Here is a 57,671-nt window from a genome sequence, read left to right on the forward strand (position 1 = left end):
GTGGTCGTCGGCGGTGCGCTGGGCCATCATCAGGACGCGGAGAGCCTGCTGCTCACCGTCCGGGTTGGCGACGCCGGCGCCGCCGACGGGGCCACCCTGCGCGCGAACCTGGTCGAGCTCGGCCTGCATGGCGCGAGCGGCCTGGTCGGCGGCGGACTTGTCCCGCTGGACGCGGTCCAGCTGAGCCTTGAGGTCGTTGAGTTCGGCGGCCATCCGCGGGTCGGCGCCCGGGCCTGCCGGGGCGACGGGGCGGCCTCCACCGCGCTCCACCTGAGCACGGAGCTCGTTGTTCTCCTCGATCAGACGGGCGAGCTCGCGCTCAACCTCGTCAAGGAAGGCGTCGACCTCCTCCTCGTCGTACCCCCGCTTGCCGATGGGGGGTTTTTTGAAGGCGACGTTGTGGACGTCGGCCGGGGTCAGCGGCATCGAAACTCCTCGGGTCAGTTGCGGCCGCGTGGCGCGCTGGTCGTCAGGTTCTCAACCCTTTGCTGGGTGTTCACCCTTAGATCAACCGCCGTACCACGAGTTCCATCAGCACGATCAGGATAACCAGCAGCACAAGGGAGGCCAGGTCGAAGCTCACGGTACCAATTCGCAGTGGTGGGATCACACGCCTCAACGCCTTGAGGGGTGGATCAGTGACGCTCCACACCGACTCCAGTGCCGCGGCCGCACCACGGCTCGGTTGCCACCGCCGGCCGTACTGCAGGACCGCGCCCAGGACGAACCGTGCCAGCAGTGTCAGGAAGAACACGTACAACAGCAGGTAGACGACTTGCATCACGATCGACAGCAACACGGTGAGCGAGGCCCCTAGTAGCGTGGGTGAGTCAGGTCTGGCTGAAAAACCCGCCCTCGGCGATCTTGGCCTTGTCCTCCGCGGTGACCTGAACGTTGGCCGGCGAGAGCAGGAAAACCCGGTTGGTCACTCGCTCGATCGTACCCCGAAGACCGAATGCAAGTCCGGCCGCGAAGTCAACCAGGCGCCGGGCATCACCCTCATCCATCTCAGTGAGATTGATGATCACGGGTACGCCGTCCCGGAAGTGCTCGCCGATGGTCCGCGCCTCCCGATAGGTGGTCGGGTGCAGCGTGGTGATCTGGTACCGCTGCTCGTCCTCCGGCTTGGTCATCCGGGCCGGGGCGGGCAGCGGCGGGGCCAGCGCGAGGCTCTCCGACGTGGGGTAGCTGAGCGCGCCGGACACGCCCGCGCCCGTTCGGGCGATCGGGCGCACTGTCGCGCTCTGCTCCTCGTCGCGCTCGCGCTCGGCGCGCTCGGCCTCGATCCGCTCCATCTCCTCGCGCACGGAGGACCGGGACGGGCGCTCGTGGCGCTCCCGGTCGATCCGGGAGGTACGGTCGCGCAGATCAGACCGGACACGCGTGCGGGGGACCGCGGGCGGCTCCTCGATCTCCTCGTCCTCGTCCTCGAAGTCCTCGGAGTAGCGCCGGCGGTCGTGGTCGCGTCCGCGGTAGTTCGTGCGGTAGCCGCCATCGTTGTAGCGGGCGTCCTCGTAGCGGGGGTCGTCGTCCTCCTCCACCAGGCCGAGCCAGACGCCGGCCCTGCGGAGCGCGCTCACCGGCTCACCTCTACCGCGCGGATGCGGGCAGCGCGAAGCGCCGCGAGCCGCACCCCCGTTCGCCGAGCGTGCTCGCCGAACCTCGTACCGTTACGCCCTCTCATGCCTGCCCCCACCTCGCCTCCGCCGTTACGGCACTGCCCCCTGCCGTGCCGTTGCCCTGCGGTGGAACCGTCGTCTATCAGCGAACGAACGTTCCGCCTCAGGCCGGCGAGGCCGAGTCATACCCCCGCGGAACACTCGTGAATCCGACCAGACGGTTGAATCACACTCATGTAGTTCGGTTCCGCGGTCAGGCTACCGCAGCGGTGCGCGCATACCGAGCAACGCGCCGCCCACCCTCACGTGTGTCGCGCCGTGCGCGATCGCGGCCTCCAGGTCCCCGCTCATGCCGGCCGAGATCAGGTCCGCGCCCGGGTGACCGGCCCGCAGCCGCGCCGCCACCTCGGCCAGCCGGGCGAACGCGGCGTCCGGCGTCCAGTCCTGCGGCGCGACCGCCATCACGCCACGCAGCGTGAGCTCCGGCCGGGCCGCGATCGCGTCCGCCACCTCGGCCACACCGGCCGCCGGCACACCGCCGCGCTGCGCGTCGCCGTCGATGCTGATCTGCATCAGGACCTCGATCGGCGTCTCTCTGACCTTCTCGGCGGCGGCGCCCAGGGCCTCGGCCAACCGGACGCTGTCCACCGAGTGCACGACGTCCGCGTACCCGGCCACCGACCGGCACTTGTTGCGCTGCAGCTGGCCGATGTAATGCCAGCGGACCTGCGCGGTCACCGCCGCCGCCTTGGCAGCGGCCTCCTGGTCGCGGTTCTCGCCGACCTCGGTGACGCCGAGCGCGGCCAGGTGCTCCACGTCCGAGGCGGGGTAGGTCTTGGTCACCGCGATCAGCGTGACCTCAGACGGCGCCCGCCCGGCCGCCGCACAGGCCGCATCGATCCGCGCCCGCACCGCGGTCAGATTTCCGGCGATCTCATCCCGGCGCACTCGATTACCCCCACGAAGAAACGGTCCGGACGTACCCCGCTGATCATGCGGGACGCCCGGACCGAGGGTCAGTTCAGGACCCGTTCTTCAGGAAGTCCGGCACGTCGACGTCGTCGAAGAGCACCTTGCGGCGCTCCTGCGGCGGCGGCGGGAGCGGGTTGGCCGGCTGCGGCGCGGAGGCCGGCTGCGGCTTGCGCACCGACTCGACCGGCTTGTAGGACGGCGTGCCGCCGTCGAACCCGGCCGCGATCACGGTGACCCGCACCTCGTCGCCGAGCGCGTCGTCGATCACGGCGCCGAAGATGATGTTCGCGTCCGGGTGGGCCGCGTCCGTGACCAGCTGCGCCGCGTCGTTGATCTCGAAGAGCCCCAGGTCGGAGCCGCCGGCGATGGAGAGCAGCACGCCGCGTGCGCCGTCCATGCTCTGCTCGAGCAGCGGGCTGGAGATCGCCGCCTCGGCCGCCTCGACCGCGCGGTTGTCGCCGCGCGCGCTGCCGATGCCCATCAGCGCGGAGCCCGCGCCGGACATCACACTCTTCACGTCCGCGAAGTCGAGGTTGATCAGGCCGGGCGTGGTGATCAGGTCGGTGATGCCCTGGACGCCGGAGAGCAGCACCTGGTCGGCCTGGCGGAACGCGTCCATCATGCTTATTCCGCGGTCGCCGAGCGCGAGCAGCCGGTCGTTCGGGATCACGATGAGCGTGTCGCACTGGTTGCGCAGCTCGTCGATGCCGGTCTCGGCCTGCACCTGGCGGCGCTTGCCCTCGAACGAGAACGGCCTGGTCACCACGCCGATGGTGAGCGCGCCGAGCTTGCGGGCGATGTTCGCCACGACGGGCGCGCCACCGGTTCCGGTGCCACCGCCCTCGCCGCAGGTCACGAACACCATGTCCGCGCCCTTGAGGACCTCTTCGATCTCGTCGCGGTGGTCCTCCGCCGCGTTCTTGCCGACGTCGGGATTCGCACCCGCGCCAAGACCGCGAGTCAGCTCGCGGCCCACGTCGAGCTTCACGTCGGCGTCGCTCATCAGAAGCGCCTGCGCATCGGTATTGATCGCGATGAACTCGACACCCTTGAGCCCAACCTCGATCATCCGGTTGACGGCGTTGACGCCGCCGCCACCGATACCGACGACCTTGATTACCGCCAGGTAGTTGTGCGGAGGTGTCATCGGTCTGCCCTTCCTTCCCCGAGGTTGACGGGCATCGGCGACAAAACCCTGCCAGGCCGTGTCGACTTATGCTCCGGAACGTTGGAGGTTGAGGCGGAACCCTCACCCTCTACTAGAGGTCGATAGTTATGTCAACTACGCGACCTCTCCGGCAACGTATGCGGACGTGAGGCGACATCCAAGGACCGACGCGGCGTGTCGCCGGAGCGGGTTTCGGTGAAACTACCCCTCAGCGGAGGGAGACGACCTCAGGCGCGCTTACGTCGATCGTCTTCTCTTTGCGGCCCAACAGGGCCGTGGCCACGGAGGACTTGGTGGAATTCGCTGACGAATCGCCCCAGATGATGGTCCGTTCGCCGTCGAGATTCAGCCGGATGCGGGCCGGCGCCTCCACCGTGACGGAGATCAACTTTGCCTGGAGTTCGGGACTGAGCGACGCCAGCACCTCAAGCCCGGCGCGGGTGTTCACATCGTCCGGGCCGGGCGCGGCGACCTCGAGCAGCGGCAGGCCGGCCGGCCGCTCCGCCTCGGTGCGGAAGACCACGCCCTCGTCGTCGACCACCGCGAAGGCGGTCTCCGAGACCGGCGCCACCGCCACCGCGGTGCGCTCCACCACCTCGATCACAAGCGTGCCGGGCCAGCCGCGGGAGACGACCGCCCGGTCCACCGGCGCCAGCGCCTCCACCCGGGCCGCGACCTCGCCCGTGTCGATCCGGGCCAGCGGCGTGTGATCGGCCACCGCGGCGGCGGCGCGTACCTCGGCCGGCGTGAGCATCGTGGCGCCTGTCACCTCGACCCGGCGCACGCCGAGCACACCGGTGCCGTAGACCGTCCAGCCGATCGCGCCCGCGACGGTCAGGATCGCGGCACCGAGCGCCCAGGGCAGCGCTGCCCGGATCCGGCGCTGGCGGGCCCGGCGCATGAACCGCCGCACGGACGGCGGGACCGCGTCCCGGTCCGCCCGGACCAGCCGCCAGCGCCGCAGCCCGCCGCCGTCCCCGGTCATTCCGCGACGGCCCCGCCCGGCACAGAGCCCGACACGGAATCCGGCGTGCTTCCCAGCGCGGTGATCAGCTCGTCGCCGAGCATCGAGCTCGGCGGTGCGCCCATGGTGACCACCACGTCGCCCGGCCGGGCCCGGCGAACCACCTCGGCGGCCACGTCGTCCCAGTCCGGCACGAAGATCTTGCGCTCGGCCGGCAGGTCGATCGCGGCGGTCAGCGACACGCCGCCCTCGCCCGGCAGCCGGGTCTCGCCCGGCCCGAAGACCTCCATGATGATCGCCTCGTCCGCGAGTGACAGACCGGCGGCCAGCTCGGCCTCCAGGTCGCGCGTGCGGTAGACGCGGTACGGCTGGAAGACCACGATCAGCCGCCCGTCGCCGGCCACCTCGCGAAGCGTCTCGATCGCGGCCTTCACCGACACCGGGTGGTACGCGTACTCGTCGTACACCAGGACGCCGTTGACCACGCCCTTGCGCTCGAACCTGCGGCGCACGCCGGGGAACGAGGCAAGCGCCTCCACGATCTTCTCGATCGGCAGCCCCAGCCGCAGCGCGATGAGCACGGCGGCGGAGCTGTTCAGCCCGAGCAGCCGGCCAGGCGTGGGAAGGAAGATCTCGCCGAGCGACAACCCGTCCAGCTCGGCCCGGTAGCGCACGCCTGCCGCGGACGAGCTGATGTCGAAGATCCGCAGGTCGGCGTCGTCGGCCTCACCGTACGTGTAGACGGTGTGCCCCTCCTCGCGGAGCGTCGCGGCCATCCGGCGGGTGCCCTCGTTGTCCGCGCAGGCGACCACGAAGCCGTCGCCGCGGCCGTTGACAGGCGAGTCGGCCAGCCGGGCGAACTCGCCGAACGCCGCCTCCACGCCGGCCAGGTCGCCGTAGGTGTTCAGGTGGTCCGCGTCGATGTTGGTGATCAGCGCGACGTGCGGCCGGTACCGCAGGAACGACCTGTCGCTCTCGTCCGCCTCGACCACGAAGTACTGCCCGGAGCCGTGATGCGCGTTCGACCCGACCTCGGAGATCTCGCCGCCGATCACGAACGACGGGTCCTCCCCCGCGTGCTGCAGGATCAGCGTGACCATTGACGTGGTGGTGGTCTTGCCGTGCGTGCCGGCCACCGCGATCGCCTGCCGCCCGGTCATCGCCGCCGCAAGCGCCTCGGAGCGGTGCAGCACGCGCAGCCCGCGCCGGCGCGCCTCGACCAGCTCCAGGTGGTCCTGCGGGATGGCGGTGGAGTAGACGACAGTGTCGACGCCGTCGAGGTTCGACTCGGTGTGGGTCATGTGGATCGTGCCGCCGAGCGCGCGGAGCGCCGCCAGGTAGGGCCACTCGCGCAGCTCGCTGCCGCTGGTCCGGATGCCGCGGGTGAGCAGCAGGCGGGCCAGGCCGCTCATGCCGACGCCGCCGACCCCGATGAGGTGGACCGTGCCCAACTGTTCGGCGGTGAGCGTGCCGGCCGGGGTCAACTCCGCGGTGTTCATGTCTCGATCAACCTCTCGAACGCGGGCCAAGGCGGCTTCATCATCCTCTGCCGTCCGCCCCGCCACGGAGCCGGGTGACCCGGTCCCGGGTGGCGGCGCGGGCCAGCCGGGCCGCCTGCCGCTCCTGTCCGGCCGGTGCGCGGGCGGCCGCGCGCCGGGCCACCGGGGCATCCGCTTTCCCGGTCGTCGGCGGCAGCGGGGGCAGCGGCGCCCAGAGCAGCCGGACCCAGCGGGCCGGCGGCCGGGCGTTGAGCGCGCGGGCCGCGTCCGGCTCCGCGCGGGCGAACGACGCCAGCACGCCGATCGCGGCAAGCGTGACCACGAGCGCGGAACCGCCGTCGGAGATGAACGGCAGCGGCAGGCCGGTGATCGGCAGCAGCCCTACCACGCCGCCCACGTTGACCATCGTCTGCACGACGAGCCAGGTGGTGATCGCCGCGGCCGCGAGCCTGCGGAACGGGTCCTGGACGCGGCGGGCGATCCGGAAGCCGGTGTAGGCGATCACCGCGAACAGCGCCAGCACCACGCCGCAGCCGATCACGCCCAGCTCCTCCGCGATCACCGCGAAGATGAAGTCGTTGTGCTCGGACGGCAGCCAGCCCCACTTCAGGCTGCTCTTGCCCAGTCCGGCACCGAACCAGCCGCCGTCCGCGATCGCGTATTTCGCCTGGACCACCTGGTAGCAGCCGGACTGCTCGCAGTCGGCGGCCGGGCTGAAGAACGAGGTGATCCGGGCCAGCCGGTAGTTGGCCGCGCCGACCGCGCCGGAGCCCGCGCCCTGGGACGCGGCCGCGATCAGCAGGCCGATCCCGCCCAGCCCGACGAGCGAGAGTGCGGCGAACACGCGCAGCCGTACGCCTGCCGTCCAGAGCAGGCCGACCACGATGCCGAGCAGCGGAAGCATGGTGCCGGTGTCGTTGTAGCCGACAAGCACGAAGAGGAGGCCGACCGCGGGACCGAGCGGCATGGACAGCTCACGCCACCAGCCCATCGCCGCGCCCTTCCGGGCGATCATGTCGGCGCCCCACAGCACCAGGCCGAACTTGGCCAGCTCGGACGGCTGGAACTGGATCGGGCCGATGTACAGCCAGAGAAGGTTCGCCGAGACCGGGCCGATCTTCGGCTCGGAGATCGCGCCGAAGCCCTCCAGCACCACCAGCAGGTCCAGCACCGCGAGCAGGATCAGCGAGACCACCATGACCGGGAATCCCACCTGGCGCAGCGTGGAGGCCGGTAGCCGCTGCACCACCCAGAACGCGACCAGGCCGATCAGCGCGAACAGCGCCTGCTTGCTGATCATGGCGAACGCGTTGCCGTTCTCCGCGTAGGCCCGCACGCTCGTGGCCGAGAAGACCATTGTCAGGCCGATCACCAGCAGCAGCCCGGAGCTGGCCAGCAGCAGGTAGTAGGAGGCCAGCGGCCTGGCCAGCAGCCCCCGCAGCGCGGAGAGGCCGCCGCCGAGGTCCACGCTCGCCCGCCGTTCGGCCACCGCCGTATCGCCCACGCTGTCCGCCATGACCCCATCATGTGCGCGCGGCGGGCCCCGGCCGCGTCAGCCGCCGGGCGTGTCGACGTGCGAAAAGCTCACAATCCAGAAACGGACTCAGGGGGTACGACCGAGAAGCGCGCTCCCCGGCCGTACCCCCTGATGGGTCTTTGCCGTTTCTACGAGGTGGCCGCGAGGAACTCCGTGTAGAAGATGCCCAGGCCGATGGCGACGCCGATGCCCGCGACGATCCAAAAGCGGACCACGATGTTGACCTCGGACCAGCCGGCCAACTCGAAGTGATGTTGGAGTGGTGACATCCGGAACACGCGTTTACCTGTGGTCTTGAACGAGATGATCTGGATGACGACCGACATGGTGATGATCAGGAACAGGCCGCCCAGGATCAGCACGAGCAGCATGGTCCGGCTCGACATCGCCAGGCCGCCGATCAGGCCGCCAAGTCCGAGCGCGCCGGTGTCCCCCATGAAGATCCGGGCCGGTGAGGTGTTCCACCACAGGAAGCCCACACAGGCCCCGGCCGCGGCTCCGGCGATCATCGAGATCTCCAGCGGGTCCCGCACCGAGTAGCAGTAGATGTCGGGGCCGGTGTTGTAGGTCGGGTCCGCGCACCAGTGCCGGTACTGCCAGAAGCCGATGATCGAGTAGGCGCCGAGCACCATCACCGACGCGCCGGTGGCCAGGCCGTCGAGGCCGTCCGTGAGGTTCACCGCGTTCGACATCGACATGATCACGAAGATGAATATGATCACCGAGCCGGCCTTGCCGATGTTGGCCCAGTCGATGTCCCGGACGAACGAGATCGTCTCGCTGCCGACCGTCTCCGCGTTGGTCCGGTTGCCGGCCGGGTCGAACATCGCGCTCGGGAAGTAGAGCGCGACCACGCCGAAGATGCCACCGATCAGCATCTGGCCGATCAGCTTGCCCCGGGCGGACAGGCCCGCGCTGTTGCGCTTGCGGACCTTGATGAAGTCGTCCAGGAAGCCGACCGCGCCGCAGAACACGAACAGGCCGAGCAGCACCAGCGCGGTGATGGTCGGGGTGTCCTGCGCGATCTGCTGGTCCGGCAGCGTGGTCAGCGCGGCGTGACCGGCCACGTAGGCGATCACGGTGGCGATGATGAACACCACGCCGCCCATGGTCGGCGTGCCCTTCTTGCCCATGTGCGTGGCCGGGCCGATGGTGCGGATCGGCTGACCGGCCTTCAGCGCCGTGAAGACGCGGATGCCGATCGGGGTGCAGAGCAGCGACACGATGAACGCGACGCCGATCGCGATGATGACCGCTCTCATACCGCGGCATCCCCCGTGGTCAGCGGCACGCCGTCGGTGTCAGCCGCGCGCAGAGCGTCTGCAACCTTCCACGTGCGGTAGCGGGACGCCTTGACGAGCACCACGTCACCGGGACGCAGATCGCCCCTCAGGTCCTCGATGGCAGCCTGCTGGTCGGCTAGGAGCACCGACTCTCCCTTCCACATCTGTTCGGATCGGGCGCCGTCAACGATCGGCGCGGCCTCGGGGTCTACCACGAGCAGCCGGTCCACGCCCAGCTCGGCGGCGAGCCGCCCGATGCCGGCGTGCGCGTCGCGGGACTGCTCGCCAAGTTCCCGCATCGGACCGAGTACGGCGATCGCCCGGCGGCTGCCGTCGCCGGCCAGGGTGGCCAGCGCACGCAGAGCCGCGGCGGTCGAGGAGGGGTTCGCGTTGTACGAGTCGTCGATCACGGTGACGCCGTCCGCGCGATCGAAGACGTCCATCCGGCGGGTGGAGACCGTGCGCATCTCGCCAAGCGCCTCCGCAAGCGCGGCACCGGTCAGACCCAGCTCGCCGGCGACCGCGGCGGCGGCCAGCGAGTTGCCGACCATGTGCCGGCCGGTCTGGGTGAGCGAGACCGGGAACCGGCCGTCCGGCGTGACAAGCGTGTAGGACGCCCGCCCGCGCGAGTCGAGCGTCACGTCCTCGGCCCGCACGTCCGCGGATGCGCTCTCGCCGAAGAACACCACGCGGGCCCTCGTCCGGGACGCCATCGCGGCCACCCGGTCGTCGTCCGCGTTGAGCACCGCCACGCCGTCCGCCGGGAGATCCTCGACCATCTCCGCCTTGGCCTGCGCGATGCCGTCCACCGAGTCGTACCCGCCGAGGTGCGAGAGGCTCACGTTGAGCACCACGCCGATCCGCGGCTGGACGATCTCGTTCAGGTACCGGATGTGGCCGTGACCGCTCGCGCCCATCTCCAGCACCAGGTAGCGGGTCTGCTCGGTGGCCCGCAGCGCGGTCACCGGGAAGCCCAGCTCGTTGTTGAGCGAACCCACGGTGGCCACTGTCGGCCCAAGCGCCGCCGCCAACTGCGCCACCATGTCCTTGGTGGTGGTCTTGCCGGACGAGCCGGTCAGTCCCACCACGCTCAGTCCGGACGCGATCAGCCGCTCGCCGACCAGGTGGGCGAGCGGGCCGAGCGCGGCCTGCGGGTCGTCCACAAGGATCGCCGGCACGTCAGGACCCATCTCGCGGCTGGCCAGCACCACTGCCGCACCGGACGCGACCGCCCGTGCGCCGTAGTCGTGGCCGTCCACGTGTTCACCGGGGAACGCCACGAAGAGCCCGCCCGCGGCGATCTCCCGGGAGTCGTACTCCGCCGGGCCGGTCACCCGCGCGGCCGGGTCGGCGTGCACCAACCGGCCGCCCACCGCCTCGGCGATCTCCGCAAGGGTCAACGGGATCATGCGGCCGCCACCTCCCGGAGCGCATCGATCGGCAACACCTCGCCGCCCACCTCCAGACCACGTTCGTGTCGCTTGCCGAACACCGCGGTCCGCAGCACCGCGACCAGCGATGACAGCGTCCGCTCAACCGGCGCGGCAGGCCGCGGCGGTCGGGTCGGCGAGGACGGATTGCCGGGCACGGCGTCAGACCCTACCCGGTCGGCCGGGCCCGCCGACATCGGCCACAAGATTCACTGAAGCCATGACAGCGTGCATACCGGCCATAACCGGAGTGCAGGTGAAAGGCGTCCACACGGCTACGGGAAGACCTTGAAATCGGGCGCCTCCGTCGTACTCGGCGGCACCTTGTAGTGGCGGAGCGCGAAGTTCATGATCTCCTTGAACGGCGGGCCCGCGGTCAGGCCGCCGGCACCCGCGGGCACGTGCGCGAGGACCGCCACCACGAACCGGGGGTCGTCCGCCGGCGCCATCCCGATGAACGACGTGACCTGGCCGTCGACGTACTTACCGTCCACCAGCCGGCTCGACGTGCCGGTCTTACCCGCCACCCGGTAGCCGTTCACCCGGGCGTTCGCGCCGCTGCCGTCCTTGATCACCATCACCGACTCGAGCTGGGTGCGCAGTTCCCGGGCGTGCTCCTCGGAGAGCACCCGGTGCGACTCCAGGCCCGTCGTGGCGGTACGCGTGCCGTCCGGCGCGACGGAGTCCTTGAGCAGGTGCGGCTGCACGTACATGCCGTCGTTCGCGATCGTGTTGTAGACGGCCGCCATCTGCATCAGCGTGGCGTCGACGCTGTGGCCGATCGGCACCGAGCCGTAGCTGGCCCCGTCCCACTCGTCCGCGTTCATCACCCGGCCGGACGCCTCGCCGGCCACGCCCTCGTTCACCGGCGCGCCCAGCCCGAACCGCCGCTGGTACTCGATCAGCTTCTCCGGGCCGAGCCGGTCGGCCACCTGGATCGCGGCCACGTTCGACGAGTACGCAAGCGCGCCCGCCATGGTGATCTTCGTGCCCTCCGGATGCGGGTGCGTGTCATGGAACGTCACACCGCCCTTCCGCACGGACGGGCCCACCTCGAAGATCGTCTCCGGGGTGATTATCCCCTCCTCGAGCGCGGCGCCGTAGACGATCGCCTTGTGCACCGAGCCCGGGTCGACCACCACGCCGGACGCCACGTCCTGCCGGACCTCCGGCTTCACCTCGGCGAACTTCACCGGGTCGTACGTCGGGTAGCTGACCTGCGCCAGCACCTCACCGGTCTTCACGTCGAGCACCACCGCCGCGCCGAGGCTGGCGCCGACCTTCTGCATCGCCTCGCCGATGATGCGCTGCGCCTCGTACTGCATGTCCCGGTCGATCGTCAGCGTCAGCGAGGTGCCGTTCTGGGCCGGCGTCTTCTGCGAATAGCCGCCCGGGATCTCCTTGGCCAGGTCCGTGCCGTCGACCTTCTTGCCGACCTCGTACCGGCGCTCGCCGTTGACGCCGCGCAGCAGCTCGTCGTACCGGGCCTCGATGCCCTCCAGTCCGTTCATGTCGCCGCCGGTGAAGCCGACCAGGTTCGCGGCCAGGTCGCGGCCGGGCCACTCGCGCCGCTCGTCCCGGTCGATCACGATCTCCGGCAGCTTCAGCGCCTGGATCCGCTTCGCGTCCGCGGTGCTCACGCCGCGCGCGATCCACTCGAACCGGGACGGACGCCCGTCCGGCCGGATCCGCTTCTGCATGCGCGTCAGCAGCTCGGACCGGGGGATGCCGAGGATGTCCTGGAGCAGCGACGCGGTCCGGTCCGCGTCCTTGACGACCTCCGGGTCCACCGCGACGTACCGGGCCTCCACGCTGTGCGCGAGCACCGCGCCGTTCCGGTCGACTATCGCGCCGCGCGCCGCGGGCAGCGCGACCACCTGCAGCCGGTCCTGCAGCCCCTGCTTGGCCCACTCCGGCGTGTCGCCGAACTGCATCACCACGAGCCGGACGCCGACCGTGGCCAGCATGACCAGCGCCAGCAGCGACGCCACCCGCAGCCGCCGGCCCGGATCCCCGAGCTTCGGCGGTTTCCGCGGCTGCCGCGGCTTGCGGATCGGCGCCGGGCGTCCCTTGGGCGGCGCCGGATTCCGCCGGCGCGGTGCCGGGACCGTGTCACGCTCCCGGGCCGTGCTCCGCGCCCCGGCGCGACGATCGCCCTGCCGGCCGCCGTCGAGCACCCGCAACGCGGGCCGGTCACCGCTCGCGGTGGTCCTCGATCCAGATCCAGATCCGGCGGGGGTACGCCGTGCGCGCGGTTCCTCCACCGCCGGGCGCTGCGGGCGCGGCATGCCCTCCCTCACCGTGCGGCCGCGCGGCGTGTAGGCCGCCGCGTCCGAGATCTTGCTGTGCGAACGCGACCTGGGGGACGACGGCTGTCCGTCGTCCCCCAGGTCGCGGTCCTGACGTCGGTCCCGCGCGCCGCGGCCGGTGTCGCGGTCGTCCCGCGATCCCCGGCCGCGACGCGCGGGTGGCTGCTCCCGTGGCGGCACTGCGTTACCGCCCGCTCTCCTGCTGTCCGCTGTTCTCCTGGCTGCTGAGCGCGGGCTTGCCGCCGGCCGGCATCGGCACGCCGATCACCTTGCCGTCCGGGAGTGTGATGAAGGCCGGGTCCTCGGATTTGACCAGGCCCAGCTTCTTCGCGTGGGCGATCAGGTAGTTCGGGGACTCGTACTCCTCGATCTGCTTCTCCAGCTCCTGCTGCTGCACGTCCAGAACTGCCTGCGTCTTCTGCAGCTCGTCCAGCCGGAACGCGTTCTTGTTCGTCTGCGTGTTGATCAGCAGGATGCCGACCACGCCCGCGACCACCGCGACCAGGATCCCGGCGATGAACGGCGCACGCGGCACCGACACCGGCCGGGGCGGCGTGACGCGCAGCCGGGGCGCCGGCAGCTCCTCGTGGAGCGGCTCGGCCTCGGCCGGCTCCACCAGGACGTGGATCTCCTCCGGCTCCAGCGCGGCGCTGCCGTCCGTCGCGTACCGGCGGCCCCGCGCCGCCGACAGGTCGACAGGCGCGGAGGACGACGTGGCCCGCGGGGTACGCGTGCCGGCGCCGCGCGCCGCCTGGGTGCCACGTGCGCTCTGCGTGCCGCGTGCGCTCTGCGTGCCGCGCGGGGCCGCGGACCGCGTGCCGGGCTTGCGGGAGCCACCCGCGTTCCGGCTCACGGCCCGGTCGGCGCGCTCAACACGCTCGCCCCGGTCGAAGCGGTCGAACCGCTCGGCGCGGTCGAGACGCTCGACCCGCTCGGGACGGTCAAGGCGCTCGGACCGCTCGGACCGCTCAGGCCGCTCGGGACGGTCAGCCCGCTCGGGACGGTCAGCCCGCTCGGGACGATCAAGGCGCTCGGGCCGGTCAGCCCGCTCGGTCCGGTCGAGGCGCTCGGCGCGGGTCGCGCGGTCCTGGCGGCCGGCCCGGGTGGCCGCCCGCTCCTGCTCCGCCGCGATGCCGGCGGCGGCCGCCGCCCGCTCCCGGCGCTCGATGCGCTCAAGCGAGCTCAGTCGCTCGGCGCGCTGCGGGATCCCCTGGTCCGCCGCGCGGTTGTCCCCCGTGGACGGCGTGGCGGCCCCCCGGCCGCGTGCCGCGTTCTGCCGCTCGGCGCGACGCCCGGCCATGCCGCGGACGATCGCCTCCGAGCCCTCCGCCGGAGCCCACTGCGCCGCGGTCCGGCCCCCCGACCGCGGTGCGCGCTGCACCGTCTCGCGCCCGGCGCTGATGTCGCCCCGGTCGCGCTTGTTGACGCTCATGTTCCCTCCCCCTCAGTGTCTTCGTCCCGTCGTCTTCCCCTCGGGACGTGAAGTCCCTGGACACTGCGGAACCCCTGCCCGGCCCCCGCCTGCCCGCCGTCCTATCCGGACGACTCCGGCGCCCCCGCGCCGGACCGGCGTGACCTTCGGGGCCGTTCGCGGACGGCCCCGGTGTCCCCACCGGCAATGCGTTCCGCGGCCCGGAGTCGTACCGAGGCGGCTCGCGGGTTCTCCGCGACCTCCTCCTCGGTGGGCGGCTCCGCGCCACGGGTGAGAAGTCGCAGCGTGGGTCCGGTACCGGGAAGCTCGAACGGAAGTTCGATCGGCCCGGTACTGCGGGCTCGCGCTGCGAGTGCTTGCTTGGTGATGCGGTCCTCTAGCGACTGATAGGACATGACGACCACCCGGCCGCCAGGCGCCAACGCATCGAGAGCCGCCGGTAGCGCCGATTCAAGGGCGGCGAGTTCGCCATTTACCTCGATGCGTAACGCTTGAAACGTTCTTTTTGCAGGATTTCCGCCGGTACGCCGGGCTGCGGCCGGAATGGAGTCTCTGACCAGGTCTGCCAGACGCCGCGTCGACGTGATCCGGGAACGCCCCCGCTCCCGGACTATCGACGAGACGACGCGGGTCGCGAACTTCTCCTCGCCGTACACCCGCAGCAGCCTGACCAGTGCGCCTGGCTCGTAGTCGTTGACCACGTCCTCCGCGGTCACGCCACTGCCCTGGTCCATCCGCATGTCCAGCGGAGCGTCCTGGGAGTAGGCGAACCCGCGATCGGGCGCGTCGAGCTGCAACGAGGAGACACCGAGATCGAACAGAGCGCCGTCGATCTGCTCGAATCCGAGTCGCGCCAGCACCTCGGGCAGCTCGGACGAGACCGCGTGCACCAGGTGGGTGCGGTCGGCAAACCGGTCCAGCCGGCGGCGCGAGTGTTCAAGCGCCTCGGTGTCCCGGTCCAGGCCGATCAGCGTCAGCCGTGGGTTCGCGGTCAGGATCGCCTCGGCATGTCCGCCGAGACCCAGGGTCGTGTCCACATAGACCGGTTTCTCACCGGTCAGCGCGGGGGCGAGCAGCGCCAGGCACCGCTCCAGCAGGACGGGCACGTGCGTGCCGCGCGCCTGCCATTCCAGGCCCTCGGCCACGAGCTCCGGCTCGGGCACCCCCATGTCGACCCCCATCTGTGACGATTCGTTTCACGCAGTGCCCGCCAGCAGTGCGACGAAGACCGTACCGCCAGATCCCCATCCGCTCTCTTGGCGTCACCACCGTCGCGCCTGATACCGGGGAAGGGGTCTCAGGAGCGCCGAGCGGCTGGAGATCTCGCAGTACGGGTCCGATCGCTACAGACCGCCGGGTAGCACCCCCTCCCCGATGTCGGCGAAGTCGTCCTCGCTCTCCGCGAGATACGTCTCCCAGGCCTGCTTGTCCCAGATCTCGACCCGGGTGCTGGCGCCGATCACGACCAGTTCACGATCCAGCCCCGCGTACTCCCGGAGGAGGACGGGGATGGTGACGCGACCCTGCCGGTCCGGCACCTCGTCGTGTGCGCTGGCGAAGAAGACCCGGCTGTACGCCCGCGCCGCCTTGTGCGTCATCGGGGCGGTCCGGAGCTCCTCCGAGATGCGCTGGAACTCGGGCATCGGGAAGACGTAGAGGCAGCGTTCCTGCCCTTTTGTGATCACGACACCTCCCGCCAGCTCGTCCCGGAACTTGGCCGGGAGGATCAGCCGGCCCTTGTCATCCAGGCGCGGGGTATGGGTGCCGAGAAACATCGCGGCGCACCCCCCTCGCCCTCGACGGCGGCATTCGCGGTGCCGCAGATCACTCGGGCCGGCGGGCTCTCCACGACCCCGCCATGTGGCCCCACTTTACTCCACTTCCCTCCACCCGCAACCAGAAATGGCCCCTAGTCAAGGGGCATGACGGTGCAAAACAGCACGTCACGGAGGGTTGTCGAGGGTGGAGGGACTTGATCCAGTACGCCCGTCCGGTTTCCGACATCCGTTCGGATCGGCCTCTTCGCCGTACCCTTTATGGTGATTTTTCGGTCGGTTTTTCGGCGGTCTGCTGGGCGGCGGACGGTTGCGTGGAGGGAAGTGGAGGGAAATAACCGACACCCACCGTCCCCGTTCGTGATCTCTGAGCGACCGCTGCGAACGTCCCGGAAAACAAGTGTTCACTCAGACCGGGGGCAGGCGGCCGGGACACCGGCCCCTGCCGGACGCGGCAGGGGCCGGTAGATGTCACAGGCACGTAAAGCGGTCCATATCAGACTATTCGTCGGACCACGTAACTCCGCGACCAGATCCGGTGCTTGCCCACCCGCATACCCGGCTGCGGCGCGTCGTACATCCAGTCCCCGCCCGCGTAGATCGCGGTGTGGAACCCCTGCGCGCCGTGCCGGAAGACGAGCAGGTCGCCCGGGCGGGCCTGCGCCTTCGACACCGCGGCGCCGTAACGCTGCTGGCGGTCCGCACTGTGCGGAAGCGTGCGCCCGGCCGCCTTCCGGTAGACGTACTGCGTGTAGCCGGAGCAGTCGAAACCGCTCGGGCTCGCGCCGCCGGCCCGGTACCGCTTGCCGGCCAGGCTCTTGGCCAACGCGACGACCGCCGCACCCTTCTGCGAGGCCGCCGCGTCCGCCCGGTCCACACCTGTCAACTGACCGGCGGTGACACAGAGCGCGAGCAACGCCGCAAGCAACGCGAATCGGGGCACGGTGAAGCGCCGGACCGGCGTCGAGGAGGGCCGGACCGGGAGATGCGTCAACACGAAAGAAATCCTTTCGGCGCACCTGCGGGGTTAGCTGTCGGATTCGGGCGCCGAAACGTGCCCGGTCCGGCCTGACGCCGGACTTCACCCCAAGGCCCGCGATGCGAGCCGTCCTGGAACTGTGGTTCCCCCGCCCCTGCCCGTGAGTGCCATGTGCTGCGAGGGGTGTCGCGACGCCCGGGACGGGCAGGGTTCGGTGTGTCCCGCGGTCGGCGCGGCCGGTGGCACGACGCTTACCGGCTCGTCGTTTGTAGCGGACCACGGGAGCACGCCCCGGCCGCCGAATGATTACCCTCCGAGGTTGGCATGTCCGCCCCGCGACCCCGGTGTGTCCGGTGCCCGAAATGCGGCGCCGACCCGGACACGCTCCGTATATCGAAACCGGTGAAGCTTCCCACACAAATCGCTGTCACACGGATGCGCTCCGACGTATCGCCAGCGTGATCAATTGGTCCGCCCGGACAGCATGCAAGGGGCCGAACGAGCCGATCGTGAAGCGGTGCCGGTCCGGTAACCTCGCACGGGTGACGCAAGGCAACCTGCCCCTCCGCGCCAAGGTCGCGACCCAGGTCTCCCGCACCGCTGCCGCGCTCTCCCGCGCGGCCGGGCGGGGGGACGGGTCCGTGATCGGTGGCTGGATCGGGCTCAAGATCGACCCCGACCTGCTCGAGCACCTCGCCGCCGGCCGCGCCATCGCGCTGGTCTCCGGCACCAACGGAAAAACCACCACCACCCGGCTCACCGCGGCCGCCCTGGGCGTTCTCGGCCCGGTGGCGACCAACTCCTTCGGCGCGAACATGCCAAGTGGGCACACGTCCGCGCTCGCCAAGGCGGGCGCCACGCCGTACGCGGTGCTTGAGGTGGACGAGCACTACCTCCCCCAGGTCATCGAGGAGACGCGGCCGCGCGTGATCGCGCTGCTCAACCTCTCCCGCGACCAGCTGGACCGGGCCAAGGAGGTGGCGATGATCGCCCAGCTCTGGCGCACCACGCTTGCCAAGCACCCGGAAATCATGATCGTCGCCAACTCGGACGACCCGATGATCGTCTGGGCGGCCGGGAACTCACCCACAGTCACCTGGTTCAGCGCGGGACAGCGCTGGCAGGACGACTCCTGGGTGTGCCCGGAGTGCGGCTCGACAATCGAGCGCGCCGACGGCCAGTGGTGGTGCACCGGCTGCCCGCTGCGCCGCCCGCAGCCGCAGTGGGTCGTCGAGGACGACGGCGTACTCGACCCGAGCGGCGCCTGGCACCTCGTCCGCCTGCAACTGCCCGGCCGGGTGAACCTCGGCAACGCGGCCACCGCGCTCGCCGTAGCGTCCGCGTTCGGCATCCGGCCACTCCAGGCCGTGCCCACGCTCTCCTCGGTCGCCTCGGTGGCCGGGCGCTACGCGCAGGTCGACCGCGACGGGCGCAACATCCGGCTGCTGCTGGCGAAGAACCCGGCCAGCTGGCTGGAGGCCTTCGACATGGCCGACAACGCGCCCACGCTGCTCTCCATCAACTCCCGCGACCCCGACGGCCTGGACACGTCCTGGCTGTTCGACGTCGACTTCTCGCCACTGCGCGGACGGCAGATCCTGATCACCGGCGAGCGCGCCTACGACCTGGCGGTCCGCCTCGACGTGAACGACGTGCCGTTCCGGCACGTACGGACCTTCGGGGAGGCGATCGCCAGCGTGCCACCGGGCCGGCTGGAGGTCATCGCGAACTACACCGCCTTCCAAGACATCCGAGCGGAGCTGGACCGTGTCAATTAACCCGGAGTGGAGCACCCCCGGGCAGCCGCCCGGGGGGCAGAGCTGGCCGGCACCCCCGGTGCAGAGCTGGCAGCAGCCTCCGGCCGAAGGACAGCAACCCCCGCCGGGGTACGGCCAGCAGCCCGCATTCGGACAGCCGGGCACAGAGCAGCAGGCGGCGCCTTACGGTCAGCCGGGCGCCGGGCAGGGTTACGGGCAGCCGGGCGCCGGGCAGCAGCCGGTTTACGGGGAGCCAGGCTCGGGCCAGCAGCAGCCGGCGTTCGGGCAGCCCGGCGCGAGCCAGCAGCCGGTATTCGGGCAGCCGGAAGCAGGGCAGCAGCCCGCTTACGGGCAGCAGCCGGGCGCTGCGCAGCAGGCTTATGGACAGCAGCCGGAGTTCGGGAAGCAGCCCGGCTACGGACAGCAGCCCGACCTTGGGCAGCAGCCCGGCTATGGACAGCAGCCCGGCTATCAGCAGCCAGGCGGCGGGCAGCAGCCTGGATATGGGCAGCAGCCGCAGCCGGGTCACCCGCAGCAAGCGCCGGTTTACGGCCAGCCCGCGCCCGACTACGGGCAGCCCGCCGGCGCGCCCGGCTTCGGGCAGCAGCCGCCGGCGGCGTACCCCCAGCAGCCTTTTGCTCCTGGGTCTGGGCCGGTCGGTGCTCCGGCGGCGCAGTCGGGGCCGCACGGCGGGGACAGCACGGTCAGGATTGTCTGGATCTATCCGGATCTGCTCTCCACCTACGGTGACCGCGGCAACATGCTGATCCTGGCCAGGCGGGCCCAGCAGCGCGGTATCGCGGTCGAGACGATCGAGGTCCGCTCCGACCAGCCGCTGCCCACCCAGGCCGACATCTACCTGATCGGCGGCGGCGAGGACGGGCCGCAGGCGCTCGCGGCCCAGCGGCTGCGCGTGGACGGCGGCCTGCATCGCGCCGTCAACCAGGGCTCCGCAGTGCTCGCGATCTGCGCCGGGTACCAGCTGCTCGGCACGTCGTTCTTTGCCAAGGGCGCGAAATGCCAGGGTCTCGAGCTGATCGACATCTACTCGGACCGCGGCGAGACCCGCGCGGTCGGTGAGCTGGCCGGCGACGTGGACCCGCGCCTGGGCCTGCCGCGCCTGACCGGCTTCGAGAACCACGGCGGCCGCACCCACCTCGGCCCGACCGTATCGCCGCTGGCCCGGGTGAGCGTCGGCATCGGCAACGACGGCCAGACCGAGGGCGCGTGGCGGGGCAAGATCCTCGGCACGTACTCGCACGGCCCCGCACTGGCCCGCAACCCGGCCATCGCTGACCTGATGCTGCGCTGGGCCACCGGCTACGACACACTGCCCCAGATCGACGACTCCTGGTCCGAGGCGCTCCGCAACGAACGCTTCGCCGCCACCAGGCCGAACCCGGCATGATTGACCGTCCGCCGGCCGTGGTTCCGCTCAGGTGCCCCGGCCGGCGGACGATATGAACCCGACGCCCACCAGCCCCCGCATCCACCGATCGGAGACTGCATGACGGACGCCGCCGCTCCCCCGCTGTCCTGCTCCCAGACCAGCCGACGCTCCACCATGCCCCTCCACTCCGCGGCTTCCGCCTCCGCGATGATGCCGGCTTCTGGATCCGCGAGCTCTCCGGCGGTTTCCCAGTTGTCCGAGAGCGGGGCTCCAATGGGATCTGCACTCCCCCGCCGCAGCCGTAGGGCGCGCATTCTGCGGGTGGCCGGGCTGGCCGCCGCGATCGCCGTGCTCGGCACCGCCGCCGCCACGCTGCCGCTTCACGAGATCCAGGATGCCGCCCGCGCACTGGGCTGGGGCGCCGGGTTCGTGATGGCCGGGGTCGGTGCGCTGCTGCTCGCCGTGCTGGTTCCCCGGACCGCGATCTCGCTCGCGTCAGGTGCGCTGCTCGGCCCCGCGATCGGCTTCGGCGCCGCGCTCACCGCCGCCATGCTCGCCGCCACCGCCACCTACCTGGCCGGGCGCTGGGCCGGGCATGGACTGCTCGCCGCACGCGCCGGTGGACGCCTGCACCGCCTCGACGGCTGGCTGTGCAAGCGCGGATTCTCCGCCGTGCTGCTGGTCCGGCTGCTTCCGCTCGCCCCGTTCGGCCTGGTCGGCTACGCCTACGGGACCACCTCCGTGAGCCGCCGCCACTACCTGCTGGGCACGCTTGTAGCGGCGATCCCCTCCACCTTCAGCTACACGATCCTCGGCGCCGCCGTGATGACACCGGGCGAGTTCACTCCGCTCACGTTCGTCCCCGCGGTCTGCGGCATCATCCTCACCTCCACGATCGTCTACCGCTGGCGCCGCGCCTCCCGCACCGTCGCCTGATCATCGGCCGATCCCCACGCGGGAGCCTCGCCCCCGGTCCCCGCCGGCCTCCCGGTCTCGTCGGCCCTCGCAGCGCCGCAGGCTGCGGGAGGATCAGGCCTGGCGATGTGCCGGACGGACGGGATGGCGGCAATGAACGATCGGGTGGAGCGGGTACGGGCGGCGCGGCGGCGGATGGCATCGGAAGGGCCGGCCAGGACGCGAGCCGGGAAGGTGGACGACTTCGCGGTGGTGGCGCTCGACGGGCAGGACTGCGACGTCGTGCGTGACCTGCTGATCGAGGAGCAGGTGTCTACAATCGTCGAGGTCGGGCTCGCCTATGGCGGGTCGGCGCTGGCGATCGGGGAGGCGCTGCTGACGGTCGGCGACCCGGACGCGCGGCACCTGGTGATCGACCCTTTTCAGCACGAGGCGTTCGACGACGTCGGCTGGGAGGCGATGGTCGAGGCCGGACTCGGCTCGATCGCCACGCTGGTGCGAGAGGAGTCGTCGGCGGCGCTGCCGCAGATGGTCCGCGACGGGCTGGTGGCGGATGCGGCCTTCATCGACGGAAGTCACCGCTTCCACGAGGTCTTCGTCGACCTGTACTTCCTCCGGCGCATCATGCGCCCGGGCGGCCTACTGTTGATGGACGACGCGTGGGCGCCGTCCGTGCGGACGGCGGTCCGCTACTTCGAGGAGAACCTCGACTGGGCCGAGATTCCCGAGGCTTTCGCACGCGGCACCTTCTGGACGCGGGTCGACCCCCCGGTCCGGCGCTGCCGCGCGATCCGGTTGCCCACCACCCTGACCGAACCCGCCTTCGAGACTTTTCGTCCATTTACCGACCTTCCGCGGTCAGGGTGAGGCTTTTATATGACGAAATGTCGGGCGCGGAGTGCCCGACTCGGACCTCGACCGCGAAACCTCGGTAATCGATAGACCGGAGTTCGCCGTTGCCATCAGCGGGAACCGCCACCGCGGAAAGAGCGGGGCAGTCCTGAGCCGAAATCGCTCCTATCAGGGGCAGGACATCGCCCCAGCGGTCGCAGACCCGGCGCCTGCCCGGGGACCGGCGGGGGTGGGTTTGTTTGTGGGGCGCGGGTCGTGCAGGGAGGAGCGCCAGCGACGACCGGAGCCCGCGGGAGCGTGCGGGCCGCAACCACCCGCAGAGCGGGAAAATGACGTTGATCCAGCTCTTGATCTTGGCTAAGTTGCACAAGAGCGGTTGCACAATATTTCTTGTGCATGCAAGGGTGAGGGTATGACGATCGATGGTGTGCGGAAGGTGGACGATCCGCGGGTGCTTGCGGCGCTGTCGCATCCGCTGCGGCGGCGGCTGATGGACGTGCTCAAGGTGGAGGGGCCGGGGACGGCGAGTGTGCTTGCGGCCGCGACCGGGCAGGCGGTGGGGAACGTCAGCCATCACCTGAAGGTGCTTGGTGAGTGTGGGCTGATCGAGGAGGCGCCGGAGCTGGCGCGGGATCGGCGGGAGCGCTGGTGGCGGCTGGTGAGCCGGGGGCTGCGGTGGACCACCGCGGAGTTCCGGGGCGATCCGGCGGCGGAGGCGGTGGCCGAGGCGGCGCAGTCGATGAACCTGGACTATCACATGTCGCGGGCGCGGGCCTGGTACGCGGCCGGCGACGACGAGCGCGAGCACTGGGCCAACGCGCCGTTCAGCAACGACCAGTGGCTGCGGTTGACGCCCGGGGAGTTGGGCGAGCTGGAGGCGGAGGTGCTGGCGCTTGTCGAGCGCTGGCGGAGCCGGGAGGTGCCGGACGACGGTGCGGACCGGCGGCCGGTCTACGTGTTCACCTACGGCGTTCCGGGAAGGCCGGGCCAGTGACCAGGGACTTCAGGCTGTACTGGATAGGTCAGACGACGAGCCGGTTCGGCAGTTCGATCACCACGGTGGCGTTGCCGCTTGCGGCGATCACTGTGCTGCAGGCGAGCACGTTCCAGGTGGCGCTGCTGACGGCCGCGGTGTGGCTGCCCTGGCTGCTTGTGGGCCTGCCGGCCGGCGTGCTTGTGGATCGCTCCCGGTCCCGGCGGCACATCATGATCGGGTGTGACGTGGTGGCGGCCGTACTGTTCGTGAGCGTGCCGGTGGCGGCCTGGCTGGGCGTGCTGACGTTCGCCCAACTGCTTGTGGTGGCGTTGCTGACCGGGCTGGTGTCGGTGTTCTTCGAGACGGCGGGCCAGGTCTATCTGGCCGGGCTGCTGCCGGCGGCGGACCTGGTCCGGGGCAACGCGCGGCTGGTCGGCGCGGATTCGGCGGCGAAGGTCGCGGGGCCGGGCGTGGGCGGGCTGGTCGCGCAGGTGTTCGGCGCGGTGACCGGGCTGCTTGCGGACGCGCTGACGTTCGTGGTGTCGGCCGTCTGCATGCTTGCGGTCCGGCACCGGGAGACGGAGCCGGAGGTGCGCGAGCCGGAGATGCGCGAGCCGGCCGGGGTGAGCGTCGCCGAAGGGCTGCGGTTCGTGGTGCGGGATCCGTTCCTGCGGGTGATGACCGCGTTCGGCGCGACCTGCAATCTGGCGATGAACGGGTACCAGGCGATCCTGGTGCTGTTTCTGGTGCGGGAGAACGGGGCGGACCCGGGCCTGGTCGGGCTGCTGATCGCAGGTGTGTCCGCGGGTGGCATCGCCGGGGCCGCGCTGGCCGGGCCGATCGCCCGGCGGTTCGGGACCGCGCGCGCGATGATCGCGGTGCATCTGTGTACGGCGCCGTTCGTGCTGCTGGTGCCGCTTGCCACGCCGGGGGCAGGGCTGGCGCTTGTGGTGGTGGGCGGCGTGCTGGTGACGGCCGGCGTCGTCGCGGACAACGTGATCAAGGGATCGTTCCGGCAGTCGTACGTGCCGCGGCGACTGCTCGGCCGGGTGATCAACAGCATGCAGCTGCTGAACTACGGGGCGATCCCGGCGGGCGCGCTGCTCGGTGGCGCGCTGGGGACCGCGCTGGGGCTGCGGCCGACCATGTGGATCATGGCGGGCCTGATCGTGGCCTCGAACGGCGTGCTGCTGATCGGCCCGATCAAACGGCTGCGTGACCTGCCTGCCGCGCCCGCCGTGCCGGCCGGTGAGGGGGCGCACCCCCTCACCGGAACAGCTGTTACAGCACGACGCTGACCATGCGGCCCTTGACCAGGATCACCTTGCGCGGCTCCTTGCCGCCCAGGTGGTCCGCGATCTCGGCCAGCGCGGTCGCCCGCACCGTGGCCTCGTCCGCGTCCGCCGCGACCTCGATCTTGCCGCGGACCTTGCCGTTGATCTGGATCGGGTACGTGACAGTCTCCGCGACCAGCAGCGCCGGGTCCGCAACCGGGAAGTCCGCGTAGGTCAGCGAGCCGGTGTGGCCCAGCTTCCCCCACAGCTCCTCGGCCAGGTGCGGCGCGAACGGCGCCATCATCAGCACCAGCGGCTCGACCGCCTCACGTGGCGCGGCCGGCAGCCCGGTCAGCCCGTTGGTCAGCTCGATCAGCTTCGCGATCGCGGTGTTGAAGCGCAGCTCCTCCATGTCGCCGCGCACGCCGTCGATCACCTTGGCCAGCAGCCGCCGGGTCTTCTCGTCGGCCGGGTCGTCAGTGGTCCGGACCGCACCGGTCTCCTCGTCGACGACCAGCCGCCAGGCGCGCTGCAGGAACCGCTGGGAGCCGACGACCGCGCGGGTGTCCCAGGGGCGGGACACGTCCAGCGGGCCCATCGCCATCTCGTACACCCGGAAGGTGTCGGCGCCGTAGGTGTCACACATCTCGTCAGGCGTGACGACGTTCTTCAGGCCCTTGCCCATCTTGCCGTACTCACGGGTCACCGGCTGGCCGTCGTAGTACCAGGCGCCGTCCCGCTCGACGACCTCGTCCGCGGGCACGGCGATGCCACGGGCGTCCCGGAACGCGTACGCCTGGATGTACCCCTGGTTGAACAGCTTCCGGAACGGCTCGACCGAGGAGACGTGGCCCAGGTCGAACAGCACCTTGTGCCAGAAACGGGCGTACAGCAGGTGCAGCACCGCGTGCTCGACGCCACCGACGTACAGGTCGACGCCGCCGGTGTCACCGGGACCCTGCGGGCCCATCCAGTACGCCTCGTTGGCCGGGTCGACAAGCGCCTTGTCGTTGTGCGGGTCCAGGTAGCGCAGCTCGTACCAGCAGGAACCGGCCCACTGCGGCATGGTGTTGGTCTCGCGGGTGTAGCGCTTGGGACCGTCGCCCAGGTCCAGCTCGACCTCGACCCACTCCTTGGCGCGGGACAGCGGTGTCTCCGGCTCAGAGTCCGCGTCGTTCATGTCGAACGTGCGCGGCGAGAAGTCCGCGACCTCCGGCAGCGCGACCGGCAGCATCGAGTCCGGCAGCGCAACGGGCATGCCGGTCTCGTCGTAGACGATCGGGAACGGCTCGCCCCAGTAGCGCTGGCGGCTGAACAGCCAGTCCCGCAGGCGGTACGTGGTGGCGCCGGCGCCGTGGCCGTTCTTCTCCAGCCACTCGATCATCCGGGCCTTGGCATCCGCGACGCCCAGCCCGTTCAGGTCCAGCGTGCCGTCGTCCCGGGCCGAGTTGATCGCCGGGCCGTCGCCGGTGAAGGCCTTGCCATCAAAACCCTCAACCGGCTCCACGGTACGGATGATGGGCAGGTCGAACGCCTCGGCGAACTCCCAGTCACGGGTGTCCTGCGCCGGCACCGCCATGATCGCGCCGGTGCCGTACCCGGCCAGCACGTAGTCCGCGATGAAGACCGGCACCTTCGCGCCGTTGACCGGGTTGGTGGCGAACGCGCCGGTGAAGACGCCTGTCTTCTCCTTCGCGTCGGCCTGCCGCTCCTCGTCGGTCTTCGCCGCGGCCTTCGCCCGGTAGTCGGCGACCGCCTCGGCCGGGGTGGCGTGCCCGCCGGTCCACGCGTCCTTGGTGCCGGCCGGCCAGGCGTCCGCGGTCAGCGTGGAGACCAGCTCGTGCTCGGGCGCCAGCACCATGTAGGTCGCGCCGAACAGCGTGTCCGGCCGGGTGGTGAAGACGGTGATGTCGTCGAACCGGACGTGCGCACCCTGCGAGCGGCCGATCCAGTTGCGCTGCATCATCTTGACCGGCTCGGGCCAGTCCAGGCCGTCCAGGTCCTCGATCAGCCGGTCGCCGTACGCGGTGATCCGCATCATCCACTGCTTCAGGCTGCGCTTGAAGACCGGGTAGTTGCCGCGCTCACTGCGCCCGTCCGGCGTGACCTCCTCGTTCGCCAGCACGGTGCCCAGGCCGGGGCACCAGTTGACAGGCGCCTCGGAGACGTACGCCAGGCGGTGGTCGTCGATGACCTTCCGCTTCTGGTTCGCGTCCAGCCGTGCCCACTCGTCACCGCGCGTGCCGGCCTCGAACTCCGCGATCAGGTCGTCGATCGGCCGGGCCTTGCGCTGGTCCGGGTCGTACCAGGAGTTGAAGACCTGCAGGAAGATCCACTGGGTCCAGCGGTAGTAGTCCTCATCAGTTGTGGAGAACGTGCGGCGGTTGTCGTAGGCCAGGCCCAGCCGGCGCAGCTGCGCACGGTACCGCTCGACGTTCGCCTCGGTGGTGACGCGCGGGTGGGTGCCGGTCTGCACCGCGTACTGCTCCGCGGGCAGGCCGAACGCGTCGAAGCCCATCGGGTGCAGCACGTTGTAGCCGGTCATCCGCTTGTAGCGGGTGTAGCTGTCGGTACCGATGTACCCCAGCGGGTGGCCGACGTGCAGGCCCGACCCGGACGGGTACGGGAACATGTCCTGCACGTGCAGCTTGGGCGCCCCGGCCCGCGGGTGCCCCGGATCGGCCAGCTCGCCTACCGGGTTCGGCGCGTCGAACGTGCCGTGCTGTTCCCAGAAGTCCTGCCACCGCCGCTCGATGTCACCGGCCAGCGCGGCCGTGTAGCGGAACCGGGGGGTGTCTGCCGCCGTCGTCGTCTCGGCTGGCTCACTCATCGTCAGTCACCTCAGAAGTCACAGAATGTCGGGAGTCATCTTCCTCGGGGCATAAAAAAGCCCCTCACGCAGGAGGGGTGGCCGTGCTATCCGCCAAGATCGGATCAGCACGGCTAGGTAAGGAGCAGGAAGGTCCCGGTCATACCCCGGAGTATAGCGCCGCCCATGCCGATAGCACGCTGTAGTTACGGTGTCAGCTGGGAGTCCGGTCACGGGGAGGTCTCGGCGATCGGCATCGACCGGGCTAGCCTGTGTGAAGCGGGTAGGCCGTTCTTCGCCTCCGCGAACCGAAATTCGTTCGCGCCTGCGAACCACAACGCGGGTCCGGTGACTCTTAGAAGTCAAACGCGATCCGTCGACAAGGAGGATTGCCCGTGTCCGCACCTACCTGGGACGAGCTCGGTGGTCCACTGCCGAAGAGTGAGTTCAAGATTGCCAGCGAGGCGATCGTCTCCAATATCGAGCAGGTGATCGAGGGCAAGACCGCCACCGTGCGTCTCGCCTTCGCCGTGTTGCTGGCCGAGGGACACCTTCTCATCGAGGACGTACCCGGCGTCGGCAAGACCAAACTGGCGAAGACGCTCGCCCGGACCATCGACTCCTCGGTACGCCGCATCCAGTTCACGCCGGACCTGCTGCCGAGCGACGTGACCGGGGTGAGCATCTACAACCAGGAGACGCACGACTTCGAGTTCAAGCCGGGCGCGGTCTTCGCGAACCTGGTGGTCGGCGACGAGATCAACCGCGCCTCGCCGAAGACGCAGTCCGCGCTTCTCGAGTGCATGGAAGAGCACCAGGTCACGGTCGACGGCGTCACGTACGAGCTGCAGACGCCGTTCATGGTCATTGCCACCCAGAACCCGATCGAGATGGAGGGCACCTACCCCCTCCCAGAGGCGCAGCGGGACCGGTTCACCGCCCGGATCGCGATGGGCTACCCGAGCGCGCAGGCCGAGCTGGCCATGCTCGACGGGCACGGCGCCCGCGACCCGCTGGTCGGGCTGAAGCCGGTCGCGGACGCGAACACGATCCGCCGCATGATCGCCGCGGTGCGGAACATCCACGTGGCCGACGCGGTCAAGCAGTACGCGGTCGACCTGGTCAACGCGACCCGCGAGGCGCCGGACATCCGCCTCGGCGCCTCCCCGCGCGCCACGCTCCAGCTGATCCGCACGGCCAGGGCTGTCGCCGCGCTGGACGGCCGCGACTTCGTACTTCCGGACGACCTGCAGGTGCTTGCCGTGCCGGTGCTGGCCCACCGCATTATCCCGACCGCTGATGCGCAGCTGGCCCGCCGTACCACTGACGCGATCCTCGCCGACCTGATCCGCCGGCTGCCACTGCCGCACGACCGGGGGCGCTCGCCGTACGACACCCGCACGGTCGGCGGCGACGACCGCAGCCGGTACGAACAACCTCGGGGGCTGTAACGCATGCGCGAAGCTCTGCGCGGACTGACGACGCGCGGCCGCTCGTTCCTCGCGGCCGGGCTGGCCGCGGCGCTCTCCGCCGTGGTGCTGGGCGAGCGTGACCTGCTGCGGGTGGCGATCCTGCTGATAGCCCTGCCGCTGATAGCGGCCGTGTACGTGGGCCGCAACCGCTACCGGCTGGCCTGCACCCGCTCACTCGACCCGCAGCGCACGCCGGTCGGCGGCAACGCCCGGGTGGTGCTGCGCCTGCAGAACATGTCCCGGCTGCCCACCGGCACGCTGCTGCTCGAGGACCGCCTGCCGTACGCGCTGGGCAGCCGCCCGCGCGTGGTGCTGGAACGGCTTGCCGCCGGGCAGGCCAGCTCCGTCGGCTACACGGTCCGCGCGGACCTGCGCGGCCGCTACCAGGTGGGCCCCCTGATCGTTCGGCTGACCGACCCGTTCGGCCTGTGCGAGCTGACCCGCGCGTTCCCGAGCACCGACCGGCTCACCGTCATTCCGCAGGTCACGGCGCTGCCGTCGGTGCGGCTGACAGGTGAGTACGCGGGCACCGGCGAGAGCCGCGCCAAGTCCGTCGCCGTGCACGGCGAGGACGACGCGGCCACCCGGGAGTACCGGCGCGGCGACGACCTGCGCCGCGTGCACTGGCGCTCCACCGCGCGCAAGGGCGAGCTGATGGTCCGCCGCGAGGAGCAGCCCTGGGACAGCCGGGCCACCGTCGTGCTTGACACGCGCGCGAGCGCGTACCGGGGTGAGGGCCCGACCGCGAGCTTCGAGTTCGCCGTGTCCGCGGCCGCGAGCATCGCGCTGCACCTGCGACAGGCCGGATACAAGCTGCGGCTGGTGACCGGCGCCGGCGTGGACATCGACGCGTCCGAGGCGGCCGGCGACGGCGTGATGATGGACCACCTGGCCGAGGTGAAACCGCAGGCCGGCGACGTCGCATCGCTTATCGAGCACGTGCGCGGCCGCTCCGACGGCGGCCTGGTGATCGCGTTGCTCGGCTCGCTCACCGCGGGCGAGGCGGAGGTGCTTGCCCGGCTGCGCGGCAACAACGCCACCTGCATCGGCCTGCTCGTGGACAGCTCCACCTGGGTGAACCTGCCGCCCGAGGCGCGCACCGAGGCGGACACGGCCCAGAGCGCGGCCGCACTGAGCCTGACCCGCAGCGGCTGGCGGGTGGTCACCGTCAACCACGGTGCCAAGCTCGCCGCGCTGTGGCCGCAGATAGGGCGGGGCACGCAGGGCTTCGCGTACCGGGCCACGATGGCCGAGACCGTGGCGGGAGGACGACGATGAGCGGCAGACGACGACTCGGGCTGGTGGCCGCGGCGGCGACGCTGATGGCCGCGGCACCGCTCTCCACCATCTACGACAGGTGGACCTGGCTGATCCAGTGCGCGATCGCGGTCGGCGTGGTCTGCGGTACGGCCACGCTGGCCCGCTCGCTTCGCGCGCCGGTCTGGGTGCAGGCGCTGGCCATGTCCGCCGGCCTGCTGCTGATCACCACCTGGATCTTCCGCAGCGGCGAGGAGATCCTCGGCGTGCTGCCCGGGCCGGACACGTTCGCACACTTCGGCGAGCTGGCCTCGAAGGCGATGGACGACATGCGCGCGTACGGCATCCCGGTGCCGGACCGCGACGGTCTGCTCTTCCTCACAGTGGTCGGCGTCGGCGGCGTCGCGATCGTGGTCGACCTGCTCACTGTCGGTCTGCGCCGGCCCGCGCTGGCCGGCCTGCCGATGCTTGCGATCTACTCGGTGCCGGTGGCGATCTACCCGGAGAGCGTCCCGATGCTCCCGTTCGCGATCGGCGCGGTCGGCTACCTGTGGCTACTCGTCGCGGACAACGTCGAGCGCGTCAGGCGGTTCGGCCGCCGGTTCACCGGCGACGGCCGGGACGTGGACGTCTGGGCGCCGTCCCCGCTCGCCGCGGCCGGACGCCGGCTCGCGGTGGTGGGCGTGGTCGCGGCCGTCGCCATCCCGCTTGCCGTGCCCACGTTCAGCAGCGGCCTGCTGACCCGGATCATCCAGTCCAACGGCGGCGAGGGGTCCGGGCCGGGGCGCGGCGGTACGGCAGGCAAGGTCGACCTGTTCGCGTCGCTGAGCGGCCAGCTGCGCAACACCGAGACGGTCCAGTACCTGACCGTCACCACGAACAACCCGGCGCCGTACTACCTGCGCTTCGGCGTGGCGGACATGCTCACTCCGGAGGGCTTCCGCAACCAGGCGCCGAACGGACGGCCGGCGAACACTGACATCCAGCAGCCCGAGGTGGCGAACTCGGGGCTGTCGAAGCAGGAGTACTCCGCGACCGTCTCGGTCACCGACCGGTTCGAGATGCCGATGCTTCCGGTCTACGCGAACACCACCGCCACCGAGGGCATGGACTCGGCCTGGTTCTACGACAACTCGCTGCAGATCGTCTACTCGAACCGGCACACCTCGCGCAACGCGAAGTACTCGTTCACCTACCTCGCGCCGGACTACACCGCCGAATCGCTGCGCCGGGCCCAGCCGCTGGAGCCGGCCAGCACGATCGCACAGCAGTACACGCAGCTGCCGGACCTGACCGCGGAGCAGCAGGCCGAGGTGAAGCGGATCGTCGACGCACAGATCGCCGGCGCCACCAACCAGTACGACCAGGTCCGCGCGATCTACGACTTCTTCTCCCGGGACAACGGCTTCACGTACAGCCTGCAGACCGCCACCGGCTCCTCCGGCTCCGACCTGCTTGACTTCCTGGACAACAAGGTCGGCTTCTGCCAGCAGTACGCCACCGCGCTGGCCTGGCTGGTCCGGCAGGCGAAGATCCCGGCGCGGGTCGCGTTCGGGTTCACCCGGGGCACTGCCACCGGAGCCGAGAACTCGTACGCGCTCACCAACCAGAACGCGCACGCCTGGACCGAGGTGTACTTCGCCGGCTTCGGCTGGGTGCCGTTCGACGCCACACCGGCGCAGGCGGTAGCCGGCTCGGCCCGCGGCGACTGGGCTCCGGACGTGGACGCCAGCCCGGCGCCCAGCGCGTCCGCGGCGCCGACGACAAGCGTCGCTCCCGGCGCGGCGTCGAGCGCGGCGCCCGGTGAGCGCCCGGACCGCGACGTCGACGAGAACACGCCCGACGCCGCCGGCGCGATCACGCAGCAGGGGCCGCGCTGGCCCTGGTACACGGCCGCAGCCGCGATCGTGCTGCTGGCGCTGCTCGCGGTGCCGGCGCTGCTGCGCTCGTCGGCCCGGCGCCGCCGTTCCGCACCCGCGGCGGTGGTCGCCACCGAGGCCTCGGTGGCGGAGGGCCCCGGGCGGATGACGCTGACGGGCCCGTCGCCGGAGTTGGAGCGGTCCCGTTCGTACGCGCACGCGGCCTGGGCCGAGATGCTCGACACAATGGTCGACTTCCACGTCGAGGTGAACCCGGCCGAGACGCCGCGCACCACCGTCGAGCGGCTGGCCAGGGCGGAGTCGCTGACCCCGGAGGCGGCCGCGGCCGCGGCGCTGCTTGGCACCGCGGAGGAGCACGCCCGATATGCCCGGACGCCGCTCGACGCCGGCGACCTGGGCAGCGCGCTGGCCCGGTTGCGGGAGGGCCTGTCCGTGCACGCCACCCGCGCCGCCCGGGCGCGGGCGCTGCTGATGCCGCCGTCGGTGCTGCGGCGCTGGAAGACCACGATCGGCGACCGGTACGCCACGGTCATCGGTGTATTCGGCCGCTGGCGGGACGTCGCGCTGCGGCTCAGCCCGCGGCGGTTGCTGGCCCGCTCCCGCTGACATCGGATCGGGGCCCGGGTCTTCCACAGACCCGGGCCCCGCATTCGTATCCGGAACGTCAGGTGCCGGTCAGCCGCGGTATGCCCGCTTCCGCCAGGATGATCCCATCGGCGCAGCGGACCGCTGACACAGAATGGCCGCCCGGATGCCCCGGACGGCCGTCACGCGACCCGGCAGGCGTCTGGGCCGGTTGAAGGACCGGCCCAGCCTCGCGTCACCTGCCGCTATATGGGTGAAATCGGGTCAGCGATGACCCTCGGGACGCTGACGCCAGCGTTCTTCGAGCCGGTCGATGAACGACAGGCGCCGTTGCCGGGTGCGACGGCTGGCGGTGCCGCCAACGACGTGCAGATCCGGCGATTGGGATTTACGGTACGACGTCATCGCGAACGCCGCGGCACCGAGCATGACCACGAAGCCGGCCACGCCGAGCAGCGGAGTCTTGCTCACCGCACCATAGACAAGCAAAGCGAGCCCGGCGATGATCGCGACGGCTGCGATGATCAGACGACGCCGCGCGTGAAAGCGCGGATCACTGGCGCGCACAGCCGAGGCGAATTTCGGGTCCTCGGCCAGCGACCGCTCGATCTGATCGAACAGCCGCTGCTCGTGCTCCGAGAGCGGCACGGCACTCCTCCCCGGTCAGCTGTGCCGACCCGGGATGGGCCGGCAGACCGTGGCAGCCCGGCAGGGCTGCTTACCCGCCAGTCTACGAGGGGTCTTGCGATGCGGAAAGCGGGACGACCCACGGTCAGGACGGATTTTCGGTGCGGCGCTGGTCGACACCGCCGAGAAGGCTCGCCGGGCGGATCACCGCGCCGCCGAACCGGGCCGCCACCGCATCGATGACCGTCTCGGCTTCACGCCAGCCGTGCTGCGGTGCGCCCAGCTCCGGCTGCCGGGCCGCGGTCGCGCCGTCGACAAGCCCCTCGACCCGCACGCCGACCAGCCGGAGCGGGCCGGTATGCGGCATAGCTGCGTAAAGCGCCCAGGCGGTATCGAAGATCTCCCGGGCCACGTCGGTCGGCGAACCGAGCGTCCGGGACCGGTTGAGCGTCTGGAAATCCGCCCGGCGGATCTTGATCGACACGGTCCGGCCGGCATGCCCGGCAGCCCGCAGGCGTGCCGCGACCTTGCCGGAGAGCGCCAGCACCGTCTTCCGGATCTCCCCTGGATCGGCAAGATCGGTGTCGAACGTCACTTCCGCGCCGATCGACTTGTCCACGTGCTCCGGCTGCACGCCGCGCGGGTCGCGCCCCCAGGACAGCTCATGCAGGTGCGCGGCCGACGCCTCACCGACAGCGGTCCGCAGCAGCGAGATCGGGGCCTGAGCCAGATCGCCGACCGTGCGCAGGCCGATGCGCTGCAGCGACTCGGCGGACCGCTCCCCCACACCCCAGAGCGCGGCGACCGGCAACGGGTGCAGGAACTCGAGCACGAGCCCGGCCGGGATGACCATCAGGCCGTCCGGTTTGCCGCGGGTGGAGCCGAGCTTGGCCAGGAACTTCGTCGGCGCGACACCGACCGTGCAGGTCAGGCCCAGCTCGTCGAGGACCCGGGCGCGGATCTTGGCGGCGATCTCCACCGGGCGGCCGAGCAGCCGGCGGGCGCCACTGACGTCGAGGAACGCCTCGTCGAGCGAGAGCGGTTCCACAAGCGGCGTGGTGTCCCGGAGGATCTGCATCACCGCGCGGGAGGCCGCCGTGTAAGCCTCGAAGTCCGGCGACAGGAACACCGCGTGCGGGCAGAGCGCGCGGGCCCGCATCATCGGCATCGCGCTGCGCACGCCGAACTCGCGGGCCTCGTAGCTGGCCGAGCTGACCACGCCCCGATTGCCCAGACCGCCGACGATCACCGGCTGGCCGCGCAGCGCGGGACGCCGTTGAATCTCGACGGACGGGTAGAACGCATCCATGTCCACGTGAAGCATCGGGCAGCCGGTGTCGTCCGCATCCGCACCGAACCGCGGGTCACCGCCGCGACCGACCGCCTGACTTCGCCCCATGACGGACACGCTAGCCGTACCCCCTGACGATTCTTGTTGCGGAGCATGTGCTCCGGTTCACTGAAAAATACGGAGCAACTGCTCCGGTAAATCGCTACGGTGTTTGCGTGACCGCTCCCGTGAAGCCGCTCCGCCGCGACGCCGCCCGTAACCGCGAGCAGATCCTGCACGCGGCCACAGTCGCGTTCGCCGAGCGCGGTGCCAACGTCGACGTGCGGGAGATCGCCCGGGCGGCCGGCGTCGGCATGGGCACGCTCTACCGGCACTTCGCCACCAAGGACCACCTGCTCGGCGCCGTGATCAAACGTGACATCGACGCCTGGATGGACGAGGCGCTGCTCGCCGCGCAGGAGAGCGAGCCGTGGGCCGGCCTGGAGACGTTCCTGGAGACCGCGCTTGCCCGCCAGATCGCGGACCGCGCGCTGATGGACGGCGTGTTCCGGGTGCTTGCCTCCACCTCGCTGCTCGACGAGTGCCGGTCCCGGATGAGCGAGGTGATCAACCTGCTGCTCGACCGCGCACACCGCGCCGGTGAGCTGCGGCCGGACGTGGTCGAGGCGGACATCGCGCTCACCATGATGTCGATCGGCAAGATCGTCGAGCTGACCGAGGACGCCCGGCCCGGCCTCTGGCGGCGGCAGCTGCGGATCACGCTTGACGGCCTGCGGGCCACCGGGCACACGCCGATCACCGAACCACCCCTCACCATCGCGGACCTCGACGCAGCGGTCTGCCATTCATTGCCGAAGCTGGAGAATTCATGACCACCGCCCCACCCGCGCCGGTCGCCAAGACCGATGGCGCGGCAGCCCCGCGCATGACGAAGCGCCAGATCAACGAGGCCCTCACCGGCCTGATGATGGGCATCTTCGTCTCGATCCTCGCCTCCACGGTGGTGGCCAACGCGCTGCCCCGGGTGATCGCGGACCTGAACGGCAGCCAGTCGACCTACACCTGGGTGGTCACCGCCGAGCTGCTCGCGATGACCGCGACCGTTCCGCTCTGGGGCAAGCTCGCCGACCTCTACAACCAGAAGCAGCTCATCCAGCTGTCGCTCGGCCTGTTCGTGGTGGGCTCGCTGATCGCCGGCTTCGCGCCGAACCCCGAGGTCCTGATCGCCAGCCGGGTCGTGCAGGGCATCGGCGCCGGCGGCCTCACCGCGCTGGTCCAGGTCGTGATGGCCGCGATCATTCCGCCGCGTGAGCTGGGCCGCTACTCCGGCATCTTCGGCGCCGTGTTCGCCACCGGCACCGTGGCCGGCCCGCTGATCGGCGGGCTACTCGTCGACACGGACTGGCTGGGCTGGCGCTGGACGTTCTTCTTCGGCGTACCGTTCGCCCTGCTCGCGATCTTCCTGCTGCAGAAGACGCTGTCGCTGCCCACGGTCGGCCGCAAGGTCAAGGTCGACTACCTCGGCGCGTTCCTGATCATGTCCGGCGTGTCCACGCTGCTCATCTGGGTCACGCTTGCCGGCAACCAGTTCGAGTGGGCCTCCGCCTGGACCGCCGGCCTGGTCGCCGGTGGCCTGGCGTTGATCGCGATCGCGCTTGTCGTCGAGTCCCGGGTCAGCGAGCCGATCATCCCGCTGACCATCTTCCGCTCCCGCACCGTCAGCCTCGCCACGATCGCCAGCCTGCTGGTCGGCGTCGCGATGTTCGGCAGCACCGTCTTCCTCTCCCAGTACTTCCAGCTCTCGCTCGGCAAGTCACCGACCGAGGCCGGCCTGCTCAGCCTGCCGATGATCTTCGGCCTGATGGTCTCCTCCACGATCGCCGGCGCCATGATCACCAAGACCGGCCGGTGGAAGGCCTTCCTGGTCGCCGGCGGCGCCATCATGATCGCCGGGCTCGGCCTGCTCAGCACGATCGGCGCGGACACCAGCCTCTGGGTCCTCGGCGCGGAGATGGCAGTACTCGGCGTCGGCGTCGGCCTGCTCATGCAGAACCTCGTCCTCGCCGCCCAGAACGACGTCCCCGCCCACGAACTCGGCGCCGCCACCTCCGTCATCTCGTTCTTCCGCAGCCTCGGCGGCTCGGTCGGCGTCAGCGTCCTCGGCGCCATCCTCGCCAACCGCGTCACCGCCAACATGGAAGACGCACTCGGCCCCGCCGCCGCGGGCGCCACCGGCGGCAGCGAGGCGGGCGCCGTCCCGGACATCTCCACGCTCCCACCCGAGCTGGTCACGGTCATCCAGAACGCCTACGGCTCCGCGATCGGCGACCTGTTCCTGGTAGCGGTCCCGTTCGCGATTCTGACGCTGATCACGGTCATCTTCATCAAGGAGGTGCCGCTCAAGACCACGAGCGGCCTGGAGCGCCTGGCCGAGGAGGGCAACAGCACCCCGGCCCCGCCTGCGATCCACTGACCTTCCACACACTCGGGGCCGGGCGATTCGCCCGGCCCCGACGTGCAACACAGCATTCCGGCTCCTGCGGTGGTCCGGCGGCAGGCTCCCACAGGCTCTCGCGCCGGCCCGAGGACAACGATCTTCCCGCTCACACCGTGGACCGGCCCGCGCGCTCCCGACTCTGTCGCCCATTCACGCGGCGGTATGGGGCCTGACGATCGAAGGCTGGCATCGAGGGCGGGAGTGTGGCGGTTTGTTCCGGCTGGTCGGCGGTCTCGCGGCACGCGGGGGCAGCACGGCCATCGTCTAAGCGGCGGCCGGTCAGGGCGGCTGCGGTCAGAGCGGTCACGGTCAGAGCGGTCATGGTCAGGACGGCTGCGGCCTGGGCGGCTGCGGCCTGGGCGGCTGCGGCCTGGGCGGCTGCGGCCTGGGCGGCTGCGGCCTGGGCGGCTGCGGCCTGGGCGGTCGCAAGGGCCTGCACCGAGGGAGCGATGTGGCCGGGAAGGTCGGTTGATCTTGGCCTGGGTGGTTGCAAGGATCAGCACCGAAGCCAAGAGCTCGCCGAAGCGCCAGTTGATCTTTGCTCTCGCGTGTCGCCGCGCCAGGGCAATGGTAGGTCGGGCGCTCCGCGCCGCGATGGGTTCGTTATTTGGGATCTCGCGTCCATCTGGCGGGATGCAAGATCCTTGCGGCTCTGGTGGCCCTTATAGCGCTCGAATAAGGGCCACCAGAGCCGCAAGGATCTTGACGTGGGCCTTACTGGCCCTTCGACGTCAGGATGAACGCGCAGGCAGGCATTTATATAACGATATGTCGGGCGGGTAGCGCTCGGACCTGGGCATTGGCCGCGGGGCCTCCACCTGACGCGGGCCGTGAGCGCCGGCTGTGTCCTGACATATGCGGATCCGGTGTGGGTTTGCGGTCCTGCCCGGCCCTGAGGCCTGCTGAAGTGCCACGACTGACCCGCACGCCTGCGGAACCCGCGGCCTCGGTGCCGGCCCTTGTGCCCGCCCAAGCCGCAGCTGCCCCGGTTCGCGGCTGCCTCAGTTCGCGGCTGCCTCAGTTCGCAGTTGCGTCGACCCACAGCCGCCTCGGCCGCCATCGAGCCGACGGCCGTGCTGCTCGCCCTCTGCAACCGCAACGACCGACCGAAACCACTCACCACGCCCCAGCCCATTCGACCGTCGCTCCCCAAACGACCGGTCGCGAATGGTCAACAGAGTCGCTCTCGCGGGCAAACCTGCGCGTCGGGCTCCGCTGGCGCTCCGCACATAGCTCGGAGTCCGCACATAGCTCGGAGCCTGTCCCGCGGCTGGTTTCGCCCACCGCACTTACGCCTCGTCCCGCCTTCCCCCACACGGCACTTAACCCTCATGCCGCCGTTAACGAGCGCCTGGCCGCGCTCGCGCTCACCGTCGCATCGCCGCAGCGGGGAACGGATCGATGACGACAAGATCTGACCTCGGGCACGTCGAGCATTCTGTGCCTGATATTTCAACATTTAGCGGCCGGTGACGTCACTCATTGGAGCCCACGACGATCAGAAGGGCGACGGGCGGCAGGCCACCGGCATCGCGGTATCGCGTCGCCTGCGTGGCATGACCGGCTGAGATACAAAAGCGGCATCGAGGCCAAATGCGTGAAAGCCGCACAAACAGAAAAAATCGACGACATCGGGACCATGGCGAGTCGCCGATCGGCGGGCCTGCTGCCGGTCGACTGCTTATCGGAGCGGCGCGGGCCGCGATCAGGACGCGGAGCCGCGCAGGATGAAGAGCGGGATCGACATCTCCGCGGCGGTGTTCGCGCCGTGCAAGGCGATCAGCGTGGCGACGGAGGGCGGGTCGTGCTTCGAGGCCATCATGGCGGCCAGGTCGCGCATGATCACTACTACGTCGCCGATCCGGGCCAGGTGGGGCTCCGCCACCGGGCCGAACCAGCCGCCGGCCACCGCCTCGGCACGTGAGACCACCTCCGCGTCGGCGCCGAGGACCGCACGCCACGCGGCGATCACGTCGTCCTCCGCGCCCGGAGTCACGTGCAGGTAGCGGACGCGGGGCTCGCCGGCCACGAAACGCAGGCCGGACGAGAGACGCGGGTCGGTGTCCAGGTCGTACCGCCGATTGTGCGGCACGTCGATCTGGCCGTGGTCCGCGGTGACAAGCAGTGCGGCGTCCTCCGGAAGGCCGTCGGCCAGGCGGGTGATCAGCGCGTCCACGTCCGCGGCCGTGCCGGCCCACTCCGGTGAGGTCAGGCCGTGCACGTGGCCGGCCTTGTCCATCTCCCGGTAGTAGCCGGAGACAAGCACCGGCGCGTCGTCGCCGGACAGCGCGCCCAGGATCTCGGTGACCAGGCCGTCCACGTCAGACGCGCCGCGGAACGCGCCACCCCGGTTCGCGGCCGTGGTCAGGCCGGTGCCGTCGAACTCCGGCCGGGTCACAAGCGTCACCCGCACGCCGGCCGCGGTCGCACGCTCCAACTGCGTCGGTACCGGCTGCCAGGACGCCGGATCCGGATCGTCGCCCCAGCGCAAAAGATCAAAGACCCGATCCGTCCCGGGTACGTGCAGCGAGATGCCCAGGACACCATGACTGCCGGGCGGTGCGCCGGTGCCGAGCGTGACCAGGCTGACCGGCGTCGTCGAGGGGAAACCCGAGGTCAGCGGCGTGTGCTGGCCCAGGCGTCCGGCGCTGAGATCCGCGATCGTGCCACCGATCGCGGACGCTGCCGGGAGCTGGTAGGTGCCGAAGCCGTCGACCAGGAGCACGGCGATGCGGCGTACCCCCGGCAATTGGTCTGTGAGGTGAAGTGGATCCGGAGAGCCGGGCACGCCGAGGACCGCGAGCGCGGACGGCAGCACGTCGGCCAGACTGGCCCGGCCGTAGGCGGGACGGACCACCTCCAGGCCGTCGCCGGTCCGTGGGCCGTTCATCGGCGGGCGAACAGGTGCAGTTGGGCGGCGAGGTCGCGGTAGGGCGGGTGAGCGGCGGCGGCCAGTTCGAGGTCGAGCAGGGCCTGGGGGTCCGCCTCTGCGACCGCGGCCGGCAGCAGGTCGGCGAAGACCCGCACCCCGTGGATCTGCTCGACGGTCAGGCCCGCGGCCTCCAGCAGCGCGGTTGCGCTCGCCGCGTCGTAGCGGCGGCGCAACGTGTCCCGCGGCCCGGCGCAACCCTCCGGATCGGACAGCACGCGCGCGGCCGCGCCCAGATTGCCGTTGACCGCGCGGCCCAGCACGGCCGCGGCCCGGCCCGCCACCAGCAGGCTCACCGCGCCGCCCGGCCGCAGCGCCGCCGCGACGGCGGCCACCACGTCCGCCGGATGGTCGACGACCTCAAGCACCGCGTGGCAGAGCACCAGGTCGGCGGCCTCGTCGTCGATAAGCGTGGCAAGCGCGTCGCCGTCGCCCTGCACCGCGCGCACCCGGTCCGCCACGCCGGCGTCGGTCGCCCGGCGGACAAGCGTGGCGAGCGCGTCCGGGCTGGCGTCCACCACAGTCACCCGGTGCCCCAGCTCGGCAAGCGGCACCGCGAACCCGCCGGTACCGCCGCCCACGTCGAGCACGGTCAGCTCGCGCCCGCCGGCTCGGCGCAGCTCACGGCGCAACGCCTCCCAGACGGCAGCGGTGCGAGGGGTCATCGGCGGTCCCAGGGTCGGTGTGCGCTCCACCCGACCGAGCCTAGTGCCTGTTCCGGAAGCGGGTCGCCGTCCAGGGCCGGTGTTGTATGTGGTCGTTTGTCACGTGCGGCCCACCGTGCCGCCACGCCTGAATAGGGTGGGCCGATGACCGACCCCACACCCGTCCGCCAGCTGCGTCTCGTCGTCACCGCCGAGGACTACCAGGAGGCGCTGCGGTTCTACCGCGACGTGCTCGGCCTCCCGGAGCAGGCCGCGTTCTCCTCCCCGGACGGTCACGTCACCATCCTCGACGCCGGCCGCGCCACGCTTGAGATCGCCGACCCGGGCCACGCCGCCTACATCGACGAGGTGGAGGTGGGACGGCGCGTGGCCGGGCAGATCCGGGTCGCCTTCGAGGTCACCGACGCGGTCGCGACGACTGCCGCGCTGGCCGGCGCCGGTGCGGAGGTGATCGCGCCACCGACCGTCACGCCGTGGAACTCGCTTAACGCACGCCTGGAAGGACCGGCGAACCTGCAGCTCACGCTCTTCGAGGAGCTGTCCGGCAAGTAGGCCGAACCCACACCGTGACCTTGGGTGCCGAGGCCGGGCCGGGCGGCGCGCACCGACGAGTGCGGCACATCGGTGGCCCGGCGGTCACCACTCGGCGGAGGCCGTGACTAGGCTGCCCGGATGCCTTTGAGAACCCACCGGGACCTGCGGTGACGGTCCGCGCGGCGGTGCGGGACTCGATCCGCGTCCGTACCGCCGATGCCGCGTGGGCGTTCGCGTTCCGCGCCGGCCTGGCGGTTGCCGTGCCGATGGTCGTGCTTGTCGCGCTGGACCGGCCGTCCTGGGCCGCGACCGCGGCCTTCGGCTCGTTCACCGCGCTCTACGCGCGCGACGAGCTCTACCGCCCGCGGGCCAGGCAACTCGCGCTGGTAGCGCTCGGCCTGGTCGCCGCCGTCACCGCCGGCACCGGAGCAGCGCTGCTCGGCGGCATCGCGCCGGTCCTGGTGGTGGCGCTGGCCGGGGGCGTGGCGACGTGGCTCTGCACCGCGTTCCGGGTCGGGCCGCCGGCCGGTCTGATGTTCGCGTTCGCGGCCGCGGTGGCCGGCGCGCTCCCTGCCACGGCCGGCGCCGTGGGCCGCAATGCCGCGCTGACCGCCGCGGCCGCGGCCTGGGCCTGGCTGGTGGCGATGGCCGGCGCCGCCGTCGACCGCGACGCACCCCGCCGCCTGGCCGTGGCCCGCGCGCTCCGTGCGGTCGCCGCGCTCGAGGACGTCGCGCCCGGCACGTCCGGCCTGACGCTCCGGCACCGGGCCGCCGTAGCCGTGGAACGGGCCTGGCGTGCGCTCCCGGCCGTGCCGCCGACGGGGCCGCGCGGCGCGCTGATCGCGGACCTGGAGACGCTCTGTGCGCATGCGGAGAGCGCGTTCGCCGAGGTCCACGTGAGGGGTGAGGCTGCGCGCCGTGCCCCCGCGTGGGCGCCGGGCGGCACCGGCGTCCCGGCCGACGAGCCCGAGGTCGACTGGGCCGAGTTGCGCACGCTTGCCGCGCAGACCGGAAAGAACGGACCCATTCCGCGGGTACGCCGTACCCGCGCCGAAATCGCCGAGATCGCCGGCCGGCACCTCGCCGCGGAGCTGAGCAGCCGCCCACACTTCCTGCGCCCCGACCCGGTCACCGAGGGCAGAATCTGGCTGGGCGGCCCGGCGATCCCGGTCGCGGCCCGGGTGGCACTTGGCGCGCTTGTCGCTGGCCTGCTCGCCCACCTGCTGACAGGCGATGCCGCGCTGTCTGCCATCGATGCCGGCGCTCCTGCCGGTGACGGCAGCCCGGCCGCCGGGGACAGCAGCCCGACCGTCGGGCACAGCGGTCTCGGGCACGGTTACTGGGCCGCGGTCTCCGCCGTCGCCGTGTTGCAGACTCCGAATCTGCTCGGCTCCGTGCACCGCACCCTGCAGCGTGCGGTCGGCACGCTTCTCGGGGTGGCGCTGGCCGCCGCCGGGATCCTGCTCCTGCCCGGCCAGTGGGCCCTCGTCACCGCGATCGTGTTTCTGCAGGTCGTGGCCGAGTTGCTTGTCGTCCGGAACTACGGGCTGGCGATGCTTGCCGTCACGCCGCTGGCGATCCTGGTCGGCGAGCTGGCGAATCCGGCGCCCGTGACCGGCCTGATCCGCGACCGGCTGCTGCAGACCGTGCTCGGCTGTGTGGCCGGTCTGCTCTGCGCCGTGCTGATCCGCAACCGCGCCGCCATCCGCCATCTGGCCTCGGTCACCGCCGCCTGCCGCGCCGCCGTGACGGAGCTGCGTGAGCGCCTGGCCGAACCCGCCGCGGATCCACGCCCGGCCGCCTGGCGCGTCGCCACGCTGCTGACGGCCGTGCGTGAGGCCCACGACGTGGTCTCCGGCGAGCCCGGCCGCACCCCGACCGACGCCGAGATGGTGCTGCGCACCGAGCAGAGCGCCCGCCACGCCCTCACCGCCGCCGCGACCCGGCTCAGCTGAACACCCGATCGGCGGCCCGGCTGGTCACCGGGTGCCTCAGTCGAAGGGATATTCGATCGCGGTCGCGCCGCCGAAGAGCTGCTTCGCGTGTTCCCGCATGCGGGCGCCGTAGACCGGATCCGTGAGCAGCGCGGAGTAGCCGCCGCCGGGCGCCGGGTCGATCACCGTGGCGTTGGCGGCCAGGTAGACGTCGAAGCCGGGGTACATCAGCTCGGCGCAGGGCAGGTCGTCCACGTCGATGGCGAGGATCGGGTATTCGCCCGTGGAGTCCGGCTCGGTCACCACGAGCGCGCGGCGTGAGTCGGAGCCGCCCGGCAGCAGGAAACACTCCGGGAACCGCGCCGCGACCGGCCCGAACAGCTCGCCCCACGGCTGGCCCACCTCGTCCGCGACAAGCCGGTCAAGCGGCCTCGGCGTGAGCGCGCCGTCCGGCCCGAACCAGCCGTGCCTGGTGAACAGGCTCGCGTCGAACGCCAGCCAGGCGCGCAGGCTCGGCGACAGCGGACGCCCGGACGGGAAGGCCAGCGCCTCAGCCGGCCTCGGCTGCGGCTCGCCGCCCTCCACCCATGGCACCGTGAGGTAGCTCAGCATCGACCGGCCCGGCTCCGGCCGCACCGACTCGATCACCCGGTCCACAAGCGCCGCACCGTGCACGCCACCCGCCCGCATCCCACTCATGGCCGGACGCTAACACCCCAGGGCTCACCTGGTCGTGCACGACGGAACCGGCTCCGAGCGGCGAGCGGAGCGCCAGCGGAGCCCGGCGCGAGGTTTGCCCGCGGGAGCAAACGGGCTTGACGACCGCGGGAGCGGGAAGACGGGTGTGGTCTGTGATGCCGCCGGGCGGCTCGTGATCTAGGGTGCGAGTCACCGTGATCAGGGGAGGTGGCGGGCGTGGCCATATGGTGGCGACCGGAGTTGTGGCTGCGCGTGGCGATCGTGGCGGCGGCGGCTTTCGGGCTGTTCTTCACCGACAATTCGCTTACCTATTACACGGTGCTGAGCAATCTGATCGCGCTTGCCTACTTCGGCTGGGCGATCTCGCGGATGGTCAGCGGCCGGGAGGTCGTGTCGCCGGCACCCCGGTTGCGCGGGGCGGTCGTGTACTGGCTTGCGATAACCGGCCTGGTCGCGCACATCCTGCTCAACGGCGGTGCGAATCCGCTGCCGCCGCTGTTCGGTGACGGCGATCTGTTCTTCGAGTGGTGTGTTTTCTGCCTGCATTACATCGTGCCGGTGCTGGCGCTGGCCGACTGGCTGACCGTGCGGCCGCACCGCGTGGTGCCGTGGTCGACGCTGCCGCTCTGGCTGCTGTTTCCGCTTGGTTACGGCCTCTTCGCGGAGTTCCGCGCGTTCGTCTATCCGGACTACCCGGTGCCGTATCCCTACTTCTTCCTCGATCCGACCGAGAACGGCTACGGCTGGGTGGCGATGCAGTTCGGCATTCTCGCGGTGGAGTTCGCGGTGCTTGCGGTCGTCGTTCTGGGCCTGGACCGTCTGCGGGCGGTAAAGGATTCGACCGCGCGCGGATAATCGGTCGCATGATCGATGAGCTGGTGAGAAGGACTGCCGCCGGCGAGCGGGTGCGCTACGTCTTCTTCTGGGGCCACCAGCCCCGGCGGGACGGCGGCGAGTGCCTGAGCCAGTGGGCGCCGTCCCCGTTCACAGTTGACGGCGTGCGGTTCGAGACGGCCGAGCATTACATGATGTGGCGCAAGGCGATGCTGTTCGACGACGCGGAGACGGCCGCGCGGGTGCTGGCTGCCGGTCATCCGAAGCAGGCCAAGGATCTCGGCCGGCGGGTGCGCGATTTCGACGAGCAGGTCTGGCTGGCCGCCCGGTACGGGATCGTGGTCGACGGCAACGTCGCCAAGTTCCGGCAGCACGCCGCGATGGGCGACTATCTGCGCGGCACCGGCGACCGGGTGCTGGTCGAGGCGAGCCCGCTGGACCGGGTGTGGGGCATCGGCCTTGCCGCGGACGACCCGCGGGCGGAGGATCCGTCGGCGTGGCGTGGTCTCAACCTGCTCGGCTTCGCCCTGATGGAGGTCCGGGACGTGGTGGCGGACGGGTAGCCCGCCCGCCACCGCGCGATTGTCAGCGGATCTCGTACGCCCGGATCAGCGTCTGCGTGACCGTGTTGCCGTCCTTGTCGACGGCCGTGGCCCGCAGCGAGACGAAGCCGGCCGTGTTCGGGTGCCGCAGCTGGGCGGCCCCGTTCCGTACCGGTGCGGCGGTCCAGGTCTTACCGTCGTCGAACGAGGCCTCGACGGTGAGCGCCCGGTTGTCCGCCGCGGCCGAGTTCTCCTGCTTGTCGACGCGGAGCGGCACGCTGAACGGGCGGCCCTTCGGTGCCACGCTCGCGTCGTCGGTGGCCGGTGAGAACACCACGGCGGACATCGGCAGTGCGGTGAACCTGCCCGGGTCGGTGTGCGCCGAGGTGAACGTCCAGGTCGCGGCCAGCGAGGTGGTCAGCCGGTTGGGTGCGCCGAGCGTGCTGGTGATCTCGAGGCGGTAGTCGGCGGGCTCCGGCGGCACGATGAACGCGCCTCCGGTGTCCGGCTCCTCGCCAACCAGCTCGCCGTTGCGGAACAGCCGGGTCAGTGACGCGGTCCTGGCTGCGGAGTACCCCTCCCGGCCCTCGCCGTCGCCGTAGAGCGGCGGCGCGGCGAACAGCTCGTCGCCGATGCGGCCGGCCTGCGCGTAACCCATGTCCGGGAACGACGGCCCGAACACGGCTTTGTTGAACGTGGTGGTGACGGTACGGCCCGGCTGGTACGCGACCGCCGGCCCGTACTGCAGGTAGTACGGGATGGCGAACCCGTCCTCGACGATCCCCTCCTGGAAGAACGAGCCCCACTTCACGCCGTGGTCCGCGTTGTAGTACTCGGTGCGGGTGAACGGCAGCGTCCGGTACTCCTGGCTTGTCGTCCAGCTGCCGGAGACCTCGGGGTGCCGGGGCTGGGCGCCCTTGATCCCGACGTTGGCGCCCTCGCCCTGCCGCCCGTGCCGGGCGGTGACAGTGGCCAGCTCGTGCTGCCGGACCGCACGCCGGTACCCGGTGATCATGGTGCCGTCCGTGAGGTACTGCACCTCGTAGCTGAACGGGCTGTCCGTGAACGTGCCGTCCGCGTGCCGCTTGGCGAAGTTCGCGTGCACGACCGCGTGGAAGCCGTCGGAGCTGACCTGCGGCGCGATGTTGAGGCTGTAGAGACCGGCGAAGCCCTCGGTGGCGACGGACGAGCCGAACCCGTTCGGCCACTCCGCACCGACCTCGGCCAGCGTCGCCTCGGCCTGCGGGTTCGGCACGGTGAGTGAGACGTCCTTGGCGGCGCGGGCGTCGACGGCGAGACGGCCGGCGCTGTGGTTGCCGTAGCGGGCGTGCGCCGCGAACGTGGTGTCCTCGACGCCGTTGATCACCGCGGTGACGGCGTAGTCGCCCTTGGGCAGGCGCACCCGGGTGGCGGGCAGGAAGACGCGCACACCGGTGCCCCGGTCCAGGTCGACGAGCGTGAGATAGCCGTCGGCGGACTGCGCGCCGGTGCGGTCGAGCACGTCGAGGTCGATGTCGTAGCTCTCCACCTCGCGCTCCACGCCGAACGGCGTCCGTACCACGAGGTCACCCGCGGTGGCCGTGACGACGCCGCTGTGGAAGCCGTCGTCCATCGGCTGGGACGTGTCGACGGTGGCGGTCACTGTCGCGGTGCCGCCGGCCGGCACGGTCACGGCCGGCGCGGAGAGCGTGACCGGCGCGGGGGCCGTGAGACTGAGCGTGACGCCGGCGGCGCCGGTATTCCGGTAGGTGAGCGTCTGTGCCTGCGGCTGGTCGTCCTGGTGCGGCCACTGCTGCAGCCCGTAGTTGAGCGTGACCGGCGACGCGGACACGGTCTGGGTGATCGCGCGGGCCAGGTCGACCCGGCCGGCGCCCTGCGCGGTGACCGGGATGTCCGCGCCCGGCTTCGCGGCACCGACAAGCGTGGACTTGAGCAGGTTTGCTGTCCAGTCCGGGTGTTGCTGCGCCAGGATCGCGGCCGCACCGGCCACGTGTGGCGTGGCCATCGAGGTGCCGGACATGGCCACGTGCCCGGTGGTGCCGGCCTCGGCCGCGACGATGTCCACGCCCGGCGCGGTGATCTCCGGCTTGAGCGCGGCGTCGCCGGCCCGCGGCCCGCGGCTTGAGAACGCGGCGAGTCTGTCCTGTTTGTCTACCGCGCCGACGGTAAGCGCCGAGTCCGCGCTGCCCGGGCTCTCCACGGTGCGGTCGCCGAGCTCGCCGGAGTTGCCGGCCGCGATGACGAAGAGCGTGCCGTGCTCCTCGGTAAGCGACTGGACCGCCTGCTCGAGCGGGTCGAGGCCGGGCGAGTCGGGGCCGCCGATGCTCATGTTGACCACGTCCGCACCCTGCTCGGCGGCCCACTGCATGCCTGCCAGCATCCAGGACTCGGCGCAGCCACCCTGCACGCAGACCTTGCCGCTGAGCAGCGTCGCGCCCGGGGCCACGCCCTGCTTCCCGGCGATTGTGGAGGCGACGTGGGTGCCGTGGCCGACCTGGTCGCGATCGTCCTCCTCACCCTCGGTGAAGTTCTGCACTGTGGTCACCCGGCCCGCCAGGTCCGGGTGGGCGGAGTCGACGCCGGTGTCGAGGACTGCCACTGTCGCGCCGGTGCCGTCGAACCCGGCCTGCCACGCGGCCGGCGCGCCGATCTGCGGCACGCTTGTCTCAAGGGTGGGCTGCAGCAGGCCGTCGAGCCAGATCGTGGACGTGCCGCTCTGCCGCGCGTGGGTGCCGGTCAGCGAGGTCCAGGTCGCGCCGGTCCGGTCCGCGCGCATCGCGGCCAGGCCGCCGGGGAGCGCGCGTGCGGCCTTCAGGTTTCCGCCGGAGACGATCAGCGGCAGATCCTTCCGGCTGTCGTCGTAGCCGAACTCGACGAGCGTGGTCACGTCGAACAGGCGCGGGTCGACGCGGCCGGCCTGCAGCAGCGGCGCGGCGTCGGACGGGATGACGGAGACGTGCCCGTCCCGCCGGGTGGTGGAGAACCGGATGTGCTCACGGCCGGCGCCGCGCCGCACCTCAAGCGCGTCTCCCTGGTGCAGGGTGACGCGGTCGCCGGTGATCAGCGTGACGTAGTGTCCACTCTGGACGTTCCGAGCGGGCGCGGCCGTCGCCGCGCCGGGCAGCAGGGCGACGACCGCGGTGGACACGGACAGCGCGGCGATCACTCGCCGGCTGCGGTGTTTCCCAATGTGTAGTCTCACGCCCTATAGACCACATATGCGGTCTTTGCGGTGACATATGCAGATCAAAGAATTCCGGGGGTACGGGAGAGTCGTCCCGTACCCCCGGAATGTGGAATCAGCCGATCCCGTAGGCCCGGATCACGGTCTGGGTGACCGTGTTGCCGGACCGGTCCACAGCTGTCGCACGCAGCGAGACGAAGCCCGCCCGGTTCGGATGCCGCAGCTGGATCGCACCGTCCCGGACCGTGACCCGCTGCCAGGTGACACCGTCGTCGAACGACGCCTCAACTGTCAGCGACCGGTTGGGCGCCGCCGCCGACTGCTCCTGCCTGTCGACGCGCAGCGGCACGGAGAACGCCCGCCCCTTCGGCGCCACGCCGCCGTCGTTCGTCGACGGCGAGAACACCACCGCGGAGAGCGGCAGCGGCGCGAGCACGTTCTCGTCCGCGGTGTGCGCGGAGGTGAACGTCCAGGCCGCGCTCACCGTGGTGGAGAACCGGTGCGGCACGCCGCGACTGGCCGTCTGCTCCACCCGGTAGGCGGCGCGCTCCGGCGGCACCTGGAACTGGCCGTAGGTGTCCGCGGCCTCCCCGACAAGCGTGCCGTTGCGGTAGAGGCGGGTCGTGGCGGAGGTGAGACCGTTCGAGTAGCCCTCACGGCCGGCGCCGTCACCGAACAGCGGCGCACCGGCCACGATGATGTCCCCGGCCCGGGCCGAGAACGCGAACCCGGAGTCCGGGAACGCCGGGCCGAACACGGGCTTGTTCCACTGCTCCCGCACCGTGCGGTTGGTGCGGTAGGCGGTCTTCGAGCCGTACTCGCTGGCGAGCACGTCCGCTCCGGCCTGCGCGGTCTCGGCGAAGACCGGCACCCACTCCACACCGTGGTCCGCGTTGTAGTACTCGGTCCGGGTGAACGGCAGCGTGGAGTACTGGGTCAGGCTGAAGAACGCGCCGGGCACCTGCGGGTGCCAGGGGTACGCCCCCTTCAGCGCCGAGTCCGCGGTTGTCGCCTGCTTGGCGTGCGCGGCGGTCACCGTGCCCAGATCACGCGGGCGCACCGTGCGGGTGATGCCTGTGGGCAGCTTCCCCTCGAACAGGAAGAACAGCGAGTAGCTGAACGGGCTGTCCTGGAACGTACCCTCCGCGTCCTTCTTCGCGAGCCCGGCGTTGATGTACGCGTTGATGCCCTCGACAGCGGCGTCCGGCCCGGCGTTGAGCGTGTACAGCCCGTCGAACGTGCTCGCCAGCAGGCCGGAACCGAAGGACGGGCCGCTCACCGTCAGCTCGATCAGGTCAGGTGTCGCGTCCGCGCGGGGCACGGTGACCGAGACCGGCTTGGCCTGCCTGCCGTCGATGGTGAGCGTCTTCGCGCCGTCGACAACGAACCTGTTGTTCGCGGCCATCGTCATGTCGCCGGGTTCTTCGCCGTTCGCCGGTCCGAACAAAAGGGCGACCACTGTGTAGTCGCCCTTCGGCAGCCGCACCCCGGTGGCCGGCAGCGTCACGTCGATCCAGGTGCGCGTCGCCACGTTGATGAAGGAGAGGAAGCCCTCGGCCTGCGCGCCGGTCCGGTCGAGCACGTCCAGCTTGAGGTCGTAGCTCTCCACCTCCCGGTCCACACCGAACGGCGTCTGCACGACCGTGTCGCCCGCGGTCGCGGTGATCTCGCCGCCGTGGAACGCGTCCGGCATCTCCTTCGACGTGTCGATCGTGACGGTCACCGAGGCGGTGCCGCCGGCCGGCACGGTCACCGAGGTGGCGGACAGCGTGACCAGCCCGGCCGGGACCGGCTCCGCGACCGGCGTGACCGCGAGGTTGAGCGTGACGCCTGCCGTTCCGGCGTTGCGGTAGGTGAGCGTCTGGGTCACCGGCTGGTCGTCCGCGTGCGGCCACAGCTGCAGGCCGAAGCTGAGCGTTGCCGGCGACGCGGTCACGGTCTGGGTGATCGCGCGGGCCACGTCGACCCGGCCGGCGCCCTGTGCGGTGACGGCGATCTCCGGGTTCGGCTTCGCGGAGCCGATAAGCGTCGACTTCAGCAGGTCGGCGGCCCAGTCCGGGTGCTGCTGCGCCAGGATCGCGGCCGAGCCCGCCACGTGCGGCGTGGCCATCGACGTGCCGGAGAGCGTGGTGTAGCCGTCCACCGGCGCGGGGTTGCCGATCGCGCCGGTCGAGCTCTTCGCGGCCACGATGTCCACGCCGGGCGCGGTGATCTCCGGCTTGATCGCGGCGTCGCCGTTACGCGGGCCGCGGCTGGAGAAGACGGCCAGGTTGTCCTGCTTGTCCACCGCACCGACCGCGAGCGCGGAGTCCGCGCTGGCCGGGCTGCCGACCGTGCGGTCCGCGCCGGAGTTGCCCGCCGCGACGACGAAGAGCGTGCCGTACTGCTCGGTGAGCGTCTGGACGGCCTCCTCCATCGGATCGAGGCCGGGCGCGTCGTACCCGCCGAGGCTCATGTTGACCACGTCGGCGCCCTGCTCGGCGGCCCACTGCATGCCGGCCAGGATCCACGACTCGGCGCAGCCGCCCGAGACGCAGACCTTGCCGTCCAGCAGCTTCGCGCCGGGTGCGACACCCTTGTAACGCCCGTTAGAGGCCGCGCCGGTGCCGGCGATGGTGGAGGCCACGTGCGTACCGTGGCCGACCCGGTCCTCCGCGTCCTCCTCGCCCTCGGTGAAGTTCTGTGCGGCGGAGACCTGACCGGACAGGTCCGGGTGGGTCTCGTCGACGCCGGTGTCGAGCACCGCGACCGTGGCGCCGGTGCCGTCGAACCCGGCCGCCCATGCGGCAGGCGCGCCGATCTGCGGCACGCTAACGTCAAGCGACGGCTGCAGAACACCGTCCAGCCAGATCTTCGAGGCGGCCTGACGTGCGTTGCCGCCGCCGGTCAGCGACGTCCAGTCCTTACCGGTCCGGTCCGCGCGCACCGCGGTCAGCCCGCCGGGCAGCGCCCGCGCGGTCTTCAGGTTTCCGCCGGAGACGATAAGCGGCAGGTCGGCCCGGCGGTCGTCGTAGCCGAACTCGATCAGCGTGGTCACGTCGAACAGGCGCGGGTCGACGCGGCCGGAGCGCAGCAGCGGCGCGGCGTCGGACGGGATGACCGACACGTGCCCGTCGTCGCGCCGGGTCGCGAACCGGATGTGCTCGCGCCCGGCGCCGCGCGTCAGCTCCAGCCGGCCCTCCTGATGCACGGTGATCCGGTCGCCGGTGATGAGCGTGACGGTCTTTCCGGTGTGCCTAGGTTGGGCCGGAGCAGCTGTCGCGATGCCTGGTAGCACGGCGACAAGGGCTGCGGTTGCGGACAGCGCGGCGATCAAGCGTCGCATGCGGTCTCCCCCTGGTAGGTTTCCCTCACAACTCCATAGACGGTCGTGACAACGATTACGTTGCATGTGTCGATCACCGAAAGTCCCGGGACGGCGGCGACACCGGCGCCTCCACCGCCTCCAGACGGTCCGCGACCAGGTTGAGCACGCCCTCGACCTTCTCCAGAATTCCGCGCACGAGCAGCGCGGAGCTGGTCCGCGCGGCGCGCCGGTACCGCGCCCACAGCCCCGGCGAGCAGGTGACGTTGAGCATTCCGGTCTCGTCCTCCAGGTTGATGAACGTGACGCCACCAGCGGTCGCCGGCCGCTGCCGATGCGTGACGATGCCGCCGGCAAGCACCCGCCGCCCGGACTCGACCTGCTTGAGCCGGGCGATCGGCAGCGCGCCGGCCGCGGTCAGCCGGTCCCGGATGAACCGCACCGGGTGCGTCTCCGGGGAGAGGCCGGTGGCCCACACGTCCGCGTAGAGCCGGTCGACCGCCTCCATGCCGGGCAGCGGTGGCGCGTCCGGCGCACCCATCGGCAGCCGGTCCGGGCGGTCCTGTGCGGCGGCGCCGGCGGACCAGAGCGCGGCGCGCCGGTCCAGCCCGAACCCGGCGAACGCGTCCGCCGTGGCCAGCGCCTCAAGCTGACCCGCGGTGAGGTCCGCCCTTCTCGCCACGTCGGGCATGTCACGGAACAGGCCGCCGGAGTCACGGGCCTCCTGGATGCGCTGTGCCACCGGCAGGCCAAGCGACCGCACGCTCGACAACCCCATCCGTACCACCGGGCCGCCCAGACCCCAGGTGTGCGGTGGCGAACCAGGGCCGCCGCCACCCCAGACCGTGCGCGCGGTGGACTCAAGCGTCGCGGTCGCGTCGCTCAGGTTGATGTCCGGGCGGCGCACCTCCACGCCGTGCCGCCGCGCATCGTCCACAAGCGACTGCGGCGAGTAGAACCCCATCGGCTGCGCGTTGAGCAGCGCGGCGCAGAACGCGGCCGGGTGGTAGCGCTTCAGCCACGCGCTCGCGTACACCAGGTAGGCGAAGCTCATCGAGTGGCTCTCCGGGAACCCGAAGCTGGCGAACGCGGACAGCTTCACGTAGAGGTCGTCCGCGAGCGCACCGTCGATGCCACGCTCGGCCATGCCCGCGTAGAGCCGGTCCTTGAGCCGGCCCATCCGCTCCTCCGACCGCTTGGAGCCCATCGCGCGCCGCAGCTGGTCCGCACCGGCCGCGTCGAAGCCGGCCACGTCGATCGCCAGCTGCATCAACTGCTCCTGGAAGAGCGGCACGCCGAGCGTCTTCTCAAGCGCGTTACGCATCAGCGGGTGCGGGTAGGTGATCGCCTCCTTCCCGTTCTTCCGCCGAATGTAGGGGTGCACAGACCCGCCCTGGATCGGCCCCGGCCGGATCAGCGCCACCTCGATCACCAGGTCGTAGAACTCCCGCGGCTTGAGCCGGGGCAGCGTGGCCATCTGCGCGCGGCTCTCCACCTGGAAGACGCCGACCGAGTCCGCGCGGCAGAGCATGTCGTAGACCTCGGGGTCGTCCAGCCGCATCGCGCTCAAATCAAGATCCAGTTCGATCATGTCGTACGCGTAGTGCAGCGCGGACAACATGCCGAGCCCGAGCAGGTCGAACTTGACCAGGCCCACGCTCGCGCAGTCGTCCTTGTCCCACTGCAGCACGCTCCGGCCCGGCATCCGCCCCCACTCGACCGGGCAGACCTCGATCACCGGGCGGTCGCAGATGACCATGCCGCCGGAGTGGATGCCGAGGTGCCGGGGGAAGGTCTGCAGCGCGTTCGCGTACTCGATCACGTGCTCCGGGATCTCCTCGACGTCCTCGGGCGCGACCGAGCCCCAGCGGTCGATCTGCCTGCTCCACGCGTCCTGCTGGCCGGGCGAGAACCCGAACGCCTTCGCGATGTCCCGCACCGCCGACCGCGGCCGGTAGGAGATCACGTTCGCGACCTGGGCCGCGTGCTCCCGGCCGTACCGCGTGTAGACGTACTGGATGACCTCCTCCCGCCGGTCCGACTCGATGTCCACGTCGATGTCCGGCGGGCCGTCCCGCTCCGGCGCGAGGAACCTTTCAAAAAGCAGCCGCCACCGTACGGCGTCCACGTTCGTCACCCAGAGCGCGTAACAGACCGCCGAGTTCGCCGCCGAGCCCCGGCCCTGGCAGTAGATGTCGTTGCGCCGGCAGAAGTCCACGATGTCCTGGACGATCAGGAAATATCCGGGAAAGTCGAGCTTTTCTATCATGTCCAGCTCGCGGTGCAGCTGTACGTAGGCGTCCGGTGCGGCTTCCGGTGGGCCGTACCGCTTCAGCGCGCCGCGCCAGGTCAGCTCGCGCAGCCAGCTCATCTCCGTATGCCCGTCCGGCACCGGATAGTCAGGCAGCTCCGGCGCCACCAGATTCAGGTCGAACGCGAGGTCCGCCGCGAACTCCACGGTCCGCTTGACCGCGCCCGGGAAGTGCCGGAACCGCGCCGCCATCTCCGCGCCGCTGCGCAGGTGTGCGGTCGCGGCCGGCGGCAGCCACCCGTCCATCTCGTCCAGGCTGCGCCGCGCCCGCACCGCCGCCAGCGCCGTGGCCAGCCGCCGCCGTCCCGGGGTCGCGTAGTGCACGTTGTTCGTCGCCACGGTCGGCAGCCCTCGTTTCGCCGCGAGTTCGGCAAGCGCCTCGTTCCGCACCCCGTCGAACGGGTCGCCGTGGTCGATCAACTCCACCGCCACGTTCTCCGCGCCGAAGTTGCGCACCAGCCGGTCCAGCTCCCAGGCCGCCGCCTCGACCCCGTCGGTGAGCAGCGCGGACGGCACCGTCCCCTTCCGGCACCCGGTCAGCACCAGCACGTTCCCGGCCAACTCCGCCGCGACCGCCTCAAGCGACCCGTAGTCCGGCCGGCCCTTCTCCCCGCCGCGCAGATGCGCCCGGCTGATCGACGACGCGAGACGCGCGTACCCCTCCGGCCCGTGCGCCAGCACCAGCAGGTGCTCACCCGCCGGATCCGCCTCCCCGTTCTGCGGACCCGGCAGATCCAGCGACAGCTCCGACCCGAAGATCGTCGGCAGCCGCAACTCCTTCGCCGCCTCCGCGAACCGCACCACCCCGTGGAAGCCGTCATGATCGGTCACGGCCAGCCCGGTCAGCCCGAGCCGTACCGCCTCCTCCACCAGCTCCTCCGGATGACTCGCCCCGTCCAGAAAGCTGAAGTTCGTGTGACAGTGCAGCTCCGCGTACCCGACCTCTCCTTCCCCCCGCTCGATCCCCTCCGGTGCCTCGTACCCGCGCCGCTTCCGCGTCCACGCCGGCGAATCCCCACCGTCCGGCTCCACCGCCAGCGGATCCACCACCCACCCGCCGGACAGCTTCCGCTCCAACTCGGACCACGGCACATCCGGATTACTGAACCCCACCCTGTCCCCCGCCCACGAGCCACGCCCTTCTCCGTACGTCGGCCCGGTGTTCTCTTTTCGCGTTTTTCAGCTCAACGGCTCTCTCCGCAACGCGCCGTTGCGTCAAGCCCTCCGACAGCACTGGTACGGGCACGTCGGGTGCCGGGAGGGCGCGCGGGTACGCAGGGCTTGACGCAACGGTGCGTTGCGACGATGGCCGTTGAGCTGAAAAACGCGAAAAGAAGACCCTGGGCCGGCTGAGCGGACGTAAGGATCAGTCATAGAGCGCCTCCACGAACCAGTGGCCGCCTGCCAGGGAGAGCAGGAGTGCAGTGCCGCCGCCCAACGCCACCTGGAATCGGACGCGGCGGTGAGCCTCGGCGGGTGCCCACCAGCGCTCGTCGACCGGCCACGGACCGGCCCAGGCGACGATCTCCATGGCAGGATCACCTCCGGCTGTCAGGCAGGCAGCAGAGTCACCTGCGGTTGTCAGGCGGGCAGGACCGCTGGCGGCAACCAGGCGGGCGGGGTCGCCGCTGAGCTCCAAGCGGCCGCTGACCCGGACCTCCTGACCCGACCCGTCGTAGACCACAGCCCGGCAGGGCTTCACCGGCACCAGCGCGGGAGCGGGGGCGAGCAGGCTGCCGGGCCACCCCGGCTGCGCCCGCCTCCGCGGTGTCCTCTTCGGAACAGCAGAAGAAGCGGGTGCCACGACGTTCGCCACCTCGTTCCCCGTCGGGCGAAGCCGTAGCACGTCGGCCAACCCCTGGTGCGGAACGGACATCGACTCGACCGCCTTGACCTGCGGCAACGCGGACACCACGGCGAGCCGCGGCGGCGAGACGTCCGGCACAGCCTGGACCGGAGAACCGGCCGTCGCAGCCTGGACCGGCGGATCGACCGGCGCAGCCTGGACCGGCGGCGGAGACGGCGGTGAGGAGGCCGGGAGGAGGCCGGCGGGGATGGGCTGGGGCGGCGGCTTGCGGGTACGGCGGCGAGAGACCGGGGCCGGAGCGGGGGTGAGCGGGCCGGGGCGGGCGGGGGTGCGTTCGTCGCCCCAGGGGATCAGCGTGACGGCGTCGGCGGGGGAACGGCCGCCGGACAGGACCGGCGTGATCACGGAGTCCGGGCCGAGGAGGCCCTGGACGCGGCTGAGCGCGCGATGGGCGCGGCGGCGTTCCTCTCCGGTCTCGCCCCAGAGGCCGGGTTGCAGGCCGGCGTGGGCGAGTACGCCCTCGGGGGTGAGCGTGAGGCGAATGATGCCGGACGTCGGGCGCGGCGGCGCGGGAGGCAGGCCGGTGGCGGGGCGGCGGCTGGTGCCGGAAAGCCAGCCGTCGAGCTGCCAGCGGACGCGTTCGGCGATGGCGGGCGCGGTGAGCAGGCCGTCGTGGCGCCAGACGCGGTGCAGCTCCTCGCCGCGCTCGGTGACCGCGGTGATGCCGAGCCGGGTGCAGGCCAGGCCGCGGGCGGCGAGGCGGTCGTGCAGGCTCTCGGCGAGCGTGCGGGCGGCGAACGCGGCCACGTCCACCCGGTCCAGCGGCTCGTCGTAGGTGTCGGTGACGTCCAGGTCGGGGGGCGGCTGCCGGATCGCGAGCGGGCGGTGGTCGCGCCCGGCCGCGAGCCGGTGGGCAAGCGTGGCGTCGAAGCCGAACCGGGCGAGCACGTCCGCGGCGGGCAGCGCGGCGAACGCGCCAAGCGTGCGGATCCCGAGCCGGCGCAGCATGTCGGCGAGCGGCGGGCGGTCGAGCGTCTCCACGCCCAGGCCGGCCAGGAACGCGGGGGTGTCGCCGGGCGGGACGATGACGCCGCGCCGGGCCGCGAGCCCGGCCGCGAACGTGCCGTCCGCGATGCCGGCCTGCGCCTCCACGCCGTAGGACGCGGCGACGTGCTCGACTATCACCTCGGCGGCCTGCTCCTCGCCGCCGAAGTAGCGGGCCGGGCCGCGGGCGGCGAGCGCGCAGGCACCGGGGCGCAGCACCTCGACGCCGGCCGCCTTCTCCTCGACAGCGGCGACGACCGGCTCGAACGCGCGTGCGTCCCGGCTCTCGTCCCACTCCACCACGGTCAGGCCGGGGCAGCGGCTCTCCGCCTCCCGTTTGCGCAGCCCCCGGCGGACCCCCTCGGCGCGCGCGGCCTCGCTGCACGCGATCACCCGGTTGGATTTCAGCACCGCCACCGGCCCGGTCGCGGGCACACCCTCGACGATCTCGGCCGCGGCCACCGGCCAGTCCGGACACCACAGCAGCAGCGTCCGCAGCGCATCGACACCGCTCATGCCGGGGTCACGGCCCGACAAGCGCGAGCGGCGGCCGGCCGGTGGAGGTGCCGGGCGGATCGACGAGCGTGACCGTGGTGGCGCCGGGGGTGCCGGCGACGGCCGCGGTGAAGCGATCGGACGCGGACGGCAGCCAGATGCGGATCTCGCGGGGGCGGGCCGCGGCGCCGCGTCCGGTGGCGGAGATGGTGAGCCGGCGGCGGGTGAGCCGGCCGCGGCCCTGGCCGAGCCCGTCCCAGCGGCCGTCGGTGACCTGCAGGGTGACGTCCGCGCCGGTCCAGGCGCCGTAGGTGACGAGCACGCTGCCGCGCTGCCGGGCCCGGGCCGCGAGCCGGTCGGTGACCACTGTGGAGACGCCGTCCGGCGCGGCCGCGACCACCACGTCGACGCCGTCGATCAGTGCGGCGACAACCGTCGGCCACTCGGGGCCGGGGTAGGGCACGAGGGCCAGCCGGTCCAGCGCGATGCCCGCCTCGGCCGCCGCGAGCACGCCCAGCGCGGGTACGCCGACCACCGCGCACCATGATCCGGCCCGGGACGCCTCGGAGAGCAGCGCCAGCATCAGTGAGGTGCCGCCGCCGGCCGGCCGGCCCGTGTCCACCGCGACGGTGCTTCCCCGCCGCAACCCACGATTAGGCAGTAATCCACTTAATTCGGGCACCACCGGCAACAGGCGGTGCGTACCGGACTCGCCCATCTCGCTGGCCGGCCGCACCAGCTGTGCCAGGGCAGACCCGAGCACCATCCGGCCCGCCATGTCACCCTCAGCTGTTCGATCTGTGTTCCCGGACCGCACCCCGCCGGCGGCCCGTCATGTCA

The 57,671-nt window shown here is 71.3% G+C and carries 41 protein-coding genes, 2 pseudogenes and 1 riboswitch (1 of these 44 cut by a window edge); of the genes and pseudogenes, 15 read left to right on the top strand and 28 right to left on the bottom strand.

What is annotated here, in order from left to right:
* The 16 genes and pseudogenes from ACIA8K_RS01685 to ACIA8K_RS01760 form a co-directional block, all read right to left on the bottom strand.
* Positions 1-426, bottom strand: partial view of a DivIVA domain-containing protein gene (locus ACIA8K_RS01685; protein WP_396053805.1) — the 5' portion only. The gene continues 399 nt to the left of window position 1, outside the view; the window shows 426 of its 825 coding nt (coding positions 1-426); it begins with the start codon at positions 424-426; its stop codon lies beyond the left edge, outside the window.
* A 76-nt stretch (positions 427-502) separates the two neighbouring features.
* Positions 503-796, bottom strand: coding sequence for a YggT family protein (locus ACIA8K_RS01690; RefSeq protein ID WP_033346129.1), 294 nt, complete (start codon positions 794-796; stop codon positions 503-505).
* A 34-nt stretch (positions 797-830) separates the two neighbouring features.
* Positions 831-1,580, bottom strand: coding sequence for a cell division protein SepF (locus ACIA8K_RS01695; protein ID WP_396053807.1), 750 nt, complete (start codon positions 1,578-1,580; stop codon positions 831-833).
* A gap of 297 nt (positions 1,581-1,877) precedes the next feature.
* On the bottom strand, positions 1,878-2,567 hold the full coding sequence (locus tag ACIA8K_RS01700; RefSeq protein ID WP_396053809.1) for a YggS family pyridoxal phosphate-dependent enzyme: 690 nt from the start codon (positions 2,565-2,567) through the stop codon (positions 1,878-1,880).
* Between the two features lie 73 nt (positions 2,568-2,640).
* The gene (ftsZ, locus tag ACIA8K_RS01705; RefSeq protein WP_396053811.1) at positions 2,641-3,738 is read right to left on the bottom strand and encodes a cell division protein FtsZ; all 1,098 of its coding nucleotides are present in this window, start codon (positions 3,736-3,738) and stop codon (positions 2,641-2,643) included.
* Positions 3,739-3,967: 229 nt separating this feature from the next.
* Positions 3,968-4,744, bottom strand: coding sequence for a cell division protein FtsQ/DivIB (locus ACIA8K_RS01710; RefSeq protein WP_396053813.1), 777 nt, complete (start codon positions 4,742-4,744; stop codon positions 3,968-3,970).
* Positions 4,741-6,222, bottom strand: coding sequence for a UDP-N-acetylmuramate--L-alanine ligase (gene murC / locus ACIA8K_RS01715; protein WP_396053815.1), 1,482 nt, complete (start codon positions 6,220-6,222; stop codon positions 4,741-4,743). The genes ACIA8K_RS01710 and murC overlap by 4 nt, the downstream gene beginning before the upstream one ends.
* 40 nt (positions 6,223-6,262) lie before the next feature.
* On the bottom strand, positions 6,263-7,738 hold the full coding sequence (locus ACIA8K_RS01720) for an FtsW/RodA/SpoVE family cell cycle protein (protein ID WP_396053817.1): 1,476 nt from the start codon (positions 7,736-7,738) through the stop codon (positions 6,263-6,265).
* Between the two features lie 149 nt (positions 7,739-7,887).
* Positions 7,888-9,021 (bottom strand): phospho-N-acetylmuramoyl-pentapeptide-transferase, encoded by a 1,134-nt coding sequence (gene mraY, locus ACIA8K_RS01725; protein WP_396053819.1) that lies wholly within the window; start codon positions 9,019-9,021, stop codon positions 7,888-7,890.
* Entirely contained in the window at positions 9,018-10,451 is a 1,434-nt protein-coding gene (gene murF / locus ACIA8K_RS01730) for a UDP-N-acetylmuramoyl-tripeptide--D-alanyl-D-alanine ligase (protein ID WP_396053821.1), read from the bottom strand. Before murF ends, mraY begins: the two co-directional genes overlap by 4 nt.
* Positions 10,448-10,630: a hypothetical protein gene (locus tag ACIA8K_RS01735; protein WP_396053823.1), complete on the bottom strand. Its 183-nt coding sequence runs from the start codon at positions 10,628-10,630 to the stop codon at positions 10,448-10,450. Before ACIA8K_RS01735 ends, murF begins: the two co-directional genes overlap by 4 nt.
* 117 nt (positions 10,631-10,747) lie before the next feature.
* Entirely contained in the window at positions 10,748-12,961 is a 2,214-nt protein-coding gene (locus ACIA8K_RS01740; RefSeq protein ID WP_396053825.1) for a penicillin-binding transpeptidase domain-containing protein, read from the bottom strand.
* A gap of 4 nt (positions 12,962-12,965) precedes the next feature.
* Positions 12,966-14,213, bottom strand: a complete 1,248-nt coding sequence (locus tag ACIA8K_RS01745) for a hypothetical protein (protein ID WP_396054508.1) — start codon at positions 14,211-14,213, stop codon at positions 12,966-12,968.
* 16 nt (positions 14,214-14,229) lie between these two features.
* A pseudogene (gene rsmH / locus ACIA8K_RS01750) lies at positions 14,230-15,394 on the bottom strand (16S rRNA (cytosine(1402)-N(4))-methyltransferase RsmH); the annotation flags it as partial.
* Positions 15,395-15,556: 162 nt separating this feature from the next.
* Complete coding sequence (gene mraZ / locus ACIA8K_RS01755) at positions 15,557-15,988, bottom strand: division/cell wall cluster transcriptional repressor MraZ (protein ID WP_396053827.1); 432 nt, start codon at positions 15,986-15,988, stop codon at positions 15,557-15,559.
* Positions 15,989-16,484: 496 nt separating this feature from the next.
* Complete coding sequence (locus ACIA8K_RS01760; protein WP_396053829.1) at positions 16,485-16,985, bottom strand: C40 family peptidase; 501 nt, start codon at positions 16,983-16,985, stop codon at positions 16,485-16,487.
* 5 nt (positions 16,986-16,990) lie between these two features.
* A riboswitch (cyclic di-AMP (ydaO/yuaA leader) is annotated at positions 16,991-17,144 on the bottom strand.
* A gap of 380 nt (positions 17,145-17,524) precedes the next feature.
* Between ACIA8K_RS01760 and ACIA8K_RS01765 the strand changes: the two genes are divergently transcribed.
* Complete coding sequence (locus tag ACIA8K_RS01765; protein ID WP_396054476.1) at positions 17,525-18,745, top strand: MurT ligase domain-containing protein; 1,221 nt, start codon at positions 17,525-17,527, stop codon at positions 18,743-18,745.
* Here ACIA8K_RS01765 and ACIA8K_RS01770 read toward each other — a convergent pair.
* Entirely contained in the window at positions 18,738-19,412 is a 675-nt protein-coding gene (locus tag ACIA8K_RS01770) for a hypothetical protein (protein ID WP_396054510.1), read from the bottom strand. The genes ACIA8K_RS01765 and ACIA8K_RS01770 overlap by 8 nt on opposite strands.
* A gap of 21 nt (positions 19,413-19,433) precedes the next feature.
* Between ACIA8K_RS01770 and ACIA8K_RS01775 the strand changes: the two genes are divergently transcribed.
* From ACIA8K_RS01775 to ACIA8K_RS01795, 5 genes are all read left to right on the top strand, one after another.
* Positions 19,434-20,132: a type 1 glutamine amidotransferase gene (locus tag ACIA8K_RS01775; RefSeq protein ID WP_396054478.1), complete on the top strand. Its 699-nt coding sequence runs from the start codon at positions 19,434-19,436 to the stop codon at positions 20,130-20,132.
* A 255-nt stretch (positions 20,133-20,387) separates the two neighbouring features.
* Positions 20,388-21,050, top strand: coding sequence for a TVP38/TMEM64 family protein (locus ACIA8K_RS01780; RefSeq protein ID WP_396053831.1), 663 nt, complete (start codon positions 20,388-20,390; stop codon positions 21,048-21,050).
* A gap of 132 nt (positions 21,051-21,182) precedes the next feature.
* Entirely contained in the window at positions 21,183-21,896 is a 714-nt protein-coding gene (locus ACIA8K_RS01785; protein ID WP_396053833.1) for a class I SAM-dependent methyltransferase, read from the top strand.
* A gap of 397 nt (positions 21,897-22,293) precedes the next feature.
* Positions 22,294-22,875, top strand: coding sequence for an ArsR/SmtB family transcription factor (locus ACIA8K_RS01790; protein WP_396053835.1), 582 nt, complete (start codon positions 22,294-22,296; stop codon positions 22,873-22,875).
* A complete protein-coding gene (locus ACIA8K_RS01795; RefSeq protein ID WP_396053837.1) occupies positions 22,872-24,155 on the top strand; it encodes an MFS transporter in 1,284 nt (427 codons plus the stop codon). The genes ACIA8K_RS01790 and ACIA8K_RS01795 overlap by 4 nt, the downstream gene beginning before the upstream one ends.
* Here the strand turns inward: ACIA8K_RS01795 and leuS are convergent.
* Complete coding sequence (gene leuS, locus ACIA8K_RS01800; RefSeq protein WP_396053839.1) at positions 24,139-26,961, bottom strand: leucine--tRNA ligase; 2,823 nt, start codon at positions 26,959-26,961, stop codon at positions 24,139-24,141. The two genes, ACIA8K_RS01795 and leuS, sit on opposite strands and share 17 nt — an antisense overlap.
* A 374-nt stretch (positions 26,962-27,335) precedes the next feature.
* On the opposite strand from leuS, the gene ACIA8K_RS01805 reads away from it, so the two are divergent.
* Genes ACIA8K_RS01805 through ACIA8K_RS01815 form a run of 3 tightly spaced genes read left to right on the top strand, consistent with a single transcriptional unit; the run spans position 27,336 to position 32,155 of the window.
* Positions 27,336-28,391: an AAA family ATPase gene (locus ACIA8K_RS01805; protein ID WP_396053841.1), complete on the top strand. Its 1,056-nt coding sequence runs from the start codon at positions 27,336-27,338 to the stop codon at positions 28,389-28,391.
* 3 nt (positions 28,392-28,394) lie between these two features.
* Positions 28,395-29,690: a DUF58 domain-containing protein gene (locus ACIA8K_RS01810; protein WP_396053843.1), complete on the top strand. Its 1,296-nt coding sequence runs from the start codon at positions 28,395-28,397 to the stop codon at positions 29,688-29,690.
* Positions 29,687-32,155, top strand: a complete 2,469-nt coding sequence (locus tag ACIA8K_RS01815; protein ID WP_396053845.1) for a DUF3488 and DUF4129 domain-containing transglutaminase family protein — start codon at positions 29,687-29,689, stop codon at positions 32,153-32,155. Before ACIA8K_RS01810 ends, ACIA8K_RS01815 begins: the two co-directional genes overlap by 4 nt.
* 243 nt (positions 32,156-32,398) lie before the next feature.
* Here the strand turns inward: ACIA8K_RS01815 and ACIA8K_RS01820 are convergent, their stop codons facing one another.
* Both ACIA8K_RS01820 and ACIA8K_RS01825 read right to left on the bottom strand, forming a co-directional pair.
* Positions 32,399-32,782, bottom strand: coding sequence for a DUF3040 domain-containing protein (locus ACIA8K_RS01820; RefSeq protein WP_033341274.1), 384 nt, complete (start codon positions 32,780-32,782; stop codon positions 32,399-32,401).
* A 124-nt stretch (positions 32,783-32,906) separates the two neighbouring features.
* On the bottom strand, positions 32,907-34,160 hold the full coding sequence (locus ACIA8K_RS01825) for a DNA polymerase IV (RefSeq protein WP_396053847.1): 1,254 nt from the start codon (positions 34,158-34,160) through the stop codon (positions 32,907-32,909).
* Positions 34,161-34,267: 107 nt separating this feature from the next.
* Between ACIA8K_RS01825 and ACIA8K_RS01830 the strand changes: the two genes are divergently transcribed.
* Together ACIA8K_RS01830 and ACIA8K_RS01835 are read left to right on the top strand one after the other, a co-directional pair.
* A complete protein-coding gene (locus ACIA8K_RS01830; protein WP_396053849.1) occupies positions 34,268-34,924 on the top strand; it encodes a TetR/AcrR family transcriptional regulator in 657 nt (218 codons plus the stop codon).
* Positions 34,921-36,525, top strand: a complete 1,605-nt coding sequence (locus tag ACIA8K_RS01835; RefSeq protein ID WP_396053851.1) for an MDR family MFS transporter — start codon at positions 34,921-34,923, stop codon at positions 36,523-36,525. The genes ACIA8K_RS01830 and ACIA8K_RS01835 overlap by 4 nt, the downstream gene beginning before the upstream one ends.
* A 1,729-nt stretch (positions 36,526-38,254) precedes the next feature.
* On the opposite strand, the gene ACIA8K_RS01840 is transcribed toward ACIA8K_RS01835, so the two are convergent.
* Together ACIA8K_RS01840 and ACIA8K_RS01845 are read right to left on the bottom strand one after the other, a co-directional pair.
* Complete coding sequence (locus ACIA8K_RS01840; protein ID WP_396053853.1) at positions 38,255-39,439, bottom strand: alkaline phosphatase family protein; 1,185 nt, start codon at positions 39,437-39,439, stop codon at positions 38,255-38,257.
* Positions 39,436-40,143, bottom strand: coding sequence for a methyltransferase domain-containing protein (locus ACIA8K_RS01845; RefSeq protein ID WP_396053855.1), 708 nt, complete (start codon positions 40,141-40,143; stop codon positions 39,436-39,438). The genes ACIA8K_RS01840 and ACIA8K_RS01845 overlap by 4 nt, the downstream gene beginning before the upstream one ends.
* Positions 40,144-40,287: 144 nt before the next feature.
* Between ACIA8K_RS01845 and ACIA8K_RS01850 the strand changes: the two genes are divergently transcribed.
* Entirely contained in the window at positions 40,288-40,695 is a 408-nt protein-coding gene (locus ACIA8K_RS01850; RefSeq protein ID WP_396053857.1) for a VOC family protein, read from the top strand.
* A gap of 149 nt (positions 40,696-40,844) precedes the next feature.
* Positions 40,845-42,632 carry an FUSC family protein gene (locus tag ACIA8K_RS01855; RefSeq protein WP_396053859.1) on the top strand — a complete coding sequence of 596 codons (1,788 nt, stop codon included), beginning with the start codon at positions 40,845-40,847 and terminating at the stop codon, positions 42,630-42,632.
* A gap of 36 nt (positions 42,633-42,668) precedes the next feature.
* Here the strand turns inward: ACIA8K_RS01855 and ACIA8K_RS01860 are convergent, their stop codons facing one another.
* The gene (locus ACIA8K_RS01860) at positions 42,669-43,310 is read right to left on the bottom strand and encodes a hypothetical protein (protein ID WP_396053861.1); all 642 of its coding nucleotides are present in this window, start codon (positions 43,308-43,310) and stop codon (positions 42,669-42,671) included.
* 216 nt (positions 43,311-43,526) lie between these two features.
* Here ACIA8K_RS01860 and ACIA8K_RS01865 point away from each other — a divergent pair, with 216 nt between their 5' ends.
* Both ACIA8K_RS01865 and ACIA8K_RS01870 read left to right on the top strand, forming a co-directional pair.
* Entirely contained in the window at positions 43,527-44,165 is a 639-nt protein-coding gene (locus tag ACIA8K_RS01865) for a Pr6Pr family membrane protein (RefSeq protein ID WP_396053863.1), read from the top strand.
* An 8-nt stretch (positions 44,166-44,173) separates the two neighbouring features.
* Positions 44,174-44,707, top strand: coding sequence for an NADAR family protein (locus tag ACIA8K_RS01870; protein ID WP_396053865.1), 534 nt, complete (start codon positions 44,174-44,176; stop codon positions 44,705-44,707).
* 22 nt (positions 44,708-44,729) lie between these two features.
* Here the strand turns inward: ACIA8K_RS01870 and ACIA8K_RS01875 are convergent, their stop codons facing one another.
* The 5 genes and pseudogenes from ACIA8K_RS01875 to ACIA8K_RS01895 all read right to left on the bottom strand — a co-directional run bounded on the left by ACIA8K_RS01875 (position 44,730) and on the right by ACIA8K_RS01895 (position 57,609).
* Positions 44,730-47,888, bottom strand: a complete 3,159-nt coding sequence (locus ACIA8K_RS01875) for a S8 family peptidase (RefSeq protein ID WP_396053867.1) — start codon at positions 47,886-47,888, stop codon at positions 44,730-44,732.
* Between the two features lie 97 nt (positions 47,889-47,985).
* Entirely contained in the window at positions 47,986-51,195 is a 3,210-nt protein-coding gene (locus ACIA8K_RS01880; RefSeq protein WP_396053869.1) for a S8 family serine peptidase, read from the bottom strand.
* A gap of 73 nt (positions 51,196-51,268) precedes the next feature.
* The gene (locus tag ACIA8K_RS01885; RefSeq protein ID WP_396053871.1) at positions 51,269-54,598 is read right to left on the bottom strand and encodes an error-prone DNA polymerase; all 3,330 of its coding nucleotides are present in this window, start codon (positions 54,596-54,598) and stop codon (positions 51,269-51,271) included.
* 790 nt (positions 54,599-55,388) lie between these two features.
* Positions 55,389-56,852 (bottom strand): annotated as a pseudogene (locus ACIA8K_RS01890) (DNA polymerase Y family protein); the annotation flags it as partial.
* 7 nt (positions 56,853-56,859) lie between these two features.
* Positions 56,860-57,609 carry a hypothetical protein gene (locus ACIA8K_RS01895; RefSeq protein WP_396053873.1) on the bottom strand — a complete coding sequence of 250 codons (750 nt, stop codon included), beginning with the start codon at positions 57,607-57,609 and terminating at the stop codon, positions 56,860-56,862.
* Between the last annotated feature and the right edge of the window lie 62 nt (positions 57,610-57,671).

Source organism: Catenuloplanes sp. NPDC051500 (assembly GCF_044454585.1).
Lineage (GTDB): Bacteria > Actinomycetota > Actinomycetes > Mycobacteriales > Micromonosporaceae > Catenuloplanes.

Excerpts from the sequence above, each read along its gene's own strand:
- ACIA8K_RS01720 (WP_396053817.1), bottom strand. The coding sequence starts at position 7,738 with ATGGCGGACAGCGTGGGCGATACGGCGGTGGCCGAACGGCGGGCGAGC.
- mraZ (WP_396053827.1), bottom strand. The coding sequence starts at position 15,988 with ATGTTTCTCGGCACCCATACCCCGCGCCTGGATGACAAGGGCCGGCTG.
- ACIA8K_RS01845 (WP_396053855.1), bottom strand. The coding sequence starts at position 40,143 with ATGACCCCTCGCACCGCTGCCGTCTGGGAGGCGTTGCGCCGTGAGCTG.
- murC (WP_396053815.1), bottom strand. The coding sequence starts at position 6,222 with ATGAACACCGCGGAGTTGACCCCGGCCGGCACGCTCACCGCCGAACAG.
- ftsZ (WP_396053811.1), bottom strand. The coding sequence starts at position 3,738 with ATGACACCTCCGCACAACTACCTGGCGGTAATCAAGGTCGTCGGTATC.
- murF (WP_396053821.1), bottom strand. The coding sequence starts at position 10,451 with ATGATCCCGTTGACCCTTGCGGAGATCGCCGAGGCGGTGGGCGGCCGG.
- ACIA8K_RS01810 (WP_396053843.1), top strand. The coding sequence starts at position 28,395 with ATGCGCGAAGCTCTGCGCGGACTGACGACGCGCGGCCGCTCGTTCCTC.
- ACIA8K_RS01710 (WP_396053813.1), bottom strand. The coding sequence starts at position 4,744 with ATGACCGGGGACGGCGGCGGGCTGCGGCGCTGGCGGCTGGTCCGGGCG.
- ACIA8K_RS01880 (WP_396053869.1), bottom strand. The coding sequence starts at position 51,195 with ATGCGACGCTTGATCGCCGCGCTGTCCGCAACCGCAGCCCTTGTCGCC.
- ACIA8K_RS01785 (WP_396053833.1), top strand. The coding sequence starts at position 21,183 with ATGAACGATCGGGTGGAGCGGGTACGGGCGGCGCGGCGGCGGATGGCA.
- ACIA8K_RS01895 (WP_396053873.1), bottom strand. The coding sequence starts at position 57,609 with ATGGCGGGCCGGATGGTGCTCGGGTCTGCCCTGGCACAGCTGGTGCGG.
- leuS (WP_396053839.1), bottom strand. The coding sequence starts at position 26,961 with ATGAGTGAGCCAGCCGAGACGACGACGGCGGCAGACACCCCCCGGTTC.
- ACIA8K_RS01745 (WP_396054508.1), bottom strand. The coding sequence starts at position 14,213 with ATGAGCGTCAACAAGCGCGACCGGGGCGACATCAGCGCCGGGCGCGAG.
- ACIA8K_RS01835 (WP_396053851.1), top strand. The coding sequence starts at position 34,921 with ATGACCACCGCCCCACCCGCGCCGGTCGCCAAGACCGATGGCGCGGCA.
- mraY (WP_396053819.1), bottom strand. The coding sequence starts at position 9,021 with ATGAGAGCGGTCATCATCGCGATCGGCGTCGCGTTCATCGTGTCGCTG.
- ACIA8K_RS01815 (WP_396053845.1), top strand. The coding sequence starts at position 29,687 with ATGAGCGGCAGACGACGACTCGGGCTGGTGGCCGCGGCGGCGACGCTG.
- ACIA8K_RS01840 (WP_396053853.1), bottom strand. The coding sequence starts at position 39,439 with ATGAACGGCCCACGGACCGGCGACGGCCTGGAGGTGGTCCGTCCCGCC.
- ACIA8K_RS01850 (WP_396053857.1), top strand. The coding sequence starts at position 40,288 with ATGACCGACCCCACACCCGTCCGCCAGCTGCGTCTCGTCGTCACCGCC.
- ACIA8K_RS01825 (WP_396053847.1), bottom strand. The coding sequence starts at position 34,160 with ATGGGGCGAAGTCAGGCGGTCGGTCGCGGCGGTGACCCGCGGTTCGGT.
- ACIA8K_RS01790 (WP_396053835.1), top strand. The coding sequence starts at position 22,294 with ATGACGATCGATGGTGTGCGGAAGGTGGACGATCCGCGGGTGCTTGCG.
- ACIA8K_RS01780 (WP_396053831.1), top strand. The coding sequence starts at position 20,388 with ATGGGATCTGCACTCCCCCGCCGCAGCCGTAGGGCGCGCATTCTGCGG.
- ACIA8K_RS01870 (WP_396053865.1), top strand. The coding sequence starts at position 44,174 with ATGATCGATGAGCTGGTGAGAAGGACTGCCGCCGGCGAGCGGGTGCGC.
- ACIA8K_RS01860 (WP_396053861.1), bottom strand. The coding sequence starts at position 43,310 with ATGAGTGGGATGCGGGCGGGTGGCGTGCACGGTGCGGCGCTTGTGGAC.